31 protein-coding genes (2 of these 31 cut by a window edge) are annotated in these 57,671 nt (G+C 71.1%); 17 read left to right on the top strand and 14 right to left on the bottom strand.

What is annotated here, in order from left to right:
• From LZ198_RS15535 to LZ198_RS15500, 8 genes are all read left to right on the top strand, one after another.
• On the top strand, positions 1–2,391 hold the 3' portion of the coding sequence (locus LZ198_RS15535) for a baseplate J/gp47 family protein (protein WP_253972739.1). 1,377 nt of this gene lie to the left of the window's left edge; the window shows 2,391 of its 3,768 coding nt (coding positions 1,378–3,768); its start codon lies beyond the left edge, outside the window; the stop codon is at positions 2,389–2,391.
• Between the two features lie 24 nt (positions 2,392–2,415).
• Positions 2,416–4,893 carry a hypothetical protein gene (locus LZ198_RS15530; RefSeq protein WP_253972738.1) on the top strand — a complete coding sequence of 826 codons (2,478 nt, stop codon included), beginning with the start codon at positions 2,416–2,418 and terminating at the stop codon, positions 4,891–4,893.
• On the top strand, positions 4,890–10,895 hold the full coding sequence (locus tag LZ198_RS15525) for a contractile injection system tape measure protein (RefSeq protein WP_253972737.1): 6,006 nt from the start codon (positions 4,890–4,892) through the stop codon (positions 10,893–10,895). The genes LZ198_RS15530 and LZ198_RS15525 overlap by 4 nt, the downstream gene beginning before the upstream one ends.
• Complete coding sequence (locus LZ198_RS15520; protein ID WP_253972736.1) at positions 10,882–12,267, top strand: ATP-binding protein; 1,386 nt, start codon at positions 10,882–10,884, stop codon at positions 12,265–12,267. Before LZ198_RS15525 ends, LZ198_RS15520 begins: the two co-directional genes overlap by 14 nt.
• Positions 12,268–12,371: 104 nt before the next feature.
• Positions 12,372–13,982, top strand: a complete 1,611-nt coding sequence (locus LZ198_RS15515; RefSeq protein WP_253972735.1) for a CocE/NonD family hydrolase — start codon at positions 12,372–12,374, stop codon at positions 13,980–13,982.
• Positions 13,983–14,262: 280 nt separating this feature from the next.
• Positions 14,263–16,059, top strand: a complete 1,797-nt coding sequence (locus LZ198_RS15510; protein ID WP_253972789.1) for an OmpA family protein — start codon at positions 14,263–14,265, stop codon at positions 16,057–16,059.
• Between the two features lie 13 nt (positions 16,060–16,072).
• Complete coding sequence (locus LZ198_RS15505; RefSeq protein WP_253972734.1) at positions 16,073–20,221, top strand: DUF4215 domain-containing protein; 4,149 nt, start codon at positions 16,073–16,075, stop codon at positions 20,219–20,221.
• 71 nt (positions 20,222–20,292) lie between these two features.
• Positions 20,293–24,024 carry a protein kinase domain-containing protein gene (locus tag LZ198_RS15500; RefSeq protein ID WP_407667431.1) on the top strand — a complete coding sequence of 1,244 codons (3,732 nt, stop codon included), beginning with the start codon at positions 20,293–20,295 and terminating at the stop codon, positions 24,022–24,024.
• Between the two features lie 18 nt (positions 24,025–24,042).
• On the opposite strand, the gene LZ198_RS15495 is transcribed toward LZ198_RS15500, so the two are convergent.
• From LZ198_RS15495 to LZ198_RS15475, 5 genes are all read right to left on the bottom strand, one after another.
• Positions 24,043–24,426 carry a hypothetical protein gene (locus LZ198_RS15495; RefSeq protein WP_253972733.1) on the bottom strand — a complete coding sequence of 128 codons (384 nt, stop codon included), beginning with the start codon at positions 24,424–24,426 and terminating at the stop codon, positions 24,043–24,045.
• Positions 24,427–24,610: 184 nt separating this feature from the next.
• Positions 24,611–26,230, bottom strand: a complete 1,620-nt coding sequence (locus LZ198_RS15490) for a sigma 54-interacting transcriptional regulator (protein WP_253972732.1) — start codon at positions 26,228–26,230, stop codon at positions 24,611–24,613.
• A 200-nt stretch (positions 26,231–26,430) separates the two neighbouring features.
• Positions 26,431–28,029: a hypothetical protein gene (locus LZ198_RS15485; protein WP_253972731.1), complete on the bottom strand. Its 1,599-nt coding sequence runs from the start codon at positions 28,027–28,029 to the stop codon at positions 26,431–26,433.
• Between the two features lie 184 nt (positions 28,030–28,213).
• Positions 28,214–28,927, bottom strand: a complete 714-nt coding sequence (infC, locus tag LZ198_RS15480; RefSeq protein ID WP_323382651.1) for a translation initiation factor IF-3 — start codon at positions 28,925–28,927, stop codon at positions 28,214–28,216.
• 330 nt (positions 28,928–29,257) lie between these two features.
• On the bottom strand, positions 29,258–29,800 hold the full coding sequence (locus tag LZ198_RS15475) for a GNAT family N-acetyltransferase (protein WP_253972729.1): 543 nt from the start codon (positions 29,798–29,800) through the stop codon (positions 29,258–29,260).
• Between the two features lie 241 nt (positions 29,801–30,041).
• On the opposite strand from LZ198_RS15475, the gene LZ198_RS15470 reads away from it, so the two are divergent.
• A complete protein-coding gene (locus LZ198_RS15470; protein ID WP_253972728.1) occupies positions 30,042–31,109 on the top strand; it encodes an NAD(P)H-dependent flavin oxidoreductase in 1,068 nt (355 codons plus the stop codon).
• A 45-nt stretch (positions 31,110–31,154) separates the two neighbouring features.
• On the opposite strand, the gene LZ198_RS15465 is transcribed toward LZ198_RS15470, so the two are convergent.
• Positions 31,155–32,051, bottom strand: coding sequence for a bestrophin family protein (locus tag LZ198_RS15465; protein WP_253972727.1), 897 nt, complete (start codon positions 32,049–32,051; stop codon positions 31,155–31,157).
• Positions 32,052–32,138: 87 nt separating this feature from the next.
• Positions 32,139–33,185 (bottom strand): serine hydrolase domain-containing protein, encoded by a 1,047-nt coding sequence (locus LZ198_RS15460; RefSeq protein ID WP_253972726.1) that lies wholly within the window; start codon positions 33,183–33,185, stop codon positions 32,139–32,141.
• A gap of 139 nt (positions 33,186–33,324) precedes the next feature.
• Here LZ198_RS15460 and LZ198_RS15455 point away from each other — a divergent pair, with 139 nt between their 5' ends.
• A complete protein-coding gene (locus LZ198_RS15455; protein WP_253972725.1) occupies positions 33,325–34,131 on the top strand; it encodes a hypothetical protein in 807 nt (268 codons plus the stop codon).
• A gap of 27 nt (positions 34,132–34,158) precedes the next feature.
• Here LZ198_RS15455 and LZ198_RS15450 read toward each other — a convergent pair whose 3' ends face one another.
• A complete protein-coding gene (locus tag LZ198_RS15450; RefSeq protein ID WP_253972724.1) occupies positions 34,159–35,460 on the bottom strand; it encodes an immunity protein Imm33 domain-containing protein in 1,302 nt (433 codons plus the stop codon).
• A 112-nt stretch (positions 35,461–35,572) separates the two neighbouring features.
• On the opposite strand from LZ198_RS15450, the gene LZ198_RS15445 reads away from it, so the two are divergent.
• Together LZ198_RS15445 and LZ198_RS15440 are read left to right on the top strand one after the other, a co-directional pair.
• Positions 35,573–35,821 (top strand): hypothetical protein, encoded by a 249-nt coding sequence (locus tag LZ198_RS15445; protein ID WP_253972723.1) that lies wholly within the window; start codon positions 35,573–35,575, stop codon positions 35,819–35,821.
• A gap of 128 nt (positions 35,822–35,949) precedes the next feature.
• Positions 35,950–36,210: a hypothetical protein gene (locus tag LZ198_RS15440; protein ID WP_253972722.1), complete on the top strand. Its 261-nt coding sequence runs from the start codon at positions 35,950–35,952 to the stop codon at positions 36,208–36,210.
• An 80-nt stretch (positions 36,211–36,290) separates the two neighbouring features.
• On the opposite strand, the gene LZ198_RS15435 is transcribed toward LZ198_RS15440, so the two are convergent.
• The 4 genes from LZ198_RS15435 to LZ198_RS15420 form a co-directional block, all read right to left on the bottom strand.
• Positions 36,291–38,027: a carbohydrate-binding protein gene (locus tag LZ198_RS15435; RefSeq protein WP_253972721.1), complete on the bottom strand. Its 1,737-nt coding sequence runs from the start codon at positions 38,025–38,027 to the stop codon at positions 36,291–36,293.
• 167 nt (positions 38,028–38,194) lie between these two features.
• The gene (locus LZ198_RS15430) at positions 38,195–39,181 is read right to left on the bottom strand and encodes a methyltransferase (RefSeq protein WP_253972720.1); all 987 of its coding nucleotides are present in this window, start codon (positions 39,179–39,181) and stop codon (positions 38,195–38,197) included.
• 256 nt (positions 39,182–39,437) lie between these two features.
• A complete protein-coding gene (locus tag LZ198_RS15425) occupies positions 39,438–42,983 on the bottom strand; it encodes an endopeptidase (RefSeq protein WP_253972719.1) in 3,546 nt (1,181 codons plus the stop codon).
• 223 nt (positions 42,984–43,206) lie between these two features.
• Complete coding sequence (locus LZ198_RS15420; protein ID WP_253972718.1) at positions 43,207–43,806, bottom strand: TetR/AcrR family transcriptional regulator; 600 nt, start codon at positions 43,804–43,806, stop codon at positions 43,207–43,209.
• Between the two features lie 465 nt (positions 43,807–44,271).
• Here LZ198_RS15420 and LZ198_RS15415 point away from each other — a divergent pair, with 465 nt between their 5' ends.
• From LZ198_RS15415 to LZ198_RS15395, 5 genes are all read left to right on the top strand, one after another.
• Entirely contained in the window at positions 44,272–48,123 is a 3,852-nt protein-coding gene (locus LZ198_RS15415) for an Ig-like domain-containing protein (RefSeq protein WP_253972717.1), read from the top strand.
• Between the two features lie 171 nt (positions 48,124–48,294).
• Positions 48,295–48,783 (top strand): hypothetical protein, encoded by a 489-nt coding sequence (locus tag LZ198_RS15410; RefSeq protein WP_253972716.1) that lies wholly within the window; start codon positions 48,295–48,297, stop codon positions 48,781–48,783.
• 67 nt (positions 48,784–48,850) lie between these two features.
• Positions 48,851–52,594, top strand: a complete 3,744-nt coding sequence (ileS, locus tag LZ198_RS15405) for an isoleucine--tRNA ligase (RefSeq protein WP_253972715.1) — start codon at positions 48,851–48,853, stop codon at positions 52,592–52,594.
• A 148-nt stretch (positions 52,595–52,742) separates the two neighbouring features.
• Entirely contained in the window at positions 52,743–54,206 is a 1,464-nt protein-coding gene (locus tag LZ198_RS15400) for a Tox-REase-5 domain-containing protein (protein ID WP_253972714.1), read from the top strand.
• A gap of 15 nt (positions 54,207–54,221) precedes the next feature.
• Positions 54,222–54,962: an immunity 52 family protein gene (locus LZ198_RS15395; protein WP_253972713.1), complete on the top strand. Its 741-nt coding sequence runs from the start codon at positions 54,222–54,224 to the stop codon at positions 54,960–54,962.
• A 78-nt stretch (positions 54,963–55,040) separates the two neighbouring features.
• Here the strand turns inward: LZ198_RS15395 and LZ198_RS15390 are convergent, their stop codons facing one another.
• Positions 55,041–56,804, bottom strand: a complete 1,764-nt coding sequence (locus LZ198_RS15390) for a complex I subunit 5 family protein (RefSeq protein WP_253972712.1) — start codon at positions 56,802–56,804, stop codon at positions 55,041–55,043.
• On the bottom strand, positions 56,801–57,671 hold the 3' portion of the coding sequence (locus tag LZ198_RS15385; protein ID WP_253972711.1) for a monovalent cation/H+ antiporter subunit D family protein. 614 nt of this gene lie beyond the right edge of the window; 871 of the gene's 1,485 nt are visible here — the last part of the coding sequence; its start codon lies beyond the right edge, outside the window; its stop codon occupies positions 56,801–56,803. The genes LZ198_RS15390 and LZ198_RS15385 overlap by 4 nt, the downstream gene beginning before the upstream one ends.

The raw sequence follows: 57,671 nt of genomic DNA, 5'->3' as shown, positions 1-57,671 counted from the left end.
GAGCCCCTGCTCCAGGCGCTGGCGACCGCCACCGGAGAGGACCCTCGGACGCTCTTCCTGGAGGTCCTCCGCGCGGCCTTCACGCTCGAGGTCTCCATCTCCGAGGGCTTCTTCCCGGTGGAGTCCTACGACGCGTTCATCCCCGCGGTCGCCACGGTGACGGAGCCCCAGGTGACGGGGTTCGGCCTGCGCTTCGAGCTTCCCACCACCGTCCCCGCCATCGTCCCGTCGGCGACGGGCCCCGCGCCGGAGCTGCCCACGCTGAGGGCCCTCCTGAAGTCCGAACCCGTGGAGCTGGGCAACGGCGTCAGCGTCCACCCGTTGTCGCTGCTCGACGCGGTGGACTTCGCCGCGCTGGAGCTCGAGACCCGGGTGGAGGACCTGACGGGACTGCGGCTGGACAACACCGATGGCGACATCGACCCGAGCACGCCCTGGCTGCTGTTCGGTGGCACACCCGTCGTCGGCTCCTATCTGCGCATCCACCACGCGGAGCTGTTCATCAAGAAGCCGGACACGCTGCGGCTCACGCTCGACTGGTTCAACCTGCCCCAGGACGCGACGGGCTTCAGCGGCTACTACGCGGACTACGTCATCGGTCCGGACGGCGAGCCCGCGGCGAACCTCTTCGACAACCAGAGCTTCAAGGCCCAGCTGCGCGTACTCCAACCGGGCTCGTGGACGTTGCAACCCATCGTCCCCACGAGCACGTCCGAAGCCTCCACGGAAGAAGACGGCGTGGAGAGCTACCTGTTCCGCACGAAGAACGACTGCGCCGACCCGGAACCGGAGAAGTCCGGCGCGCTCTGTCCGGGCACGGAGCTGGAGGACTTCACCCTCCAATCCCATACGCCCCCCGCCTATTACGACCCGGAGAAGAGCGCGCTGGAGCTGCGCCTGACGACGCCGCCCTATGCCTTCGGCGAGTCGCTCTACACGCTCAACGTGCTCAACGCCGTGCTCGCGGACCTGCCCGACACCGCGGGCTGCGAGGCGAAGTGCGCGGAGGCCTGCGCCGGCAAGGAAGGCGAGGAGTGGGCGAAGTGCATGCAGGAGTGCCTCGCGAAGTGCCTGAAGCCCGCCACGCCCCTCAAGTACCCCAACCCGCCCTGGACGCCCCGGCTCTTCGAGCTCAGCGTCCACTACACCGCGAGCTGCACGCGCGAGGAGCTGCGCTACTTCCACCTGCTGCCCTTCGACGGCTACCACGCCGCCGCGCGCGACGCCTCGCGGCCCGCCTCGCTGCTGCCCAGGTTCAAGGCCCCGGCCAACCTCTTCCTCGGGTTCTCCGGGCTGGACCTCGCACAGTCGCTCACGCTGCTGTTCCAGATGAGCGGCACGTATGAAGGCCCCGGGGCGCCGCCCCCCGTGCGCTACGACCTGCTCACGAAGACGGGCTGGAACGCGCTGCCCGCGTCGCAGGTCCTCTCCGACTCGACGCGCGGGCTCCAGGGCACGGGCATCCTGGAGCTGGACCTGCCCGCGTTCAGCTCGTCCGGCACCACGCTGCTCCCCGACACGTACCAGTGGGTCCGCGCCAGCGTCGAACAGGACGCCGACGCCTTCCCCCGGACGCTCGACATCACGCCCCACGCGCTGGTGGCGACGCGGCGCTCCCCGGGAGCGGACGTGGACACGCCGGTGCCCGCCGGCACCATCACCGTCTCCGTGCAGGAGCTGCCGGACGTCGGCACCATCACCCAGCCCCTCCCTTCCTTCGGAGGACGGCCGCCCGAGACACCTCGCACCTTCCAGGTGCGCGCGGGCGAGCGGCTGCGCCACAAGGCCCGGGCGATCCTGCCCTGGGACTACGAGCGGCTGGTGCTGGAGCGCTACCCCTCCATCTGGAAGGTGGCCGCGCTCCCGGCCCAGGCCCTGCGACGGTCCTCCGTCCCCGGCGCGGTGCTCGTGGTCGTGGTGCCCGACCGCGCGGGCACGGCGTCCGTGGACCCCACGGTTCCGCAGGTGGGCTCGGAGGTGCTGGAGGACATCCAGGCCTATCTCCAGGCGCGCGCGAGTCCCTTCGCGCAAGTCCAGGTCGTCAACCCCGTCTACGTCCGCGTCACGGTGGCGGCGCGCGTGCGCTTCCGCGACGGCGAGGAGGTGGGCGAGAGCATCGAGCGGCTCGACCGCGACCTCGTGGAGTACCTGTCGCCCTGGTACTACGACGCCGCGCGGGCCACGCGTCGGGGGCAGTACGCGACGGAGGCGGACCTCTCCGAGTTCATCCAGACGCGCCCGTACGTGTCGCTGCTCTACTCGCTCGAGCTGCGGCACGCGCCCGAGCCGGCGGAGCTGGACTCCGACTGGTACTTCCTCACCTCCGCCACCCATCACGACATCACGGACGCGAGCACCCCCGCGCCAGCACTGGCCGCCGAGGGCTACTGACGCCGCGCCTCCCGAGGACTCCTTATGGCCGAGCCCGTCACCGTCACCGCCACGCCTCCCGCCAACAAGGGCATGGACTACGTGGCCCTCAAGGAGGAGGGCACGCGGCTCGTCCAGCAGCTCGCGGGCAACATCTGGACCGACTACAACGAGCACGATCCAGGCGTCACCACGCTGGAGCAGGTCTGCTACGCGTTGACGGAGCTGTCCTATCGCGCGCAGTTCCCGCTGGAGGACCTGCTGCTGGACCCCGTCACGGGCCAGCTCGAGCCAGAGCGGCAGGCCCTCTTCCCCGCGCTCGACATCCTCCCGTGCAACCCGGTGACGGAGCGCGACTACCGCAAGCTGCTCCTCGACCGCGTCCCCGGGCTCGCCAACGTGTGGCTCACGCCCGTGTCCCCCAGCGAGGAGGACCCGGTCCCCGGACTCCATGACCTCTGGCTCTACGCACCGGGCGCGGACTGCTGCGCGAGCGACGACCAGGGGCCGGAGGCCCTCATCGAGAAGGCCCGGCGCGTGTACTCGCGACACCGGGACCTGTGCGAGGACCTCCGGGACACCCGCCTGCTTCAACCCGTCACCGCCACCGTCACCGCGGAGGTGAGCATCGACGAGCGACTCTCCCCCGAGAGCATCCTCGCGGCGCTGTTCTTCAACCTGGGCAACCGCCTCGCCCCCGAGCCGCGCCGCGAGTCGCTCTCCGCCCTGCTCGCCGCGGGACGGAGCACCGAGGACATCTTCGAGGGTCCGCTGATGCTCAACGGCTTCATCGCCGACGCGGAGCTCCAGCCGAAGGCGACCTCCATCTCCATCCCCGACCTCCTCGAGGTGATGGTCGTGTCCCCGGGTGTCACCAGCGTCCGGCGCGTGAGCCTGCGCGTCGGGGACACGGTCGCCACCCAGCCCGACGGCACCCTCTCCGTGCCCGTCGACCAGGTGCTGGCGCTCGACACCCGCTCGGAAGCACGGCGCGGTGGCTTCTCCATCCGACTCTTCCGCAACGGCGTCGAGGTCAAGCCGCAGCCCGCGCGGGTGCGCCGCGAGCTGGAGCGACTGTGGGCCGAGCAGCGCCGGACGTGGCCGCTGCGTCCCCAGTACACCCAGCTCCTGCCCATGCCCCAGGGGCAGCGCCGGGACTTCCGGCGCTACACGTCCATCCAGAACCAGTACCCGCTCGTCTACGGCATCAGCGCGGCGGGCCTGCCGGACGTGACCAGCCCCGTGCGACGCGCGCAGGCCAAACAGCTCAAGGGCTACCTGCTCGTGTTCGAGCAGTTGCTCGCGGACTTCTTCGCGCAGTTGGAGCGGACGCGCGACCTGTTCTCCACGGATGAAGACCTGCGGCGCACCTACTTCTTCCAACTGCTCACGGGCGAGGTGCCCGACGTCGAGCCGCTGCTCAAACATGGGAGCTCGGAGGAGAGCGACGCGTCCGGGTATGCACGCGGCCTCGCCCAGCTCGTCGCGAGCCAGGACCCGGTCACCGAGCGTCGCAACCGCTTCCTCGACGTGTTGCTGGCCCTCTTCGCCGAGTCGCTCGACATCGACACCATCGCCGGAGGGGCCTGGGGCGAAGGCACGGAGTCCACCCAGGCGGAGCGGTTGATGGAGGCGAAGCTGGCCTTGCTGCGACACCTCGTCCACGCGACCCAGGACCGGGGCCGGGGCATCGACTACCTGGAGCGCCCCGGCGTAGCGAACATCGCGGGCATGGCCATCAAGAGCCGCATCCAGCTCGGGATGGACCTGGGGGATGCGTCGCCGCTCATCGACGTCCTGGACGAGCTGTTCCTCGACATCTCCGACGCGGGCACGCAGGCCCCGGAGAGCCGCGCCCTCGCCCGGCATACCGACATGCTGGAGGAGCGCTTCACCGCCGTCTCGTCACTCCCCGCCCCCGAGTCGCTCTCGCCCGAGGCGACCGCCCCGCTCCGTTCGCGTTCGGTGAGCGCGGAGTTCCTGGGGGCCGCGGGCTCGCTGGAGAACCTCCGCGTGGGGACGTTGCCAGGGGAGTCCTCCGTGTCGCTGGTCTCCCGGTCGCCGGGCGCGCGCGGCTGGCATCTGGTGGGCAAGTTCGCGAACACGGAGAGCGCCGTCGCCCGCGCCCACGGGCTCGTCGAGCAGGTGCGGCGGCTCAACCGTCGTCGCTCGCAGCTCTACATCGTGGAGCACCTCCTGCTGCGCTCGGCGCGTCGCTCCGACGAGGACACGTTCGCCTACGGCTTCACGTTGACGGCGGTCATCTCCACCGCGACGGGGCAGTGGAAGACGACGGAGTACCAGTCCTTCGCACGCGAGGTCATCCGGAGCAACGCGCCGGCCCTGGTCGTGACGGACTGCCTCTTCCTCGGGCCCACGCGCATGGCGGGCTTCGAGCGGCTCTACTGGGCCTGGCGCAATGCCCTGCGGGACCAGGACCCGTCCAGCATCGCCACCACGTCCGCGCGGCTGCGAGACTTCCTCGAAGTCGCCGCTCGCGAACCCGAGGCGGATGGCGCATGACGGGCTCGCATCACCGCATCCGGAAGCAGACGCTCGTGCTGGACGTCGAATCCGAGGCCCAGGCGCGCGCGCTGCAACCCCATCTGGGCCCGTTCAACCGCGGGCGGCTCCTGGCCATCATCGAGCAGGTCTTCGACGCGGTGGACGTCCCTGGCCTCCACGTGCGCATCGACCGGCTCGATGTGGACCTGGGGACGGTCTCCTCGAACGACTTCGAGTCGGTGGTGGCGGAGCGGCTCGCCCTCCGGCTGCGGGAGGTGGTGGAGCAGGCCGTGCGGGAGCGGCGGTCGTCCGCGCCGCCAGGCGAGCAACCCCGGACGGAGGCGCAGTTCCGACTGGAGTTGATGGAGTACTACCTGGTCCACGGGACGCTCCCGTTCTGGGCGCCGACGGGCGCGCGCTTCTCCTTCGGCGCGCTGTTCACGAGCGTGGCCGAGAACGACCCGGAGGCGCTCGTCCGCCTCATCGGGCGGCATGCGTGGATGGCGCAGGTCATCCAGCGGCTGGTGCTCCAACTCGACCAGCCCTTGCTGGAGCGGCTCCTCACGCTGCTGGAGCCCAAGCACGCAGCGATCCTCATCGACTACATCATCAGCCTCCAGGCCCTGCACCGCGTGGAGCCCGTGCTCCCGCTGAGCGACCAGAAGCTCTCGCACCTGCTCTGGTCGTTGACGCTCACGTACCTGGTGCGCGACGCGGGCTCGCAGTTCAACCGCAAGAGCGCGATGCGCCAGCTCCTGGAGGGTGTGTCGGAGAGCCAGGGACTGGGCTACACGGAGCTGGTCACGACGCTCGCGCTGGGGCTCGATCAGATCCGCCAGCGGCACCCCGTCCTCTCGTCGCTGGCGTCCATCATCGGGGAGCTGGTGGAGGAGCTGCCCCCGGAGGTGTCCGCGACGGTGACCGCCACTCGCGAGGAGACGCGCGAGGAAGGCTGGGACGACGAGCCCGCGCGGATGGCGGCCACGGTCCGGTACACGCTGACCGAAGCGCTCCGCTACTACCTCCAGCATGGCGTGCTGCCCTGGTCGACGACGGTGCGGACTCCCGAGCTGACGGTGGAGCGCGCGCTGTCCGCGCTACCGGAGCTGCCGAGGTCGATGCTGCGCAGGGCCTTGTCCTGGGAGTCCACGGAGGGCTCGATGGAGGCCCTCGTCCGCGCGGTGCGCAGGATGCCCGAGGAGGTGCGCACGCGACTGCTGGTGCGCCTGATGCCGCCGTCGGGAGAAGCCGGCAGCCCCCTGCGCTCGGCGCTCCCCGTGTTCATCGCGAGGGCCCACGACAAGCCGCTGTTCTTCGCCCGGGTGATGGCCGCGTTGCTGGACGGGGCGCCCGTGGTCCTCGACGCGTTCGCGGCCCCCACGGGAGCCCCCCCCAGAGAGCCCCCCTCCACGTTCTCCACCGAGCCTCGCGACTGGGGAGCCCATGCCTTGAAGGCCGTGCTGGCCCAGCGGCTCCGGGATGGACAGGTCGGGTCCGGGGAACCCTCGGTCCCCGAGTTGCTGGAGGCGCTGCTGGCGCACCACCCGGAGGACGCACGGCTGTTCCTGCTCGCGCTCCGGGACGCGGAGCCGTTGAGAAGGGCCCTTGTCGTCATGAGCCCGCGCCCCTTGTTCGAACGGGTGATGGAGGTCTTGCGGCCACGCGAGGCAGGGACGATGGGGGCGTTCCTCTCCGCGCTGGAGCAACTCCCGGAGCGGGTCCTCCCTGGAGGGAGGATGGAGGCCCGACAGGCGGTCTTCACGGAACTGCTCCGGCTGGGAGAGACCACCCCTCTGACAGCCGCGACCTTCCTCCAGGTGGTGAGCCTCCTGTTCGGGAGGAGTGTCTCCTCGGATGTTACTTCCGCGCTCGCGGAGGTGGTCTTGCGGTGGAGCAGCGTGGGCCACCTCCCGGCGAAGCATGTCGCGGCGCTCAGAGAGGCGTTGCGGACACTCGGGTTCGAGGAGGAGACGGAGGCAACTCCATCGGCGATGCCCTCCATGGGGTCCGAGGACGACACCACGTCCGAGATGCATCGCGGCGATGAGCACTCATGGGCGGAGGCGTCGCCTGCTTCATCGAATCCGGAGGCAATCTCCGCGACACGCACAGAGGCGTTACGCGCTTCCGAGGTGCAGCTCGCATCCGCCGTGAACATGGAGCCAACGGGCGTGGGCGGCGGCACAGCCAGCTTCGCGGCGCCCACGCCAGAAGGACCGAGAGTCGCTCGCACGGAGGCACTTGATTCCTCAGCAGCCGCGAGGCGCTCCACCGAATCGTCGTCCACGCTCGACACTGCGTCGGAGTCGATATCGCCACCTGTTCATGCGGCGTCGACGCCTGATGCCCGTGACAGGGTCTCAGCACGAACGACGACGGAAGCGGCACTCACGACGGGAGTGGACACGCTACGGGACCGCCAACCGAGCAGCGGCGCAGAGTCGCTCCAGGCATCGCGCGGCGATGTGCTTCCGGCCTGGGGAGACAGGCCCGCATCGACGCCCCAAGCAGACACGAACGAGCAGCAGCGTCCACCTCGCTCACGAGAGTTCTCGTCATCAACCACTGACGACACGCGTGGCAAACTCGATTCGGGCCATCAGGAGACACCTCGCATCGCGGAGTCCTCGCCGGTCGGGGAAGGAGGCGAGGTTCGGGGTGCGCATCCGGACTCCGTGCAGGGGCTGAGTTCGCCATCCACGGAGTCTCCGCTGTCCATGAGCGGTGCTCTTCTCCCAGGGCCACGACAGCCCTCCGTTGAGCAGTTCGCGGTTCACGACGTTCCAGGACGTACTCACGCGAGTCCCCTACAGGTGGCGGCTTCGTCTCGCACCGAATCCGCGCCCTCAGAAGCCAACGACACGCGACAGACGCTTCGCCAGGGCACGAGTCAGGCACAGCCTCTCGGCCCCCTCGAGTCCTCGCAGCCTATCGGCGGCGAAGAGACGCGATGGGCAGCTCGCTCGGACACGAGTCAGGCGCCGCCACTCACCGCCTCCGAGTCCTCGCCGCCCATCAGTAGCAACGACACGCGACCGAGGTCTCGCTCAGGCATGAGCGAAGTGCTGCCGCTTGTCTCCTTCGAGCCCTCGTCCCCCATCAGAAGCGGCGACACGCAACTGACGCCGCCCCCGGGCATGAGCGAGGTGCTGCCTCTCGTTTCCTCCGAACCCTCGCACTCCATCAGAGGCGGCGACACGCAACTGACGCCTCCCCCGGGCATGAGCGAGGTGCTGCCGCTCGTTTCCTCCGGGCACTCGCACCCCATCAGCGGCGGCGACACGCAACTGACGTTGCCTCCGGGCATGAGCGAGGTGCTGCCGCTCGTTTCCTCCGGGCACTCGCACCCCATCAGCGACGGCGACACGCAACTGACGTTGCCTCCGGGCATGAGCGAGGTGCTGCCGCTCGTTTCCTCCGGGCACTCGCACCCCATCAGCGGCGGCGACACGCAGCTGACGTTGCCTCCGGGCATAAGCGAGGTGCCGCCTCTCGTTTCCTCCAAGCCCTCGCACTCCATCGGTGGCAGCGGCAAGCAACTGACGCCTCCCCCGGGCATGAGCGAGGAGCGACCTCTCGTCTCCTCCGGACCCTCGCGACCTTCCAGCATCAACGACGTGAGGCGGACGCCTCGCTCAGACGTGAGCGATGAGATGCAGCCTCTCGCCTCTTCCGAGCCCTCGCGACCTTCCAGCATCAACGACGTGAAGCGGACGCCTCGCTCAAACGTGAGCGATGAGATGAGGCCTCTCGCATCTTCCGAGCCCTCGCAACTTCTCGACACCAACGACGTGAGCGTGATGCCTCGCCCAGAGATGAGCGAGGCGCCATCTCTCACCTCCGCTGAGTCCCTGTCCCCCATCAGCGGCGAGGACATGCGACGGACGCTCCGCTCGGACATGAGCGAGGTGCTGACTCTCGCCTCTTCTGAGGTCTCGCTGCCCATCGGTGACAACGACACGCGACGGAGTCCTCGCCCTCCCCCGCGTGAGGAGCAGACTCGCGCCTCCGCGGAGCCCTCAGCGTCCACGGCCCAGGCCCGCGTACAAGCGGGGCCAGACATTCGCGGTGGCTCACCGCTCGCCACGTCACCCGCGGATGGCGGAACACCCCACCCGCCCGGTCACCTCTCAACCCAGGAGCAGCCTCGCTCCTCGGCGGCCCCTCCGGCCTCCGCGACAGATGGCACGCCACGAACTCGCCCAGCCACCCACGTCGGCTCGCCGCTCGCTACCTCGCCCGTCGATACAGGCACGCGCCCCCAATCCGGTCCTGCCCCCGACCAGACGCAGGTTCACGCGTCCTCCGAACCACCATCATCCACGCCTGACGACACATCTCGAGTTCGCCCAGTCATCCACGATGACTCGCCGCGCTCCACGCCCCCTTCGTTCGGCCCCGGCGCTCACCAGGAGCCAACTCGTTCCTGGGCCGAACCTCCGACCTCCACGACAGACGACACATCCCAAGCGCGCCCAGTCCTCCACGATGGCTCGCCGCGCACCACACGCCATCCATCGAGCCCTGGCCGCCATCAGGAGCAGCTTCGCTCCCCGGTCGAGCCTCCTGCATCCACGGCTGACGACACGCCACGAACGGCTACCGCCGTTCACCATGGCTCGCCACGCTCCACGCCCGATCAGGCCACCCACGAGAACACAACCTCGCGGACGCCTCGCCCAGACCTCGACGCAGTCTCACCTTCGTCGGACACCGCTGAGCGAGTCTCACGCGTCGGGGCCATCCCGTCTCGAAGCCCCGCACCTGGGACACCACCAGCCAGCCCGGACCCCACCCTCACCAACGCCCTCCCGTCCAGCGCATCCCCGCTCACGCACGACCTGCGAGAAGCCCTCTTCGCCTTCCTCCTCGGTCAGAGCGCCGACCGCTATGCCGGACTCTCGGACGACGCCCTGTTGCGGCTCACTGAACGAACACTCGAGGACACCCCGGAGCTGCTGCTCGGCTTCTTCCGTCAGCACCTGTCACGCCCCCACCTGCGTGAGCACTGGGCTCGCGTGTTGCCCGAGTCGCTCCTCGCGCGACTCACCGCCCTGCTCGCCCCTCGGATGCAGGCGTCGATGCTCGCGACCGTCGAGCTGCTCTCCGACGCCTGGAACGACGTGGCGCGCGCCGGTGGCATCTCGAGACCCGACCGTCCCGCACTCTGGCGCTTCATCCTGGAGCTGCTCGGTCATCGCCCCGGAGCCCTGCTCACGCTCGAACAGGTCGTGACGCGCTTCCTCCAGCACTTCGCCCCCCAGCTCCGCGGGTCCCCGGCTAACGACACCGACACGCCCGACCTCATCGAACGCCTGGTGGACCGCGCCACCGAGCTGGCCCGCTCCGGCTCCGCCCACCGGCTGGAGTCCCTGCTCCGCCGCCGGCGCGACGTCTTCCTCGGGACCCGCGCCACCTCGTCACGCGCCAGCCCTCGTCACACGCGCGGCTCCGCCTCCGACTCCCGTCGAACGTCCTTCCGCCTGGGCGCCGAAGCCCACGCCTCCGACGTCGCGCCCATCTACATCGGCAACGCGGGGCTCGTGCTCACCAGCCCCTTCGTGCCCCACCTGCTGCGGGAAGTGGGCCTGTCGCGCGTCGAGGACGGGAAGGCGTTCCTCGACCCCGAGCCCGCCACGCGCGCCGTCCACCTGCTCCAGTACCTCGTCGACGGCAGCACCTCCACGCCCGAGCCGCTGCTCGTCCTCAACAAGATCCTCTGCGGCCTGCCCATCCCCACGCCCGTCCCCGCCAGCATCCAGCTCACCGAGCAGGAACAGTCGCTCTGCGACCGCCTGCTCCGCGCCGTCATCGCCCACTGGAAGATCATCTCCAACACCTCCGTCGCCGGCCTGCGAGAGACCTTCCTCCAGCGCGAGGGACGCCTGGAGCACCTCGAGGACCGCTGGAAGCTCCAGGTCCAGCGCAAGACGCTCGACGTGCTCGTGGACCAGGTGCCGTGGAGCCTCTCCATCATCACCCACCCGTGGATGCCCCAGCCCCTCTATGTCTCCTGGTAGCGCTCAGCCCTCCGCCACGCTGGCGGCCAACGCCGCCTTCCTCCACGAGGAGCTCGGGTGGTTCAGCCAGTGGCTGGACCTGCGCCTGCGCCAGCACGCCGGAGAATCCCTCCCCGGCTCGCTCCTCGACACCCATCCACCTCCCCCGCTCCCCGCGCCGGGCGCGCCCTACGCCGACCTCGTGCGGGAGTTCGCCCTGGGCCCCCACGAGCGCCTGCTGCTCGCCCTCGCCTTCGTCCCGCACGTGCGCCCCGAGGCGCTCGACGCGTTCTTCATCCGCAACCAGGCCCTGGAGCGCCGCTTCACGGAGTTCGGAGGCGTGGCCGGCACCTCGCATGGAGGCTTCCTGCCCACCGGCGAGACGGCGCTGTTCCTGCTCGCGGGAGACGACCTCCACGCCCGCCTCGCCCACCACCGCCTGCTCCACCCCGAACATCCCCTGTTCGCCCGGCGCGTGCTGCGCCTGGACCGGCGACACCCGGAGGAGCCGCCCCTGAGCGCCGCGCTCCAGCTCCCCCCGGAGTCTTTGGAGCGGCTGACCACCGGAGGCACCTACCATCCCCCGTTCGGCCCGGAGTTCCCCGCCCAGCGCATCACCACGCTCCTCGAGTGGGAGGACCTGGTGCTCGACCCCGGCGTGCGCGACGAGCTCGAGGACATCCTCACCTGGACCCGTCACCAGGGAACGCTGATGGACGACTGGGGCTTGAAGAAGCAGCTCAAGCCCGGCTTCCGCAGCCTCTTCCACGGCCCGCCCGGCACCGGCAAGACCCTCACCGCGGCGCTGCTCGGCAAGGCCACGGGCCTGCCCGTCTTCCGCGTCGACCTCTCCAAGGTGGTGTCGAAGTACATCGGCGAGACGGAGAAGAACCTCGCCAGCCTCTTCGACCACGCCCAACACCAGCGGTGGATCCTCTTCTTCGACGAGGCCGACGCCCTCTTCGGCAAGCGCACCGAGTCGCGCAACGCCAACGACCACGCCGCCAACCAGCAGATCTCCTACCTCCTCCAGCGCATCGAGGACTTCCCCGGCATCGCCCTGCTCGCGAGCAACCTGCGCTCCAACTTCGACGAGGCCTTCGCGCGCCGCTTCCAGTCCACCATCCACTTCCCCATCCCCGGCCCCACGCAGCGCCTGAAGCTCTGGGAGGCCTGCCTGCGGGACAAACCCTTCCAGCTCGCCCCCGACGTGGACCTGACACGCCTGGCCAGGGAGTACGAGCTCGCGGGCGGCGCCATCATCAACGCATTGCGTTACGCCGCCTTGAAGGCCGTCCTCCGCGAGCCCCACGAGGTCCGTCTCCACGACCTCCTCCAGGGTGTCTCACGAGAGCTGAACAAGGAGGGGCGCTACGTGCTGTCCGGAAGATAAAACACGAATAACGCGCTTTGTCAGCCAGCCATTGATTTCTTAGTCAATGTGCCAATAGCGTGCGCGGGCTCACCCAAACCCGCTGTCACGTCGTGAGGTAATCCATGGCGCAGCGCATCCCCCCCCGCAGCACCTGGTTGCAATCCCTCCTCCTGTTGTCGTTGTTCGTACCGGTCGCCGCGTCCGCCCTGCCCGTGCGGACGCTGACCGCGCGGGCCGTCACGGCCGCGGTCCCCACCACGGGCTTCCAGTTCGTGGACATCAACGTCGCCGACGGCGTGGTGCTCAAGGCGAACTACATCGCGCCCAAGGCGTCCGGTCGCTACCCCACCGTCATCTTCGTCTCGAGCTGGGGGCTGAACGACCTGGAGTACCTGGCGCAGGCGAAGGCGCTCGCGGAGCGCGGCTACGTCGCCGTCTCGTACACGCCGCGCGGCTTCTGGGCGTCCGGCGGTGGCATCGACACCGCGGGTCCGACGGACATCGCGGACACCTCGCGCGTCATCGACTGGACCCTGGCCAACACGAGCGCGGACAGCGCGCGCATCGGCCTGGCGGGCGTGTCCTACGGCGCGGGCATCTCGCTCATCGCCGCCGGCTTCGACTCGCGCGTGAAGGCGGTCGCGGCGCTGTCGGGCTGGACGGACCTGGTCGCGTCACTCTACGGCGGCGAGACGCGGCGCCCGCAGGCCGTGGCGCTGCTGGACATCGCGGCGCGCCTGCTGGGCCGCGCGTCCCCGGAGCTGCGCACCTCCATCGACAACTACTTCGCCAACCGCGAAATCGACGGCGTCAAGTCCTGGGGCAAGGTGCGCTCGGCGGCGACGTACCTGCAGCGCATCAACGCCAACAAGCCCGCCATCCTCATCGCCAACGCGTACGGCGACAGCCTCTTCCCGCCCAACCAGCTCGTCTCCTTCGTCAGCCAGCTGTCCGGCCCCAAGCGCCTGGAGCTGGCGCCCGGTGACCACGCCGTGGTCGAGGGCCTGGGCCTGCTGGGGCTGCCCAACCACGTGTGGACCAGCTTCTCGCGCTGGATGGACCAGTATGTCGCGGGCGTGAACACGGGCATCGGCAGCGAGGCGCCGTTCGTGCTGCGCACGTACGACGGCGACGTGGAGGGCTACGCCTCGTGGGCCGCCGTCTCCAAGAGCACGCAGCGGCTGGGCCTGGGCGCCATCCGCCTGCTCGACGGCACCGGCACGCTGGGCGGCACGCCCACCGACACCGGCTCGCGCACGGTGTGGTCCGGCTACGACACCTCCGCGGACGCGGGCATCGCGCTCCTGACCAACGGCCTCCAGGCGCTCACCGGCATCGCGCCCATCGTCTGGCTGCCCGGCGTCAACCGCCTCAACGCCGGCGTGTGGACCTCCGGCATCGTCACCAACGAGGTGTCCATCCGCGGCATCACCAAGCTGCGGCTGCGCATCACCCCGACCACCGCGTCCGGCACCGTCGTCGCCTACCTCTACGACCTGGTGGGCGACTACGGCACGCTCATCAACCACGTCCCCCTCTCGTGGGCGAACGCCACCCCGAACAAGCCCCTGGACCTGGACCTCGAGTTCCCGGCCACGGCGTACGACGTGGGCGTGCTGCACCGGCTCGCGCTCGTCGTCGACACGGAGGACCCGCTCTACTTCGACGCCAACACCACCGGCGCGACGTTCACGCTCGGCGGGCCGTCCTGGCTCGACCTGCCGCTGCGCTAGCCGTCGCGTTTTCTCAGCGGGTGGGGAAACACCCACCCGCTTTCCCCCCTGACACGTCAGGCGGGTCCGCTCCGGCGTCAGGGGCGGGCCTGACGTGTCAGAGTTGCTTCCGCCTCCGGGTTTCCTCCCTCCATGATGGGGTGGCCCGTGACGTGCAATCCGCGCGTCCGTCCATCTGAAGTGGAAGTCCGCGCGCCTCGAGAAGCGCGCGGTCGTGGAGGAACCCTTGAATTCGAGAAGGCATCATCCCTGGTTGGGAGGGCTCGCCGTGCTGTGGGCCATGTCCGCCCAAGCCCAGACGCGAAGCGTCCCCGGCCTGGAGCTGGAGCGGCTCCAGCTCAACCCCGGCGCGCGAGACAGCCTGGTGCTGTCCACCGGCGACCTGCTGGACCCGGGCGACTACCGCCTGGGCCTGACGGCCCACTACGAGAGCGAGCCGCTGGTCCTGTTGCGCAACGACGAGCGCCAGGGCGTCATCGTCTCCAACCGCGTGACGGTGCACCTGAGCGGCGCCTACGCCCTCACGGACTGGTTGGAGTTGGGCGCACAGGTGCCCATCGTCGCGCAGTGGGGTCCGGAGACGCGGCAGCTGGGGCTGAGCGCGCCGGAGTCCAGCGCGCTGGGCACGCCGTGGGTCCAGGCGCGCGCGGGCCTGTTGTCGGAGCGCCGGGGCGGACCGCTGGACGTCGGCCTGCACCTGGGCGTGGCGCTGCCGTTGGGCAGCGAGGCGGCCCTCACCCGGGACGACGGCTTCGTCTTCTCTCCCCGGCTGGGCCTGGGCAAGCAGCTGGGTGACGGCTGGCGCGTGGGCGCCGACCTGGGCGCGCTGGTGCGCACCAAGAAGTACGCGCTCACCCCGGGCGCGGACCCGCTGCGCGACGAGCTGGGCGTGGAGCTCAACGGCGGCGTCAACGTGAGCGCGAACCTGTTCGGCCTGCGCGAGGAGCTGGTGGTGCGCGGCACGCTGCCGGTCGCGGACGCGCCCGAGTCCGTCGAGGTGCTGCTGGGCCTGCGCTCGCAGCCCATGGCCAGCGGCACGGAGCTGTACGTCATGGGCGGCCCGGGCTTCGGCCAGACGCCCGGCACGCCCGAGTTCCGCGTGCTCGCGGGCGTGAGCTTCGGCGCGGACCCGCGCGCCGCGGTCGCATGTATCGCCGGCCAGCCGCACGAGCCCGCCCAGTGTCCCGACCTGGACGCGGACGGCGACGGCATCAAGAACCTCGCGGACCGCTGCCCCGTCACCGCGGGCCTCGCGCAGCTCAACGGCTGCCCGGACGGCGACGACGACCAGGACGGCCTGCTCAACCTGGCCGACCGCTGCCCCACCCAGGCGGAGAACTTCAACGGCTTCGAGGACACCGACGGCTGCCCGGACGACCCGGACTCCGACGGTGACGGCATCGCCGACTCCAAGGACGCCTGCCCGAACAACGCCGAGGACCTGGACGGCTTCGAGGACACCGACGGCTGCCCGGACCCCGACAACGACGGCGACGGCGTGGCCGACGCGCGCGACGCCTGCATGAACGAGGCGGGCCCCCGCGAGAACCGCGGCTGCCCGGACAAGGACCGCGACGGCGACGGCATCGTGGACCGCCTGGACAACTGCCCCGACGAGCCGGGCACGGAGAAGAACAAGGGCTGCAAGCAGAAGCAGCTGGCGCAGATCGAGGTCGGGCAGATCCGCATCCTCGAGTCCGTCTTCTTCGAGCAGGGCAAGGACGCCATCAGCGACCGCAGCCACAAGCTGCTCGACACGGTGGCCTCCATCCTCGCCACCCACCCCGAAATCGAGAAGCTGCGCGTCGAGGGCCACACCGACAACACCGGCGACGCCAACTACAACCTGGACCTGTCCCAGCGCCGCGCGGCGGCGGTCGTGAAGTACCTGGTGAGCAAGTCCGTGGCGCCGGAGCGGCTGGCGTCGGAGGGCCACGGCCCCAACAAGCCCATCGCGGACAACAAGACCAAGCCCGGACGCGCGCAGAACCGTCGCGTCGAGTTCAAGATCGTCGGCCAGGCCGAGGGCGTGGAGACCCAGCACGGGACTCCGCAGTCCGACACCATCGAGAAGTGAGGCTCGCTAACCCATGAATACGCGTGTCATCGAATCCCCCTGTCGGGAGCCCCTGGGCACCGGACGCTCGCGCACGGCCCGTCCGTTCGCGGCGCTCGCGCTCGCGCTCCTCACCGTCCTCACCGGCTGCGAGGAGAACCCCGCGCCCGCCCCCGTCCCCACCGCCGAGGAGGTGCTGGTGAGCCAGTCCGCCTCGCTCGTGGGCGACGGCCGGCTGCAGGTGGGCGAGCAGTGCGACGACGGCAACACGACGAGCGGCGACGGCTGTAGCGCCACCGGCGCCATCGAGGACGGCTACCTGTGTCACGTCCCCGGTCGGCCGTGCTCGCTGGCGTCGCTGTGCGGCAACAACGTCATCAACACCGGCGAGGCGTGCGACGACGGCAACACCGCCGCCGGCACCAACGGCTGCACCGCGGACTGCGACCTGTCCCTGTGCGGCAATGGCGCCTCCAACAACCGCCAGTACCCCAACTTCGACCAGGAGATCTGCGACGACGGCAACCGCGTCGAGGGTGACGGCTGCAGCCGCCTGTGCGAGGTGGAGCCGGGCTTCGCCTGCGCGGGCAACCCCAGCCGCTGCGTGCGCGCGGGCGTGGTGTTCTTCAACACCGGCGTGGACCAGAACAACCGCCGCCTGGAGTCCGGCGTGGATTCGCACTGGTTCTACGTCGAGGACAACGTGGGCGCGACGCCCGGCGTGCGCAACGCCAACGACTGGCCCCAGGAGCTGCAGACGGCCCGCTACATGGCGTCCCGCGGCACGTCCACCTGCGTCTACCAGGACTTCCTCATCCCCTCCACGACCACCGTCGCCAACTTCCGCATGCGCCTGGCGACCTTCAACGACAACGAGTTCGAGAGCGCGCAGGTGAACGGCACCAGCATCACGCCCGTGGTGGTCAGCGCGCCCGGCGGCCAGCCGTGGCAGAAGAACATCATCCGCGAGCTGGGCACGAACGCGGCGTGGCGCACGGGCCTCAACCGCGTGCAGCTGTGCAACGAGAACGAGACCAGCCCGCCGAACGCGTTCCGCTACCTGTTCGTGGACGCCTTCGACGACCGCTGCGGCGACGGCGTGGTCTCCGTGCGCGAGGACTGCGACGACGGCAACACCAACAACAACGACGGCTGCAGCGCCACGTGCGGCATCGAGCCGGGCTACGGCTGCGCCGGCGCGCCCAGCTCCTGCGCGAGGACGTGCGGCAACGGCGCCATCAACCCGGGCGAGCAGTGCGACGACGGCAACCTCACCGCGGGCGACGGCTGCGACGCCAGCTGCCGCGTGGAGGCCGGACACGCCTGCCCCACCCCGGGCCAGGCCTGCGTCGCGACGTGCGGCAACGGCGTCATCAACGCGGGTGAGCAGTGCGACGACGGCAACGTGGTGAACTCGGATGGCTGCTCCGCCTCCTGCCGCGTGGAGCGCGGCTACGAGTGCACCGGCGCCCCCTCCACCTGCGCCCCGCTGTGCGGCAACTCCCGGCTGGACCCGGGCGAGCTGTGCGACGACGGCAACACCACCGCGAACGACGGCTGCTCCATCGCCTGCACCCTGGAGCTGGGCTACTCCTGCCCCACCGTGGGCCAGCCCTGCGCCCAGACGTGCGGCAACGGCACGGTGGACCCGGGCGAGCAGTGCGACGACGGCAACCTGACCTCCGGCGACGGCTGCGCCACCGAGTGCTCCGTGGAGCCGGGCTATTCGTGCAGCCGGCCCTCCAGCGGCGCCTCCGTGTGCCAGGCCACGTGCGGCAACGGCACGGTGGACGCCAACGAGACGTGCGACGACGGCAACACCACCAACGGCGACGGCTGCTCGCAGGGCTGCGCGGTGGAGGCGGGCTACCAGTGCTCGGGCGCGCCCAGCACCTGCGCCACCCTCTGCGGTGACGGCATCCGCGCGGGCGCCGAGGCCTGCGACGACGGCAACACCACCAACGGCGACGGCTGCAGCAACACCTGCGGCGTGGAGCCCGGCTGGCGCTGCCCGCCGCCCGGCAACGTGTGCTTCAACACCTGCGGCAACGGCACCGTGGAGTCCGGCGAGCAGTGCGACGACGGCGACACCACCGGCGGCGACGGCTGCAGCGCCACCTGCGCGGTGGAGCCCGGCTACTCGTGCAGCGGCACGCCCAGCGACTGCCGCACCACCTGCGGTGACGGCGTGGTGGCGGGCACCGAGGTCTGCGACGACGGCAACCTGGAGAGCGGCGACACCTGCTCGCCCCGCTGCCTGTGGGAAGTGGGCCAGCCGTGCAGCGCGTCCGGCGTCTGCGACAGCGGCGTCTGCAACCCCAACACGGACCGCTGCGTCCTGGCGAACGTCTGCGGCAACGGGATGATCGACGAGGGCGAGCAGTGCGACGACACCAACACCACGGCGGGTGACGGCTGCAGCGCGGCGTGCGCCATCGAGGCGGGCTACAGCTGCACCGGCAACCCGTCGACGTGCGCGGTGACGTGCGGCGACGGCGTCAAGGCAGCCTCCGAGGCGTGCGACGACGGCAACACCACCAACGGCGACGGCTGCAGCGCCACCTGCGCGGTCGAGGCGGGCTCGGCGTGCCACAACGCGGACATCCACGCGTTCTACACCCGCAACGGTCGCAACCAGTGCACCCAGGTGACGAGCGTCACCACCCCGTCGCTGCCGGCGGGCGAGGTCCAGGCCGCGCTGACGGTGCCGGGCCGCTTCCGCGCCAGCTACGTGGCGGGCGCGGTGTCCTACTCGGGTGGGGCCAACTGGTACCCGGGCGTCTTCGGCTTCAACCACGCCACGGCGGCGGGCGCGCAGCAGTTCTCGCTCGGCTACGTCCCGGCGAGCGGCCCGGGCGCGGCCACCCGCGACGAGGCCATGGTGCGGGGCTTCACCCAGCACCGCGACTTCGACGCGGTGACGGGTGACGTGCGCGTGGCGCTGGTGGACACCGACTGCGCCACCAACAACAACTCCGACACGTCGTCGACCTACCGCGTGGACTCGCTGTCCATCTGCCAGCTCATCCCCGTGCTGACCGACCCCACGCCGGGCGGCACGTCGGACCCGACCATCGGCGGCAACGGCACGCCGGGCGCCACCATCGAGGTCTACGTCGATGGCGGCACCACGCCCGCGTGCACCGCGGTCGTCGACGCCAGCGGCCACTGGACGTGCAACCTGGGCAACATCTCCGAGGGCCCGCACGACGTGGTGCTCACCACCACCACGCTGGGCGTGACGGAGACGGCCCCCGAGGTCGAAATCGTCATCACCCGCACGCCGCCCACCACGCCCGTCATCACCGGCCCCACCTCCGGCGCCACCCTGCCCACACTGACGCCGGCCATCAGCGGCACGGCGGAGCCGGGTGACACGGTGACGGTGCGCGAGGGCACCACGGTGGTGTGCACCGCCGTGGCGGACGCCAGCGGCCACTGGACGTGCACGCCCGCCACGCCGATGACCGAGGGGCCCCACGAGGTGGTGGCGGTGGCCACCAACGGCAACGGCGCCACGAGCGCGCCGTCCGTCCCCGTGCCCTTCACCCTGGACGTGACGCCGCCCGCGGCGCCCGTCATCTCCGGGCCGGAGAACGGCTCGCTGACGAACGACAACACCCCGGCCATCAGCGGCACGGGGACGCCCGGCTCCACCGTGACGGTGCGCGAGGGCACCACGGTGGTGTGCACCGCCCTGGTGGACGCCAGCGGCCACTGGACGTGCACGCCCGCCACGCCGCTGGCGGACGGCACCCACACCGTGACGGCCACGGCCACCGACGCCGCGGGCAACCACAGCCCGCAGTCCAACGCGGACACCTTCCGCATCGACACCCAGGCGCCGGACACGTCGTTCAGCCGCAGCCCGCCGGCCCGCGCCGACGTGGGCGAGGCCCCCTTCGCCTACTCCGCCACGGAGCAGAACGTCCGGTACGAGTGCAGCCTGGATGGGCGCCCCTACGGCCCCTGCCAGGACACCTACAACGTCGGCCTGGGTGAGCACGTCCTGCGGGTCCGCGCCACCGACGAGGCGGGCAACGTGGACGCCTCCCCCGCCGAGTACCGGTGGACGGTGGTGGAGACGCGCGCCTTCGCCGGCGGCGGCTGCAGCGCGGCCCCGGCGCCGGCCTGGCTGGGTCTGCTGGGCCTGTTGGGCCTGCGTCGCCGCAAGCGGCGGTAGTCCCCCGCCGAAAGCCTCATCCCGCCGGGAGGTCCTCTCCCTTCCTCCATTGTTCCCCCTCTGGGGGCAACGTGGGCCTCCCGGCGGTCCTCTCCCCGATTCCCCCGGACACCCCGTATGCTGACGGGGTGGACAAGGCGGGGAAGAGGCAGGAGACGTACGAGGAGGAGCTGCTCCTCGCGCTGGACGAGGGGTTGATCTCCGCCGAGGAGTCGACCGCCCTGCGCGAGGAGGCGCTCGGGCTGGGCCGCAGCCCGCTGGACCTCCTGCGGGAGCAGGGGCGCGTCAGCGAGCACACGCTGATGGCCCTGCGCGAGGAGCTGGCCCACGAGCTGGGGGGCCCCGGTGGCGAAGGCCCCCTGGAGGCCGCCACGCTCGACCCGCAGACCCCGCCCACGCCGGCGCTCGTCCCCGTCGCCGCCGCGTCCAGCGCCGCGCCGACCTTCCCGGTGCCCGACTGGGACCGCTACCAGCCGGTGCGCTTCCTGGGCCAGGGTGGCATGGGCCAGGTGTTCCTGGCGTACGACCCGCTCCTGCGCCGCAACGTGGCGCTCAAGTTCGTCAAGGGCGGTGACCCGGAGCTGGCCCGGCGCTTCCTCTCCGAGGCCCGCGCCCAGGCCCGCGTGCGCCACGAGCGCGTGTGCGAGGTGTACGAGGTCGGCGAGGTGCAGGGGCGCGGCTACATCGCCATGCGCTACGTGGCGGGCCAGTCCCTGGGGCAGCTGGCGGGCACGCTGACGCTGGAGCAGAAGGTGGTGCTCCTGCGCCAGGCCGCGGAGGGCGTCCACGCCGCCCACCGCGCGGGGCTGGTCCACCGCGACATCAAGCCCGGCAACATCCTGGTGGAGCGCACGGAGGACGGCGGCTTCACGCCCTTCGTCATGGACTTCGGGCTCGCGCGGGACTGGCGCGAGGACGGCGGCGCCACCCACCTGGTGATGGGCACCCCGCACTACATGGCGCCCGAGCAGGCCCGCGGCGACGTGTCGCGGCTGGACCGGCGCGTGGACGTGTACGCGCTGGGGGCCACGCTGTACCTGCTGCTCACCGGCACCACGCCGCTGCCGGGGGACCAGGACCTGCTCGCCCGGCTCCAGACGGAGGAGCCCCGCCCGCCGCGCGCGCTGGACCGGGACCTCCCCGCGGACCTGGAGGCCATCGTCCTCAAGTGCCTGGAGAAGGACCGCTCCGCCCGGTACGACTCGGCGCGCGCCCTCTCCGACGACCTGGAGCGCTTCCTCGCGGGGGAGCCGGTGCAGGCGCGGCGGGGCACGGGCTACTGGCTGCGGCGCAAGGCGCGCAAGCACCGCGTCGCGCTGGCGGCGGCCACCGTGGCGCTGACGGTGGTGGGCCTGGCGCTGGGGCAGGCCGCGCTGGCGCGCGGAGAGGTCGTCGAGCGCGAGCGGCTCACCCGCAGCTTCACGGAGCGGGTGGAGCGCATCGAGGCGGCGGCGCGGTACTCGTCGCTGTCGCGCCTGCACGACACGCGCGCGGACCGCCAGCAGCTGCGCGCCAGCATGGAGGCCCTGGAGTCGGAGGTGCGGGAGGCCGGCCCCCACGCGCTGGGCCCCGGGCACTACGCGCTGGGGCGCGCGCTGCTGGCGCTCGGGGACGTGGAGGGCGCCCGCGCGCGGCTCGAGTCCGCGTGGGCCCACGGCTACCGCGAGCCCCGCGCCGCGTGGGCCCTGGCGCTGGTGCTGGGCGACCAGTACCGCGAGAAGCTCCTGCTCGACGTGGAGCGGCGAAACCCCGAGCAGCGCGAGGCGCGCCGGCGCGAGCTGGAGCAGCGCTACCGCGACCCGGCGCTCGCGTACCTGCGCCAGGCGGAGGGGCCCGGCGTGCCCGCGCCGCCCCTGTACGTGAAGGCCCTGTTCGCCTTCTACGAGGGCCGCCACGAGGAGGCCCTGGCCCACCTGGACGCCATGGGCAACACCCAGCCGTGGTTCTACGAGGCCCCGCTCTTGCGCGGCGACGTGTACCTGGCGCGCGGCACCCAGCGCTGGATGCAGGGCGACGGCGCGGGCGCGCAGGGGGACCTGGAGGCCGGCCGCAAGGCGTACGCCGCCTCCATCGCCACGGCGGAGAGCCAGCCCGGCGGCCACTACGCGCTGGGGCGGCTGGAGCTGGCCGCGCTCGCGATGGAGATCGACGGCGCGGGCAACATGCAGCAGCCCTACCAGCGGGGCCTGGAGTCGCTGACGTACGCGCTCGCCGCCGCGCCGGACCACCACCGCTCCATGGTGGCGCTGTCGCGGCTGCACCGGCGGCTGGCGGAGCACCGCTCGCTGCAGGGCGCGTCGGACGCGGAGCCGCTGCTGCGCCAGGCCATCGACATGGCCCGCGCCGCGCTCGCGCTCGCGCCCGCCAGCGACCGCGTCCCGCTGGAGCTGGCCATCACCTACCGCGTGTGGGCGCGCCACCGGCAGCGGCTCGCCCAGGACCCGCGCGAACAGCTGCGGCTGGCCATCGAGGCGTGCGAGCAGGTGGCCCCCGGCGAGCGCGACTACGCCTTCTTCGCCAACCTGGGCGTGGCGTACCAGGTGTGGGCGGACTACGAGGGCGAGCACGGCGAGGACCCGCTCGCCCACCAGGACAAGGCCATCGAGGCGTACCTCGCGGCCATCCGCCTGCGCGAGACGCAGGCCGACGCGTGGATCAACCTGGGCAACGCGTACCGCGCCCGCGCCGCCGGGCCCCATGCCCCGGACGCGGCGGGGGACCTGACGCGCGCGCTCGACGCCATCCAGCGCGCGCTCACGCTCAACCCCCGCAGCATCGCCGCGTGCTTCCAGGGCGCGGACGTGGGCGAGCAGCTGGCGCGCTGGCACCTGGAGCACGGCGAGGACTACGCGCCGGACGTGGAGAAGGCGCTGGCCCTCTACCGGCAGGCGCTCGGCGTCAACCCCCGGCTGCCGCAGTTGCACAACGGCCTGGGCGCCCTGCTGCTGTGGCAGGCCGAGCAGCGCTGGGAGGAGGGGGGAGACACCGAGGCCCTCCTCGCGGACGCGCGCAAGTCCTTCGAGCAGGCGCGCGAGGTGGCCCCCCAGCAGGCCTTCGCCTACAACAACCTGGGCGAGGTGGAGGCGGTGCGCGCGGGCTTCCTGCTCGCGCGCGGCGCGGACGTGGAGCGCACCCTCCAGGCGGCCCTGGTGGACTACCGCAAGGCGCTGGAGCTGTTGGCCGGCGACGCCGACCTGTGGACCAACGTCGCCCGCGTCCACGTGCTGCGCGCCACCGACGCGCTGGAGCGAAAGCAGGACGTGGGGCCGGAGCTCGCCCGCGCCCAGCAGGCGCTGGACGAGGCGCAGAAGCTCAACCCAAGGCTGGGCTACGCGTGGCGCTACCAGGCCGCCGCGCTCGACCTGCGCGTCCGGGAGCGCGCCGCGAAGGGCGCCGCGCGGGGCGAGGACTTCGCCCAGGCGGCCGGCGCCTTCACCCAGGCGGTGGAGCTGGCGCCCCGCCGCCACGAGTACCTGCTCGCGGCGGGGGAGCTCCAACTGGCCTGGGGGCGCTGGAAGACGGGCCGGGGCGAGGACGCGACCCCGGCGCTGACGCAGGGGCTGGAGCACGTCGAGCAGGTGCTCGCGGCCCGGCCCCGGTGGGCCCGCGCCCTGCTGCTGCGCGCGGGCTTCCGGCTGGCGCTGGCGGACACGCCCGCGCTGGCCGACACGCGCGAGCGCCTCAAGGGCCAGGCCCGCGAGGACGCCGAGCGCGCGCTGGCGACGAACCCCCACCTGGCCCGGGCCTGGAAGGCCCGCTCACCCGCCCACGCGGAGCTGGTGGCCGGCCCCCCCAGGCCCTGAGCGGGATGGGGACGCCGCCTACTTCTTCACGTCCTTCGGCGGGTCCGTCGTCACGTCGATGCCGCCCTTCTTCGTCTCCAGCTCGCTGCCCAGGTGGCCGGCGGCCACGGACTTGGGCGCCGAGCCCGGGTCCACGTTCATGTCCACCTTGAACGGGTAGTTGCGGGGGGTGGCCACCAGCTTCACGGAGTGCTCGCTCGTGGCGGCGGCCAGGGTGATGTTGCTGAGGGGGAACGGCCCCTGCGCATCGAAGCAGCTCCCGTCCTCGAACGTCACCGTCGCGTTGAGGACGTTCGGCCCCAGGCGGAAGGTGACCTCCGCGCCGCGGGACACGGCCCCCGTGGGAGGGTCGTAGACGAGTTCGGGGGTCTGGATCCAGATGGTGAGGTTACCGTTGCCCATGGGCCGAGGCTCCTTCTCTTGGTGATGCAGGTGGACGTCTGTGGCGGTGATTAGCAGGGGGCGTACCAGAGTCCCCTGACACCCAAGCCCCTGGAACGAGGCCCGAGGCACGGCGAGGACGGGGGGCTGGACGCGTCAACGGACCGGGACGGGCCTCGGTTGACGCGTCGGGTTCCACCGCCCGTCAGGGGTTCTCCAGGCCCAGCTCGCGCACGCGGCGCTGGAGCGCGCGGCGGGAGACCTCGAGCTGTTGCACCATCTTGTCCAGGTCGCCCTGGCACTCCTGGAAGCAGCGGGTGATCTCCTCCGGGCTCAGGTCGCGGGCGGTGCGGATGAGCGAGCTCTTGTCGATGAGGACGTAGACGGAGGGACGGGGGATTCCCAGGTGGTCCGCGGTGGCCTTGAGGTCCCACGAGCACGCGCGCAGGGCCTCGAGCAGCTCGGCCTCGCCCACCTCGGAGGGCTTGCGGCGCGCGCCGCTCCGCGCGTCCGCGGTCTCCGGGCTGCCCGGGGCGGCCGGGGCCAGCACGCGGCCGGGCACCGGCAGCGACTCCGAGTCCAGCGTCTGCTCCAACCGCGAGTCCACGCGCAGGCCGGGCAACCCCCGGCTGCCGATGACGAGCTGGCGCGTCACGTTGCGCAGCTGTCGCACGTTGCCCGGCCACCCGTAGCGCACCAGCCGCACGGCCAGCGCCGCGGGCAGCCACGGCTGCGCGCGCGGGTCCGTGGTGGCCAGCCGCCACGTCTCGCCCGTCGTCTCCAGCTCCTGGCGGGCGAAGTGGAGGAAGAGCGGGCCGATGTCCTCGCGCCGCTCGCGCAGCGCGGGCACCACGATTTCGAAGCCGGCCAGCCGGTGCAGCAGCGGCGCCTTGAACAGGCGCTCCTCGATGCGCGCCTCCAGGTTCGAGTCCGTCGCGGCCACCAGCCGCACGTCCACCGGCACCGGCGTGTGGCCGCCCACCGGGTACACCTCGCCCGTCTCCAACACGCGCAGCAGCGCGGCCTGCACCTCGGGGGGGGCCTCGCCCACCTCGTCGAGGAACAACGTGCCGCCGTGGGCCGCGCGGAAGAAGCCCTCGCGGTCACGGCTGGCGCCGGTGTACGCGCCGCGCTGCGCGCCGAACAGCTCCGCGGCCACCAGCTCCTTGGAGAGCGCGCCCAGGTTGACGCTGACGAAGGGGCCCGAGCGCCGGGGCCCGTGGTCGTGGATGGCGCGCGCCACCAGCTCCTTGCCCGTGCCCGTCTCGCCCCGGATGAGCACCGGCACCTGGAGGTCCGCCACGCGCAGGATGTCCTGGCGCAGCCGCTGGATGCCCTCGCCCTGCCCCACCAGGCCCAGGTCGTCCACGACCGGCGCCTCGCCCGTCATCGCGCAGTGGAGCAGCAGCACCACCCGTTCCGCGAGCACCAGCGGCACCCCCGCGACCAGCTCCTCGTGGGTGAACTCCCGCCCCCCCGCCACCGACTCGCCCGCCACGCACACCTGGGTGCCGTCCTCGGGCACCAACAGGCGCACCCCGCCCTGGGGCGCGGGCTCGAACAACACCGGCGTGCGGCTGATGAACGGGTCCCCCAGCGGCAGCGCCAGCAGCCCGCCGGGGCGACAGAAGTCCGGCGCGTTGCGTGACAGCGCCGCCGTCCGCCCCGCGCTGGCCAGCCCCTCCAACAACAGCCGCTCCCCCATCCGCTGGGGCTGGGGATGGGACACGACGGTCAGGGCCGGCACGCTCCGCGGGGCCGGCGCGGGTCTGCCTTGGGTCTGGACGGCGGTCGTCGACATGTCGGCGGCAAGCTTCTGCTGCATGGGCTTGAACGGTTTGCGGGTGCTTCCAACTGTTCAGCCTACACCGAGCCGCCTCGTGGGCGCGCCTCCTCCGCGCCCCATCGTCCTGGAAGCCACTTTCCCGACGGTCCGTTCCTCGGTCGCTGAGAAAGTGGCGTCCGTCCGCCCTCGAGCGTGGGGCCCGGGGCGCACGGACGGTGTGCGCCACGGGGGCCTCCGGGTCAGAGGTCCTGCTTCAGCGCCGCGTCCGTCACGCGGTAGTGCTTGAAGTAGAAGTCGTCCTGGTTCCAGAAGTCGTTGTCGATCATCTGGACGTGGATCTGCCCGCTGATGCCCGGCGCGATGCCGCTGTCCAGGTCCCAGATGGTGATGCCCTCCAGTTCCTCCTCGCCGCCGGTGAAGTTGACCGGCAGCTCCACCTGGATGCGGCCGGTGCGCACGTCGACGCCAATCACCCCGCGCCCCACCACGTCGGACACCAGGTAGAGGTTGCCCTTGGGCGAGAACTCGCCGCCCTGCAGGCGCGACAGCGACACCGGGGTGCCGTTGATGTCGCGAATCGGGAGGCTGGCCTCCCACTCGAACGCCACCTTGAGCGGCACGGTGGGGTTGGTGCTGCCCAGCCAGACGATCTTGTACCGGCGGATGACGCTGTCGTTGAAGTTGGAGGTGTACAGCTTGCCGTCCACCGGGTTCACCGCGCACCACGCCGCGTCCGCGGCGCCGGGCAGCGTGGCGTGCGCGATGTACGTGAGGTTGGTGTCGAAGACCGCCACGCCCGGCGTGGAGCCCTCGATGGGCACGTACAGCCGCCCCGCGTGGTACGACAGGTCGCCCAGGTGGTTGTACGCGGAGAGCTGCGCGGGGATGCCGCTCGAGATGGAGGCATAGCCACCCTGGGCGAGGTTGCGGCCCACCGGCATCTTGTAGAGCGTGGTCGTGTTGGTCATGTACCAGTTGGCCGCGTCGTGCGTGACGCCCTGGAGGTTGTCCGTGTAGCCGGGGGACACCTCCGACGGGAACTCGCCGGCGACCTGGAGGTCGGGGAAGGCGCGGCGCCACTTCGCCGCCAGGTCCACGCGGCCGGACGGCGCGACGACGTCGATGCGCGAGCGGAACCAGCCCGTCGTGTCCAGGATCCACCGCTGGTAGTACCGGGGCTGCAGGTTCCACGTGTTCAGGCGCTTCCAGCTACACGTGCCCACGCAGTTCCACCCGTCGAGGAAGAACACCGCGGAGCCCACGAAATCCGCCGCCAGCCCGGCCGTCTCGAAGTACGTCGTCTTGCGGTAGCCCGTGTCCGCCCAGCCCACGTTCGTGGGGCAGAACACCTCGTCCATGCCCGCCGCGCCGCAGAAGGTGTCGCGCCACCAGAGCGCGTCCGATTCCCAGCTCTCCCAGTTGCCCCGGCTCATCAACGGTCCGGGCAGGGCGCCACCGGGGCTGTCGGCCCGGGCCTGCTCGACGCCGGGCTCCCGCGCCCCCCGGGCCTCGCCGCGCGCCCGTCGCTCGAGCGCCTCGCGCAGGGCCTGGGGCACCCCATCCGCGTCGCCGCGCAGCGCGCGGTACAGCGCGTCCGGAGGCAGCGCCAGCCGCTCGGGGCCCAGCGCCGTGGGCTCGTCCCGGGTGCCGCGCTCGCGCAGCCCCACCTGCCCCGGGCCGAACTCGTAGAACTCCACCTGGTGCGTCGCGCTCAGCTCCACGCGCGCCAGCAGGGTTCCCTCCACCACGTCCTCCGCCACCTCCGGCGACGGCGCGCCACCACCACAGCCGGTGGCCCAGAGCACCAGCGCTCCCACCACGGTCCGATGCAGGCTCATGTTGTCTTCCCTCGAGACACGCCACCGCGCCCGGGCCCGCGCCATGCGCGCCCGGCGGAATCGGTGACCGCGGGAAGAACGAGCCCGGTGGAATTCCTTCTCTCCACCGGGCGGGGGACGACGGGCCCGAGCAGGCTCCCCTACGCGGTGGAGGTGGACTCCACCGCGTCCGGGGAGACGCGCATCAGGGCGCCGGCGTGTTCGACGGACCGGCGGGGGCGGCCGGAGCCGCGCTCGGCTCCGCGGCGGTGCCCGGCGCAGACGCGGGCTTCTCGCCCGGCGCCTTCTCGGGGCCCTGGCCAGGGCGACGCACGGTCGCCGCGGCCTGACGCGCCTGCTCACGCGCGCGCTGGGCGACCTTCGGGGTGGGGGCCAGAATCATGAACATCAGGCGGCCCTCCATGCGCGGCGGCTGCTCCACCACGCCCACTTCCTTCAGGTCCTTCGCCACGTCGTCGAGGATGGCGGTGCCCTGCTCCTTGTGCGTGATTTCACGCCCGCGGAACTGGATGACGACCTTCGCCTTGTTCCCTTCCTCCAGGAACCGGCGCGTGTTGCGGACCTTGAACTCGTAGTCGTGCTCCTCCGTCTTGGGACGGAGCTTCACTTCCTTGAGCTGGACGGTGAGCTGGGCCCGCTTCGCTTCCGAGGCCTTCTTCTTCTCCTCGTACTTGAACTTGCCGTAGTCCATGATCTTGCAGACTGGCGGCTGGGCCATCGGGCTGACCTCGACGAGGTCGAGCCCCTCGCTGCGCGCGCGCTCCAGTGCGGCTTCCAGCGGCATGACGCCGAGCTGGGAACCATCGGAGCCCACCACGCGGACCTCGCGGGCACGGATACGACGATTGGTCCTCTGGTCGCGGCTCCCGCCGCGGCTGCTTCTCTGATCCCGAAGAATGTGACGCTCCTCTGAAGGTTGTGGGCCGGCCTGCACCCCTGAAGGTTGGCAGGCCACTGCTTTACGGCATCAGGCGGGTCGACGATGACGGCAGGCGGCCCGCCCCACTGACACCCACGCAAGGTACAGCCCCCCCCTGCGTGAGGGTGAAGTCGATGGCTCCCCCGCCTGGAGGGCGAGGGGGCCTGGGGACAAATATATCGCTATCCGGGAGGACTAGCCCACCCCAGGAGATAACGCCAGGGCCGCCGGCTCGCCCCGGATTCCGCCCGGGGCGGAGGCCGGGGGAGGTGTCCGGGAGCGGACCCTGGGCCTGCCCGGGAGGGGGGCCTACCCGCGCCGGGCCCGCCACTCCTCACGGCGCTGACCCCAAATTTCAACCGGAGAGGATTCGAAGGGGGGCGGCAGCCTACCGGGGCCCCGGAGGGGGGAGCCCAGCCGTCGGGCGACCTGCTGGGAGGCCGTGTTCTCCGGGACGATGGTGTGGATGACGTCCGTCCACCCCAGGTGGTCGAAGGCCCAGTCGATGGTCGCGGTGGCGGCCTCGACGGCGTACCCCCTGCCCTGGGCATCCTTCAGCAGGGACCACCCCACCTCCGTACCCGGCCAGCCCTCCGGCATCCACGGCCCCACGCGGCCAATCCAGCGCCCCGTCGCCTTCTCCAGGACGGAGAACATCGCGAAGCCCTGGAGCGCCCAGGAGCCCGCCATGGCGGCCATCCCGCGCCACACCATGGCCGGCGGCTGCACCCCGCCGATGAAGCGCGCCGTGTCCGGGTCGCCCATCAGCGCGCAGAAGCCCGGGAAGTCCTCGAGCGAGGTGGGGCGGAGGATGAGGCGCGAGGTCTCCAGGGTCGGTCCGGGGGCGATCATCGTCGGTCTCCTGGGTGGAAGAGGACCGGCGGAGGCTCGCACCCGGGACGGGGCGGGACAAGCCGCGCTCGCGCCGGGGCTCCCGTCGCGACACAAGCATTCCTTCTCTCCACGGTTACCGGAAACCCGACACGGAGGCCTCCCCGCCGCGTCTTCGGGTCGCGCGCCCCGGCGCCGCGCAATACCCCATGGGCCACGAACCCACCGACGGGGAGCCGCCTTCATGTGGACTGAGACGCGCGTGGCACGGAAGCTCGGGACGCGGCTGCCGTTGATTCAAGGGCCGTTTGGCGGGGGCATGTCCTCCACGCGACTGGCGGCCGCGGTCTCCAACGCGGGCGGGCTGGGCTCGTTCGGCGCGAACCACCTGGGCGCGGCCGACATCGCCGCCACCGTGAAGGAGCTGCGGGGGCTGACGTCCGCGCCCTTCGCCATCAACCTGTGGGTGCCCTGGGAGGGCGAGCAGGCGCTGCGCCCCACGCCAGAAGAGTTCGCCGCGAGCGTCGCCCGGCTCAAGCCCTGGTACGACGAGCTGGGACTGCCCCTGCCCCGGTATCCGGACGCGTTCTCCCAGGACTACGAGGCGCAGGTGGAGGCGGTGCTGGCGCTCGCGCCGCCGGTGTTCAGCTTCATCTTCGGCATCCCCTCCGCCCGGGCGCTGGAGGCCTGCCGCCAGAAGGGCATCGTCACCCTCGGCACCGCGACGAACGTGGATGAAGGCGTGGCGCTGGACGCCGCGGGCGTGGACCTCATCGTCGCCTCCGGCAGCGAGGCCGGCGGCCACCGCGCCTCGTTCCTGCGCCCGGCGGAGGAGTCCCCCGCCACCACGGCGCTGGTGCCGCAACTGGCGGACCGGGTGCGCACGCCCCTCGTCGCGTCCGGAGGCATCGCGGACGGCCGCACGGTGGCCACGGCGCTGGCGCTCGGCGCGGAGGGCGTGCAGGTGGGGACCGCGTTCCTGGCCTGCGAGGAGTCCGTCGCCAGCGAGGCCTACCGCCGCGCGCTGCGCCAGGACTCCGCGCGCGCCACCGTCCTCACCCGCGTCTTCTCCGGCCGCTCCGCGCGCGGCATCAAGAACCGCTTCCTCCAGGAGATGACGCCGCTGGAGCAGGACGTGCCGCCCTACCCCATCCAGAACTGGCTCACCACGCCGCTGCGGCGGGCGGCGGCGACGCAGGGCCGCGAGGACCTCCTGTCCCTGTGGGCGGGACAGAACGCGCCGCTCATCCGGCACTCGCGAGCGCCGGAGCTGGTGGCGTTCCTGGAGCAGGACACCACGCGGGTGCTGGCCCGGCTCGCCGGCCTCTGAGCCGCCACGACCCACAGGCTCGGGCCCGCGAGGGGCCCGTGGGCGTCAGGCCGCCGAGGAGTCGCTCGGCGACGCGGACGCCGGAGGGACCAGCGCCGCGAGGTTGGCGTGGATGGTGGCGCAGATGAGGTCCAGCGGCAGGTCGTTGTCGTCGTGGCCGAACGGGTCTTCGATCTCGACGCCAATCTCCTCGATGCCGAAGAAGACGTAGGCCACGACGAAGGTGGCGAGCACCGTCATCCAGCCGAAGTCCCTCACCAGCGCGAAGGGCAGCGTGTAGCAATAGACGAGCAGCGCCCTGCGCAGGTGCATCACGTACGCGAAGGGGATGGGCGTCTTGCGGATGCGCTCACAGCCGCCGAGGTAGTCCACGAGCAGTTGGACGTTCTGGTCGAGCTGCATCTGCACGTACGGGTCGAAGCGGCCCTCGCGGCGCGCGGCGTCCAGCAGCTCGCTCATCCGCCGGGCCACCGCGAACGGGACGTGCTGGCTGGCCATCACCTGGGCCACCGCGTCCGCCGGCAGCTCCTTCGCCAACGGCCCCAGCTCCGCCTTGCCGCGCAGCGAGGAGGCGGCGGCGAACGGGAAGGCGGCCGTCCAGCGCAGGAGCGCGGCGTACAGCTCCGGCGACTCGCGCAGGAAGACGCCGGCGCCACGCGCCAGGTTGCGCGTCTCGTTGACGATGCCCCCCCACAGCTTCCTCCCCTCCCAGAACCGGTCGTAGGACGAGTTGGTCCGGAAGACGAGCAGGAGGCTCAGCGACATGCCCGCGAGCGTGTGCACCGTGGCCGGGATGTCCAGCGCGTGGACGCGGGCGTGGAAGACCACGACGCCCGCCGACCACAGGACGCAGACCATGACCCGGGCCACGATTTCGCGGACCATCGAGCCCTTGACGTAATGGAAGTAGCTCCACCAGCGATGCGGGTCGTACTCAACCATGGGAATCGAGCCGCGTAGGCTGCCGTGCCCCTCCGCCCCAGGCAAGCGCCATTGGTGTCATGCCTCCGGGGGCTCGGCCGCCCGCCCTCACGGGAGCAGCCGGGAGAGGACGTCGAAGCCGGGCGCCTCCAACGGGACGCGACCGCGCAGCGCGGCGAAGAAGGACCAGCCCTGGTCGGAGAGCAGGGCCACGCCCGCCTCCGCCTCGGGCACAAGCCCGATGAAGCCCGTATAGCCCCCCATCACCGACGAGCACCACGCCACGGTGTGGCCGCGCACCCGGGACAGCGTCCAGCCCAGCCCCCACCGCCGCGAGCCCGCCTCCGCGCGCGGCACCAGCGTCTCCTTCAGCGCACGGGACACCTCTGGCGGTCCCTTGCCCAGGTGGGCGTCGAGCAGCCGCAGCAGGTCCGGCACGGTGGAGTGGAGCGCGCCGGCGCCGGGCAGCGCGGGGTACGTCCAGGCCGGGACGGGCTGGCCCTTCGCGGTGTGGCCCGCCAACAACCGGGGGGCGAGCTCCTCCGTGACCCGCGCCGACGTCGACGAGAGCCCCAGCGGCGTGAACAGCCAGTCCCTCAACGCGTGGCCGTAGTTGACGCCCGCCCGGCGTGAGAGCGCGTGCCCCAGCACCCCCATGCCCAGCAGGGAGTCCGCATGGGGCCGAGGCGACGGCTGCACGGGGCGGTAGCCGCGCAGGAAGTCCCCGAAGAGGCCCGCGGAGTAGTGGCCGAACGGGTCCTCCGGGTTGCCGGGCGCCGCGTCGAGGTTCGGCGGCAGGTGGGGCATGCCGGAGGTGTGCGTGGCCAGCTGCTCCAGCGTGATGCGGCCCGCGACCTCGTCGGGAAGCAGCGCCCGGGGAATCACCTCCGAGAGCGGCATGTCGAGCCGCGCGCTCCCCCGGTCCGAAAGGAGCGAGAGCAGGGCCCCCGTGAAGACCTGCGTGAGGCCCCCCAGGGCGAACAACGCGTCCGGCGCGGGCGGCGCGCCGCGCCTCCGGAGCGCCTGGACATGGTGCGCGCCGCGCCAGGTGACGCCCGCGCAGAGCGACGCGGAGGGATAGCCGCGCACATAGCCGCGGGTCTCCTGGACGAGCAGCTCGGGAAGGGACGGCGGGGACGGACGGGCGGGGCTCACGACGCACCGTCTACACCATGGCCCATCCAGGCGCGTCCCACTTCGCGTCCTCCCGTGGCGCGGAGGCTCGCCCGAAGTCCCGGGTTGCACGATTCCCGCTCCGACGCCATCGTGCCCACGCAGGGAGGCGAGGGAGACGATGCCGACAGGACGGACCGCGGATAGGAGCTACAACGCCGGAGCGCGACGCACGGTCGACATGACCGCCGAGGATGCCTGGCGGAACTGGGCGCAGGGCGAGGGCCTGGGCCGATGGCTCGAACCGAGCGGCGCGGAGCTGCAGGAGGGCCAGGAAGCCACCCTGAAGGACGGTACGTGGGTGATGCCCATCCGCGTGCGCCCGCCCCATCAACTGCGCATCCGCCTGCGGCGCCCCCGTCAGGCCCAGCCCTGGACCGCGCAGCTCCGCGTCCTCCCCGCCGCGCGCGGCGTCACCATCGCACTGCACGCCGAGGGACTCACGGACGAGGCCACGCGGACGGCGTTCATCGCGCGCTGGAACCAGGCGCTGGAGGCCGCCCCGTCCCCCAGCCTCGCGAAGGCGGCCACCGCGAAGCCCCACACGCACAAGGCCTCGAAGAAGGTGGCCATTGAGAAAGCCACCGCGCACAAGGCCTCGAAGCAGGCGGCCACGCCCAGGGCCACCGCGAACAAGGCCTCGAAGCAGGTGGCCATTGCGAAAGCCACCGCGCACAAGGCCTCGAAGCAGGTGGCCACGCGCAGGGCCACCGCGCACAAGGTCGCCAAGCAGGTGACCACCACGCAGGCGGCCACGCGCAGGGTCACCACGCACAAGGTCGCCGAGCAGGTGGCCACCACGCAGGCGCCCACGCGCAGGGCCACCACGCAGGCCCCGGTGGCCAAGAGGGTGGCGCGCGGCGCCTCCGCCGCGAAGACACCCCGGGCGACCTCGGGCCGCGGCGCGAGGAAGACGCCCCGGAAGTAGACCCACGGGCGTCATCGCGGCCGGACCTCAATCCTCGATGAACCGCTCCCCCTCCAACCGGTAGCGGGCCCCGACGGGTGCATCCAGGATGGCGTCGAGCGCGGGGAAGCGCGAGACGAGCTGGGACAGCCGCACCACCGTGAAGGTCCGGGGGTCGTTCTGGGCCGCGTCGGGCTCCGTCCCGGAGGAGAAGGCCCAGCCGCTGTCGCGCTCGTCGAGCGGCGCCAGCCGCTCCGCGAACCGGACCGGTTGCGCGCCGCCCGCGATGACCCGCGAGACGATGGCGCCCTTGGCGCGCAACTGGACGCGCCGCATGAGCCGCTGTCGCTCCTCCGTGCCCAGCTCCATCCGGACGAGCACGACGTTCCCCGCCGCGTCGAAGTGGCGGCTCACCTTGAAGACGCCGTCACCCCACCGGTTGCCACACCCCAGCACCTTCGCGCCCGCCAGCACCAGCGTCGCCGCGTCCTCCGGGCTCTCGCGCAGCAGGGCATTGAGCTTCTCCAGGTTGCAGTGCGGCCGGTAGTCCACGCCCACCGCGAGGTTCTCCTCCTCGATGCGCTCCTGGAGGGGCGTCGCCTTCTCCCCCACCGACTCCATGGGCAGGTCCTTCCACCCGAACACACCGTCCGCCACCTCGCCCGCGCCCAGCGACTTCGCGAGCGCCGGAGCGTCCTTGCCCCAGAACACGTAGTCCGCGAGCCCGTCCTCCGGCTCCCACATGCGGAAGTGGCCCAGCGGCCCCAGCCCCGCGAAGAGGAGCTGGCCATGGTCCACCATCACCCCCTCCACGGACTCCGAGCGGACCGGCTCCACCTTCGCGTCGACGACGATGTCGATGGAGCGCCACCGCCCCGCGAACTCCCCGGGCGGCATGGGCACCCCTCTCACGGAGAGGGCCCGCCCCGAGGGCAACCCACCCACCGCCACCGCCCACAGGTTGTTGTACTTCACCACGCCCAGCCCGGAGCCGTGCTCGAGCGCCAGCCGCGCCCGCTCCGTGTGCGGAATCCTCGGCGTCACCACCTCCGTGCGCGCGTCGTAGCCTCGCTCCCGCGCGAACGCGTCGAAGTGCTCCGACGAGGGCCTGGCCTGGTCGAACAGGAAGCGCGCGTCGAACTCGCGGTCATACGCCTTGCCCGCCGCGACCGCGTCCCGCCCCACCAGGCGCAGGTCCCACTGCTCCGAGTCCTTCTTCCGAGGAGAGGCGGGCGCCGCGTCATGACGCCAGAAGCGCCCCAGCCCCGGGTCGAGAATGACGAGGATGCCTTCGGGGAGTTCGACCTCCCCGAGCGCCACGGTGACGGTGTCCTGGTTGGTTCCAGCCATCTCTCCACTCTACCCACAAATTGAAACACCCTCCAAAATGCAACTAAATACACAAGAGCAACCCATGTTCCGATATTCTCATCGAGCAACACATGCGAAAGGCTGATGACACATGAAGACGTGGTTCGCGGTTGCGGTGAGCGCGGTGGTGGGGGTCGGAGCGCTGGTGCCGACCCTCGCGGTGGCGGGCTCGCAGGGCTGGGACGTCTACGAGGTCCAGGGGCCGTGCAACGTCCAGCTCGTGTGCCCCAATGGCCAGTCCGTGGCCTGTTCGGGCAAGTGGTTCTGCAACTACTCCCCTGATGCCGGCTGGGTGAGCTGCGACGGTGCGGGGCAGTCGTGCGGCGGCGACGAGTGGTAGTCGCGCTTCCAGCGAGCCAGCCTCCGTCGCCCTGCTGAGCCCACCTCGGCACGGGAGCGACGCGTTTCGCGCCTCACCGTGACCCTGCTAGCCTTTTCGTGACTCTCTCACGAAAGGCTTGGCATCCCATGAAGACGTGGCTTGTTGTCACTCTGGGCGCGGTCGTGGGGTTCGGAGCGCTGGTTCCCCCGCTGGCGCTGGCGGGTTCGGCGGAGCCCTCGACGGAGGACTTCGCCGACCCGTGTTACCTGCAGCTCATCTGCAACAACGGCGAGGTGCTGAGCTGTCATGGCAACTGGTCCTGCACGTATGCGTCGGATTCCCCGGGCAGCCCCGGGTGGATCAACTGCGACGGCGCCGGCTGGGGCTGTGGCGGCATCAGTTGGTAGCTGAAGCCCGCTGACGCCATGTCCCGGTCCCTCGCGAGGGACCGGGACGTGGATGTCGCTGGAGGCGACGGGTCAACGCGTCACGGAGACACGGGGAGCAGGCCCACGCCCCGCTCCGCCCACTCGTTGCCCGGCGCGGTGCGCAGGTCATCCACGGGCAGGGAGAGCAGCTCCCACTCGGTGGGGCTCGACGACGGGACCTTGTTGGTGTTCTGCACGCGGGCCCGGTAGAGCTGCGCGTCGTGCATCACCAGGGCGCCCGCCGCGTACGTCATCTCCGGCTGGCCGGGCGCCAGGGTCGCCTTGGGCGTCCACCGCTCGAGCTTGCGGGTGGTGGTGCCGGCAGGCAGGCCCGTGTCGACGAACGTCAGCGCGGGCACCGCGGCGTTCACGTTCCCCGAGGCGGTCACCACGCCGGCCGTGCCGCTCCCGCCGGTGAGGCCACCCACCAGCTTGCGCGGGCCCTCCCAGCGGTTCTCCTTCAAGGTGATGGGCGAGGTGACGGCGGAGGCGATGGAGAAGATGACGCCCGGGTCCGTCGTGGTCGGGTAGACGCTGTTGTAGCCGAAGTCGAGTCCCCGGAAGGCGTTGCGCTCCCACAGGTACTTCGACGTCGCCGCGGTGCTCCCGGAGTTCCCGCCCACGTAGATGCCGAGCCAGAGCGTGTCCGCGAAGTAGTTGTCGGTGAACTCCACGTTGAGCGGCAGGTCCCCGGCCTCCGGGCCCACGAAGAAGTTGAGCAGCGAGGCGGCGCCCCCCACGAAGACGTTGTGGTGGAAGCGGATGTGGCCGGCGCGCACCTGCGCCTGCGAGTTGTTGTCCTGGTAGCCCTGGAACGCCGCGCGCCAGTCGATGGCGCCGAAGGCGAACACGTTGTGGTGGACCTCCGTGCCGTCACCCAGGTTCTGGATCTGCAGCGACTCCGTGCCGGTGCGCACCAGGCGGTTGTTGTAGACCTTCAGGTTGGAGCCCAGCGGCGTGGGCGCGCCCTGCGTGGAGCCGAAGTAGATGGCCTCGCTGGCGGTGTCGTGGATGTAGAGGTCGTGCAGCTTGATGTCGTTGAGGGGCGGCACCACGCCGTTGACGGCGCTGTTGTTGATGCGCAGGCCCGCGAACCCCGCCCGCATGATCTCCAGGAACTCCACCTCGAAGCTGTTCGCCCCGCCGATGCCGAGACCCATGTGGCCCCCGCTCAGGAAGATGTCGTCGCTCAGGATGCCGTAGCGCCCGCGCGAGTTGGCGTACTTCCCGCAGCGGTGCCCCTGGAAGTCCGCGTGGCCCGTGCCCGACTCCGCGTCATACCGCCCGGTGAGCACCCAGTTCGAACCGCCGGTGATGGACCAGATGTAGCCCTGCGTGCTGCCCGCCTTGGGCCGGATGACGACCTGTCCACCGGTGTTGGTGATGACCAGGCGGCGGCTCGCGTCCCGGTTCGGGAGGTTGCCCAGGTTGATGAGGGTGTAGTTGCCCGCGGGGATGTAGAGCCGGTCGAGCGTCTTCCAATCCACCGCCGGGAAGCTCTTCTGGACGTCCGGCACGTACAGCTCGCCACCCGCGTTCGGCCCCGGCAACGTGAAGGTCGTCCCCGGCGGGCCGAACTTGCCGAGCGCCTCGCAGTCACCCGGCCCGGCGTCCGTGCCGCCGTCGCCCGTCTGCGTCCCACCGTCGCCCGTCTGCGTCCCACCGTCGCCCGTCTGCGTCCCACCGTCCGTTCCACCGTCCCCCTGCAGCTGCTCGTCCCCGTCGGCCGGGTCGTCCGACGAGCATCCTGGACTGAAGAGGATGAGGGCTGAGAGGGCAGCGATTCTCCGAATCATGGGTGGGGGCTCCAGGTGATGAGGGGGACAGGGAGTGTACCGTCCCCCGCGGGGAAGCCCATCCCCCTCCTGGAGTTTTTCGCCACTCGATTACAAAACCAACGAAATTGACACAATCCGGATGAGCACCGCGGGCGGCGCGCCCCCGCCCGCGTGGAGGAGGGGGCTCAAACGGGCCGGGCCACCTGGATGCAGTAGGCGCTGGGCAGCGGGACGACGCGGTCCAGCTTGAAGCCGCCCTCCGCGTAGATGCGGTTGTACTGGTCCTGGGTGCGCTCACGTCCGCCGGCGAGCGAGAGCATGATGAGGTCCATCACCATGGCCGGGTGCGGTTCCGAACCGTCCGGCAGCACCATCTCCACCACCAGCAGCTCCGCGTGGGGCGGCGCGGCCTGGCGGATCTGCCGGAGGATGGAGATGGCCTGCGGGTCCGCCCAGTCGTGGAGGATGTTGCTGAGGATGTAGGCGTCCGCGGCGGGCAGCGGGCCCTTGAAGAAGTCCCCGCCCTGCGTGCGAACCCGGGGGTGCTTCAGCGCGTTGGCCACCACGTCCGGCAGGTCGAAGAGCGTTCCATGGGTGCGGGGCGCGGTCTCCAGCAACGCGGCCAGCACGTGGCCCCGGCCTCCCGCGATGTCCGCGATGTGCCCGTAGCGCCCGTAGTCCATCGCGCCCAGCATCGCCCCGATGACCTGGTGTGACTTCGACGTCATCGCCGCGTCGAAGACCCGCGCGTCCTCCGGATGGTTGCGCAGGTAGGTCCACAGGCCCCCGGGCGACACGGCGTCACACCCCGTCTGCCCCGTGCGCACGGACACCGCCAGCGCCCCCGCGGAGCGCCAGTTGATGTCGTCTCCCATCATCATCGCGAAGTGGCGCACGGACTGGGGATGGTCCGACCTCAAGTGCTCCGACAGGTGGGTGTGCGCCCAGCGCTCGTCCCGCAGCTCGAACACCCCCTGGGTGGCCAGCAGGCGCAGCATCCGGTGGAGCGCGTCCGCGTGCGCGCCCGTCGCCGTCGCCAGCTCCTCGCTGGTCATCGGCGTGGGACCCAGGGCATCCGCGACGCCCAATTGAGCCACCAGGTGCAGACACCGCGGGGCGAAATATCCAGCGGCGAGATTGACCATGAACGCCGGGGCAGGAATCTGTTGCATGCGCGCTCCATGTGGGAAGGGTTGGCTTTGCCAACCAGTGAATCCTAGCCACCCACTCCCACTGCGGGTCTCTCACCCCTCGGACGCCATGCCTTCAATTGAACACAACCACTGGATTCACAATGCCTGCCATCGACACCAACGCGTCACGCCAGACCCGGGACATGGGGGACCTGGGCTCCCGCGTATCGCCCCGCGGGGCATGTAGGCGCCACCGGCCCCGGCGTCGAACGGGGCCGGCGACTCCTCACGGGGTTCAGCGCGTGGCGTGGGGCCTGTGCGGGCTGGAGGAGTCCGTCGCGACGGAGGCCGCCACGCCGAACACCAGGTCATCGTTGTCGTCGTAGATGCCGTACGTGCAGGCCGTCCTGGGGCGGGACGACTCGACGAACTGGGCGCGCAGCGCCTGCCGGCCCACGCCGCCGCCCACCGTGAAGGTGTGCGTGAAGGTCTGCAGGCCCCGGCGCAGACAGCTCAGGCCGGTGACGACCTCCGACCAGGCGGGCGACCCCGACGCCGGAGCGGAGTACAGGTTCAGCCGGTCGCCCGCGTCGTAGCACCAGGCCGTCACGTCCACCCGCACCTGCTTGCCCGGGGTGATGACGCCGCCGTCGACGCTCTTGAGCACCACGCGGTCGATGCTCTCGTCGTAGTGGTAGAAGCCGAAGAGCCCGTCCGGACAACCATCGAGCGTGTTGGGCGTATGGGCCTCCGCGGTGAAGAACTGGCTGCCCCGGCTGTTGACGAGGTTGCCCGTGTCGCAGCCGCACCCGTTGCCGCATGCGGGGACGCCCAGGGCCTCGTCGAAGGTCGCGGTCGCCACCTCGCAAGCACCGCCGCCGCCCGGCTGCGTGGTGAAGCGAGCCCCCGTGCTGTATGCGCCCGCCCCGCAGGTCGACACCGCGCGGGCGCGCCAGTGGTAGGGCGTCCCGGCGGACAGCGCGGGCGTGACGGTCCACGTGCTGCCCGTCAGCGGCGCGGCCGAGCGCACCACGTTGGTGAACCCGGCGTCCGTGGCCACCTGCACTTCATACGTCGTGGCGCCGGCCACGTCCCCCCAGTCCAACACCGGCGACAGCGCCACGCCCGTCGCGTCCGGTGCGGGGCTGGTGAGCGCGGGCGCCGCGGGCGGCGTACACGTCGAGCCCACCGTGGTGAAGCCGAAGCCCACGGCGTAGATGCCGGGCCCGCAGGCGCTCGTCGCCCGGGTCCGCCAGAAGTACGGCGTGTTCGCCTCCAGCGCGGGCGTGACGGTCCACGTGCTGCCCGTCAGCGCCGTGGCCGAGCGCACCACCTGGGTGAAGGCGAGGTCCGTCGCCACCTGCACCTCGTAGGAGGTGGCGCCCGTCACGTCGTCCCAGTCGAGCACCGGAGAGAGCGCCACCCCGAGCGCCCCGTCCACGGGCAGCGACAGCCGCGTCGCGATGGGAGGGATGCAGGGGCCGCCCGCCGTCGCGCAGACGCACCCGGCCGCGGGGCCGTAGCAGGCGCTGGAGCTGGCGGGCACCACCGCGTAGCAATACTGCCGCCCGTTGGCGACCACCGTGTCCGTGTAGTTGCCGCCCGTCACCGTGGCGACGCGCACCTTGCCGAAGTCGCAGGCGGCATGCCCCTCCGTCTTCATCACCCAGTACTCGCTCGCGCCCGACACCGGGTTCCAGCTCAGGGCCACCTGGCCGTCGCTCGGGGTGGCGGTCAGCGTGGGCGCCGTCTTCGGCCCCGCGCCACAGCCCGCGTTGGTGGGCGCCGGCGTGTTGCAGGCGATGCCGTGGCGGCTGAAGGCGGCGTGGATGGCCGCCATGTGCGGCGTGCCGTCGTTGAGGTTGCCGTTGTCGTCATCCGCGGCCAGCCACTGCATGTAGCCATTGCTCGCGCCGCAGCCGTCGGACGTGCCCGCCGTGCAGTTGCAGCCATGCCAGGTGCCGACGGCGCCGCTGCCCTGGTAGAACAGCTTGTTGCCGATGATGAAGGCCGTGTTGGAGTCGTAGTTGAACGGCGCGGCCCTCAGGTCGCGGGCCACCAGGTCCCACGCCGCCTGTCGGACGGGCGCCGCGGCGCAGTGGACCTGCCGACCGCAGGGGCCCGTGCCGGAGGTGCACCGCGTGCACACGAAGTTCTGCGGCGTGGCGGGCGTCTGGCTCTCGTGCCCCATGTAGTCCGCGTCGCGCACGCCGGAGCAGCGCGTGCTGCACCACTTGCCCCCCGTGAGCGCCTCGTTCACGTTGAATCCCGTGCCGTCCGGCGTCTTGCCGCAGCCCTGGTCGCTCGTGGCGAAGAAGCCATAACCCACGCACGAGGCCTGCAACCGGTAGATGGACGCGATGTCCGCGTACGCCTCGCTCGAGTTGCTGAGCGCGCCGCCCGAGTCGTAGTCATCCATGCCGTGGCCCCACTCGTGGTCGAACACGGCGGCGATCTCCCCCGTGTTCCGGCAGCCACCGCCGCTGCGGTAGAAGTTGACGGTGGAGCCGTTCCAGTAGGCGTTGCAGGTGTTGTTGATGTTGACGTTGGCGGTGAGCTGCCCCTTGAGCCAGGAGTTGTCCGGCAGCCAGCCGCGCGCCAGCTCGGCGATGCGGTTCAGCTCGTAGAAGGCCGAGCGCGCCGCGGGCGTGTTGCCCGCCCCGCCGCCCCCCGTCGTGCAGTTGTGCTGACCATTGGCGCCCCCCATCTGGAGGTCACCGGCGGGGGCGCTGAAGCTGACCGCGCCGCAACTGTCGCTGATGCGCACGTACTTGCCGGACAGGGTGGTGGTGGCGGCGCCGGAGCCGTGCTCGAAGCGACCGGCGCTGTCCGTGTAGTTGTCGGGCGCGGGCATGCCGGTGTTCGCCCACGGCATGGGCGTGTCCAGTTGCATGCTGCCGCACGTCTCGTTGGAGGGGCACACCTCCGTGCTGCTCAGCGGGTAGATGCCCCCCTTCACCGTGGCGTCCAGGTAGTGGTTGTCGTCCTCCAGCGCCAGCACCTCGCCGGTGCGCGCGTCCACCGTCACCTTCCAGCGCTCCGCCTCGCCCGCGTCCTGGAAGCCATAGGTCCACACCAGCCGGTGCTGGTAGCCCGCGCCGAACGCCGCGTCCGCTCCCGCCATGGGCGCGAACTCCAGCGTGGGCTGCTGCCACAGGTCCGCCGGCGTCTCCAGGAGACCGAAGCGCTCACCGCCCGCCAGGAGCGCGCCTTCCTCGTCCAGGTCGGGCCGGGGGGACGCGGTGACGTTGCTCCAGGCCTCCGTGCCCAGGAGCACCAGGTTGCCGTGGTTGATGGTGGCCACCAGCCGGGCGTGCCGGACCGCGACCCCCTCCACCTGCTGGGGGATGAAGACGTGCCAGAGCACGTCCGTGACGCGCGTCACGCGGGGCTCGCCCAGTTGGAGCAGGTCCACGCCGAGCGCGTCGCGGTTGTCCGCGATGAAGCCCAGCAGCGCGTCCGCCACGACGGCCTCGTCCACCTTCTCCGCCGAGCGCCCCAACTGCTGCTGGAGCGAGGCCAGCGTCACGTGGTTGCCCACACCCGAACCCGGGATGAGCGGAATCGCCCCCTGGATGGCGGAGGGTGTCCCCGTGAGCGGGTCCAGGTACACATGGACGTCATGGCCGTGGCGCGCGAAGAAGGCCTCCCACGCCCCTTGCGCCAGACCGTCCAGCTTGCCGCGCGCGTCATCCAACGGGACGTTGGAGACGGGGAGATACAGCTCTGGCTTGAAGAAGGCCTGACTCGTCAACGGGCTCGACTGGGTGGGCTGCAGCGCCCACCCCAGCGCGCTGCCACACAAGACGAGACAGGCGATCCACTTCGACGCGACACGCATGCGGTCCCCCCGGAAACGGTTGGAAGCGCGTCCTCCTTCGCGGAGGAGCGCGGCCGCAGTCGAACCCGCGCCCCGAGCAGCGGGAAACCGCATCCTGCTCCAACTGTCCTGCCCACTGGCGCACCTGCCTCGTCCGCCCGTCGTCCCGTCCAGGACCCGACTGGGGAGCGGCCTGCGGGTATGAACCGCCGTGGACGTTTCGAGGGCGAGCAGGCGCGCGCGCTCAGCCCCCGAAGACCAGGCGAGCGGTCTGCTTCACCCACGCCCGGCGTGTCTCCAGCGTGTGGAAGTCGAGCAGCAACAACTGGTCGAACACCCGGGGCATCATCGCCAGCAGCGCCACGCCCGACCAGACCTGCGCCAGCGCCATGCGCAGCCGCTGCGCGGACTGGTTCGGCGCCGCCGGCGCCAGCCGCGTCGCCAGCTCCGCGAGGAAGTCGTTGAGACGCTGGATGGCCGCGCCGTCGTAGCGCTGGTGCACCAGCACGTCATGGAAGTGCGCGTGCGCGATGCGCGGATAGCGCCCCGTGTTGCCCATGACGTCCTCCATCAGCGTCTCGAAGGCCTCGCGTACGCCCAGGCCCTCCGACCGCAGCCGGTCGAAGTCCACCAGGACGTTCCCGAACGCCTGCTCGAGCGTCTCCTCCAACGCCTGGGCGATGAGCTTCTCCTTGCTCCGGAAGTAGTAGCTGATGGCGGCGCTGTTCACCTGCGCCTCGCGGGCAATCTCCCGGATGCCCGTGGCGTCCAGCCCGTCTCGCTCGATGCAGACGATGGTCGCGCGGAGGATGCGCTCGCGTGCGTCCTGCTCCTTGGTGCCCATTCCCTCGACTCCCTGATGCCACGAAGCCCGTCCTCCGGACCTCCCACGGACGGGCTCCGGGGGACAGTAGCCCAGGCGCACCCGACCGACGAGGTCTGTCGCCACGACGCGGCGCGGGTCCCACCCGCGCAAGCCGACGAAACGTCAGACACCCACGGTACATCCCTCGTCGTCGCGACATCCGTTACTCCGCTGCATGTGCTCGATGGATACCCGTGCGGGGCCACCGGTCGCCCCCGCTCCTCGTGTCCGCGACATCCGCGATGGCGGGAGCGCACGCCCCGCCACTCGCGGTGGGACTTCACCGACGGCGTCCTCTCGGCTGACGAGAGGACGTGAATCCGCGCGAGCCGTGCGACCTCGCGCCCGCCTGTCGTTATGACATCAGCAACTCGATTTCCGAACCGGCGCCGCGACTCGCGACGCCCGTCACGCCCTTCCCTTATGACCTCGAAGACTTCCTGGATGAGCTTCGCCCTGGCCCTGTGTGGCCTCTGGGCCTTCACCCCTGGCTGTGCCAACCCCGACGGAGACGAGGGCCGGGCGCCCTCGAAGGCCGTTCCCCTGGCGCCCGCCTCGGACCTGACCGAGGGCTGCGGAGACCCCACGGACGCGGGCACGAGCGACGGCGGCGTCCCGGAGGACGGCGGCAGCGGCGATGGCGGCGCCCCCAGCGAGGACCCGAGCATCATCGGCTACGTGCTGCCCGCCCCGGAGTCGGAGGCCGCGGGCACCAACACGCGCGTCGTCGTGGGCTTCGTCGAGCCGCTCGACGTCGCCTCCCTGGGCCCCAGCAGCCTCTCCGTGAAGGAGAACGGCGTGCCGCTGACGGGCGCCGTGAGCCACGACGCGGCCAACCGGACGCTCACCTTCACGCCGTCGCGCCCGTTCACCCCGGACGCGCTGGCGACGGCGACGGTGGGCACCGCGGTGCGGACGGTGTCCGGCCGAAGCCTCCCCACGCCCCGGTCCTTCTCCTTCTCCGTGGGCATGCAGGCGGACACCACCGCGCCCACCGTGCTGTCGACCCAGCCGACCACCAACGAGGTGAACGTCTTCTTCTCCCGTCCCGTCTATGTCCTCACCTTCCAGGAGGCCATGGATCCACGGACGCTCACCTCCGCGACGCTCCAGTTCCAGCAGGTGTTCGGCTCCGGCCCCGCGGCGCCGCTCGCGGGCGCGCTCACCTACGACGGGGCGAGCCGCTCCCTGTTCTTCCGCCCCAACCCCCTGCCCGCGCCGGGGGCCCGCGTCACCGGGACGCTCTCCACGCAGGCGAAGGACCTGGCCGGCAACGCGCTGGCCGCGCCCTTCACCTTCGCCTTCACCGTGGCGCAGTACCTGGACAACGAGGTGCCCCGCGTGAAGGCGACCGCGCCCACCCACCAGACGCTGGGCGTGTCCACGCGCGCCGCGCCCCTGCTCGTGACCTACACCGAGCCGCTGCGCCCGGACTCCGTGACGACGGACCGCGTCTACCTCGAGGAGCTCAACGCGGAGGGCACCCAGGTGGTCCGGCGCGTCCCGGGCACCGTGCGCTATGACGACGTCTTCCTGCAGGCCGCCTTCACCCCGCTGGAGCCCTTGAAGTACCAGACGCGCTACCGGGGCCGCTCCCGCGACGTGGTGGACCTGGCCGGCAACTCGCAGTCGCTGTACGGCGGCTTCGACTTCATCACCGAGCTGCCGCCCACCCCGCCGCTCGTCCTGGGCGCCACGCCCGCGCCGGACATGCGCTTCGTGCCGCTCGGCGGTCCGCTGCGCGTGAGCTTCGACCGCCCGTTGGACCCGGCCTCCGTCGACGCGACGACCGTCTCCGTCGCGGGCGTCAGCGGGCTCGTCAACTACGAGGCCTCCACGAACACGGTGGTGTTCCGCCCGGTGCCCCCCTTCCAGCCCGCCACGGACTACACGGTGACGGTGCAGGGGGTGCGCACGCCGCAGGGCCAGGTGCTCGCCGCGCCGTTCACGTACGGCGTCCGCACGGTGGCGCCGCGCACGCGGTTGAGCCAGGAGACGACCGGCCAGCCCGCCCTGCCCGTGGTCGCCACCGGCCCCCGGGGCACCCTGGCCGTGTGGAACGTGGACACCGGCACCGGCGTGCAGGTGCGCGCCGCCCTCGATACCGGCGCGGGCTTCCCGGACTCGGTGCTGGTGGGGCCGGGCCGCGCGATGACCGTGCAGCCCCTGGTCGCGACCTGGGGAGACCGCTTCGTCGTGAGCTGGTCGGACGCGCAATACTCACCCAACCGCGTCGTCGTCTTCGACGGGACGTCGTTCACGCCCGTGCCGGCCACGTACGGCAAGGTGTTCGGCGTGGGCGCGAACCTCTACAACCTCGACTCCGACGGGAAGACCTTCCGCATCCTCAACGGCGAGCAGTGGGCCACCACGTTCCGCGCGACGTACCTGGGCTCCCCCGCCACCCTCCTCCAGAACGGAGACCGCGTGCTGATGTCGTCGGGGTACAACACCACCAGCGAGGTCTCCGTCGTCTTCGACGGCGTGCAGTGGCTGGAGACCTCCGTCACGTCCTCGCAGGACGCGCAGTACCTCGCCGTGGGTGACGGCTTCGCCCGGGCCTGGGTCTCCTCGCGCGGCACGGAGTTCGCCCTCTTCAACCGCGACACGCGCCAGTGGGGCGCCCCGGAGCTGGTCTCCTCGACCGTCGCGACCGACCTGCGCATCGCCACGGACGGCAACGTCCTCACCGCCGTCTTCGGCGCCAGCACCGGCCTGTTCGCCTCCACGCGCGTCAACGGCACCTGGCAGCCCGCGGTGACGCTGGACACCGCCTCCGTGCGCGACCTCTGGGCGCTGCTGTCCCACCGGGGCAACTTCCTCGCGCTGTGGACCACCAACGCCACCTCCACGCAACTGCGCGCCGTCTCGCAGGCGGGTGGGTCGTGGAGCTCCGCCACCAAGGTGGTGGCGACCACCGGCGTCAACCGGGTGCTCGACGCGCGCGCCTCCGGCGACGACCTGCTCGTGCTCTCCCAGAAGGACGACCTGTACTCCTCCGCCACCGACCTCTGGGGCACCGCGCTCACCTCCCTGGGGTGGCAGCCGGGCGTCCTGCTGCGCGCCAAGGAGGATGCCCTCGCGCAGCTCCTGCCCGGGGGCGCAGGCCAGGCCGCCGTCTTCGTGGCGCCGGGTCAGCTCTCCGCGCGCGACTACCTGGGCGCCGGCCAGTGGGCGCCGGCGCGCCCGCTGGTGACGCCGGAGCGCGTGGGCAGCGTGCGCAACACGGCCGTCCACTTCCTCGACGACGGGCGCGGGGTGGCCGCGTGGGAGCAGTTCGACTCCGGCGCGTGGGGCCTCTACGTCGCCGAGTTCGACGGTCAGTCCTGGCTGGAGCCCGTCCGCGTGGCGGCCGGTGGGAACAAGCACCGCGTGGCGATGGACGCGTCCGGCGCCGCGGTCCTCACGTACCTGCTGCCGTCCTCCACCAGCGGCAAGGTGGACGTGTGGACGGTGCGCTACGAGGCCGGCGTCGCGACGGCGCCGTTCAAGCTGGACTCGGTGACGGCCACCGACCCGGACCTCCTGCTGGTCCAGGGGCCCAGCGGCTACATGGCCGCGTGGGGCGAGGTCGAGATTCGCGCGGCCCAGAGCGCGCAGGGACGGACGTGGACGGCCCCCGTGGTGGCCCTCGTCCGCTCCTATCCGGAGGTCCGCTTGAAGAACGTCCGGCTCGCGGTGATGGGGCCCTCCTTCGCGCTCGCGGCCCAGCGCGACGGCTCCTACTCCCTCGGCGTGCGCATGCACACCTCGGGCGTCTGGCAGACCCCGTCCGAGCAGGTCATGCCCAGCTCCACCTACGACTTCATCGCGGACGGCGGCACCACCATGTTGATGTCGTCCTTCACCAACGAGTTCCGCTACATCTTCCACAACGGCATCGCGTGGTCCGCGCAGAACACCACCCCCACGCCCGGGGAGAGCCCGGCCCTGATGGCCACCTCGCCCCAGGGGATTCGCCTCCACTCGGGGAACAGTTGGTGGCGGTGGAGCGGGACGACCTGGCTGAAGGAGGCGACCCACGTCGGCCGCGCCCAGACGGCCGGCCTCATGCGGTGCGACCCGAAGGGCTGCGCCCTCGCGTCCGGGGCGGCCTACACCCTGCCGGTGAACCTGGAGCTGTCCTACGCCTCGGGCACCGGCGCGTTCCAGAGCGGCGCGTCGTCGACGGAGGCCTCGCCCACCACCCTCGTCGGCGGGCTGACCTGGGACTTCGCCGGTGGCACCTACCGGGGTACCTGGCGTCAGCGCATGGAGGTCGGCGTGGACGCCCTGTACGCCAGCACGGAGCTGTGACGACACGTCCCGTCACCTGACCCGTGGGTGGGGAGGCGGCCCGCCGACCTCTCCACCCGCGCCCCCGGTCGGCCGTGTCGCGGAGTGCGCGCACCGTGAAACCGGCTGCACACCGCCGGACCCGGACTCGGGCCGGGGCCAATTGGTATCCGCGTTGCAAATACTCCGACCATGCCCCGCCACCTCCCGCTCGCCCTGCTCCTGCTCCTCGCCCCGCTGTCCGCTCGGGCGGAGGCGAAAGGGTTCTTCGGCGTGGGACCGCTGGTCAGCGTGGGTGCCCAGGACCAGGCCATCTCCGCGGGGCTGGGGGTGGAGATGTCGCAATACCGGGTCCAGCGACACCACGCGCTGGGCTTCTTCCAGCAGGCGCAGGTGATGAACGACGGCCACTTCCGCCTGACGGGGGGACTGCAGGCCACGTACGTCATCCTCGGGCTCGAGGCGGGGGCCACGTACGAGACGGGGACGAAGGCCTACCTCCCCACGGCGGGGCTGCACCTCGCCCCCCACGTCTCCTTCTTCGGGTACGGCGCCATCGGCGTGCGTGTCTCGGTCCCCCTCACCCGGAGGCCGGAGGGGGACTCGGACGCGGCGTCCCGGGGGCCCCGGGGGTACGAGGTGGGAGTCGTCCTGACGCGAAAGTTCCCCTTCGAGCTGTGAGCAGGGTGGCGCCCGGGACATCCGGGCTCTTCCCTCCCGTCCGGGCGGTGCTATCAAGCACGGCACCATGCCCCAGACGCCCCCTTCCCTGTTCGACCCGGTCCCCGCGGAGATGGACTTTCCGGCCGAGGAGCGCCGCATCCTCGCCTTCTGGAAGGACCGTCGAATCTTCGAGCGCTCGCTCGAGGCCCGTGAGGGGGCGCCCAGCTTCGTCTTCTACGAGGGCCCGCCCACCGCCAACGGCCTGCCCCACAACGGCCACGTCCTCACCCGCGTCATCAAGGACCTCTTCCCCCGCTACCAGTCCATGCGCGGCCGCTTCGTCCCCCGCAAGGCCGGCTGGGACACCCACGGCCTGCCCGTGGAGGTGGAGGTGGAGAAGGAGCTGCGCATCCACGGCAAGGCGGAGATCGAGCGCTACGGCGTGGAGCCGTTCACCGAGCGCTGCATCGAGTCCGTCTTCCGCTACACCTCCGAGTGGGAGCGGCTCACCGAGCGCATCGGCTTCTGGGTGGACCTGAAGGACGCCTACGTCACCTATCACCGTGGCTTCGTGGAGAGCGTGTGGTGGGCGCTGGCGGAGCTGCACCGCAAGGGCCTGCTGTACCAGGGCCACAAGGTGGTGTGGTGGTGGCCGCAGGGCGGCACGGCGCTGAGCGCCGCCGAGGTGGGCCTGGGCTACAAGACGGTGGACGACCCGAGCGTCTTCGTCGCCTTCCCGCTGCGGGACACGCCGGACACCTCGCTCCTCATCTGGACGACGACGCCCTGGACGCTGCCGTCCAACATGTTCGCCGCCGTCAACCCGGACGTGGACTACGTCACCGTGGACGCCGGGGACCGCAAGCTCGTCGTGGCCGCGGCGCTGCGCGAGGAGCTGGCGAAGAAGCTGAAGAAGGACCTGCCCGTGCTGGCCACGCGCAAGGGCCGGGAGCTGGTGGGACTGCGCTACACGCCGCCGTTCGACACGTACTTCGGCCGCGAGGGCGACACGCGGCTGGCGCTGAAGGACGGGGGCGACGACGCCCGGGCCTGGCGCGTGCTGAGCGCGGACTTCGTCACGCTCTCCAGCGGCACGGGCATCGTCCACATCGCGCCCGCCTTCGGCGAGGACGACTACGAGGCCTTCCGCAAGGACCGCGCGCGCTTCGCGAAGCCGGAGGAGGCGGAGCTGTTCTGCGCGGTCCGGTCGGACGGCACCTTCTCCGACGAGGTGCCCCTGGTCGCGGGCAGGTTCGTGAAGGACGCGGACAAGGACATCCAGCGCAACCTCAAGGAGCGCGGCCTGCTGCTCGTCACCGAGCAGTACAAGCACGAGTACCCGTTCTGCTGGCGCGCGGATGACGACCCGCTCATCCAGTTCGCCCGCCCCGCCTGGTACATCCGCACCACGGCGGTGAAGGACCGCGCCATCGCCAACAACCGCGCGGTCAACTGGGTGCCGGAGCACATCAAGGAGGGCCGCTTCGGCGACTTCCTGGACAACAACGTGGACTGGGCCCTGTCCCGCGAGCGCTACTGGGGCACGCCGCTGCCGCTGTGGGTCCACTCGGAGACGGGCGAGGTGGAGGCCATCCCCTCGCTCCAGGCGCTGCGCGAGAAGCCCGGCAGCAACCTGGCCGCGGTGGAGGCGGAGCTGGCGGTGTTCCTCGCCGGCAAGCCGCACGAGTCCAACGCGCGGCACCTCATCGTCCACAAGCCGTGGATCGACAAGGTGACGTACGAGAAGCCGGGCACCCCGGGCCGCTTCCAGCGCGTGCCGGAGGTGGTGGACGTGTGGTTCGACTCCGGCTGCATGCCCTTCGCGCAGTGGGGCTTCCCGCACGCGCCGGGCTCGCACGACATCTTCAACAAGGCGTTCCCCGCCGACTTCATCTCCGAGGCCATCGACCAGACGCGCGGCTGGTTCTACTCGCTGCTGATGGTGAGCACGCTCGTCTTCGACGAGGAGACGCAGGCGCGCATGGGCCTGAAGCCCGAGCGCGGCTGGCCGCACCCGTACAAGAGCTGCATCGTGCTGGGCCACGTCTCCGACAAGGAGGGCCGCAAGGAGTCCAAGTCCAAGGGCAACTACACGCCGCCCGAAATCATCCTCGACGAGGTGCGCATGGACTTCGCGGTGCTGTCCGCCGCGGAGGCGGGCGTGCCCGCGGAGGCCGGCGCGGCGCTCATCGCCCGCGAGGACCTGGAGGGCCTGGACCTGACCGAGGGCACGAAGGTGCGGCTGTTCCGTCCGGACCGCCCGGACGTGGCCATCACCCTGCCGCTCAAGGTGCACAAGAAGCTCAAGCGCCGCGTGGTGCTGCTGGACGCCCAGACGCTGAAGACGCTGGACGTGGCGCCGTCCGCCAAGGGCGCGGGCGTCATGCCGGTGGAGGTGCCCCGGCTGGCGCCCTCCGAGCGCGTGGTGGTGAAGGACCCGTCCGCCAAGGCGCCCGGCGCGGACGCGTTCCGGTGGTTCTTCTACGCGGCGAGCCCCACGTGGTCCAACACGCGCCACTCGCTGGCGAACGTGCGGCTGTTGCAGAAGGACTTCCAGATCAAGCTGCGCAACGTCTACTCGTTCTTCACCATCTACGCGAACATCGACGGGTTCAGCCCGGCGGAGGGCAACCCGGACGCGAAGGACGCGCCGTGGCGGGCCGTGCGTGGGAGCAAGGGTTGGCGCGAGGTGAAGGCGCGCCCCATGCTGGACCAGTGGATGTTGTCGGAGGTGCAGCTGGCGCTGCGCGACGTGGAGAAGGCGCTGGACACCTACCAGGTCTATGACGCCGCCCAGCGGCTGGTGGCCCTGGTGGACGCGCTCTCCAACTGGTTCCTGCGCCGCAGCCGCGAGCGTTACTGGACGCCGGGCTTCGAGCAGGACAAGCGCGACGCCTACTACACGCTCTACGAGGCGCTCACGACCATCACCGCGATGGCGGCGCCCTTCATCCCGTTCTTCGCCGACGAGATGTGGGGCAACCTGGTGCGCAAGCCCTGGCCGGCGACGCAGCCGGAGAGCGTGCACCTGGCGGACTTCCCGCGCGTGGACGAGTCGCTCATCGACGTGGAGCTGGCGACGGACATGGCCGCGGTGCGCGACCTCGTGTCCGCGGGCCACAAGGTGCGCACGGACAACAAGCTCAAGGGCCGTCAGCCCCTGGCCCGCGCGGACATCATCCTCGCGCGTCAGGACATGGCGCAGCGGCTGGCGGGCTACCAGGGCCTGCTCGCGGACGAGCTGAACGTCCACGCGGTGCGCTTCGTGGAGCCGGGCAGCAAGGACGCGGACGTGGTGCGCTTCCGGGTGCGGCCCAACCTGCGCGCGGTGGGCGGGCGGCTGGGGCCCAAGCTGGCGCCGGTGCGCAAGGCGTTCGACTCCGGTGACGGTCGCGCGCTGCACCGCGAGCTGCTCCAGACGGGCAAGGTGGTGATGACCATCGCCGGCGAGGCGCTGGCGTTCACCGGCGAGGAGTTGGAGACGCTGGTGGAGGCCAACCCCGGCTACGCGGCGGCGGGCACGGGCTCCGGCGTGGTGGTGCTGCACACCGAGCTGACCGAGGCGCTGGTCGACGAGGGGCTCGTCAACGAGCTGCTGGCCCGCGTGCAGGGCGCGCGCAAGGACCTGGAGCTGGGCTACACCGACCGCATCCGCCTGTGGGTGGACGGCGACGCGCGCGTGAAGCGCGTGACGGACGAGGGCCGCGAGCTCATCGGCCGCGAGACGCTCGCCTCCGAAATCCACGTCGGCCCCGAGGGCCTCACCGGCCAGGAGGAGGAGGTCCAGCTCAACGGTCTGCCCGCGCGCATCCGGGTGGAGCGCGTCTGACGACGGACCGTGCCAGGGATTGAGTCAATCCCTGGCGCGGCGTGAAGAGGCGGGCAGGCGGACCGATGTAGGATTTCGTCCGCCTGTCAGCCCTCGGTGCCAGCATTTCCACCACCTGCTCTCTCCAGAGGGAGACCCGGGGTGAAGAATGCGTGCTGTCCATTGGGTGCTCGGCATCGCCCTGCTCGTCACCGGGTGTGCTGGAGTCGAGGCGACGGGCTCGTCCAGACAACCTCTCCACCGGCGCCATCTGTTCAGGGAACAGGGCTTCCAGGGCGTGGAGCGCCGTGCTCCGGGTGACGCATTCGACGCACTGCTCCGCGCCGCGGGACTGGACGAGCGCGACGCGCAGCCGCTCGAGGGAGGCGCACTCACTCCAACTCAAGCGGCACGTCTGATGAAGGTGCTGTTGGCGAAGCCCGTGACGTTGGGCCAGTTCCCTTCACGGCTCGCCGTGGGACATGTGCTCCGCTCGGTGATGGGAAGGGGGGAGACCTCGCGCGCCGAACTGGTACATCAGGTCGAGCGATTCACTGGAGTAGCGGTGCTCCGTCCCGACGGATGCATCGCGTGGGCACGCGACGGGAGGACGCAACAGCGGGCCGGGCCCGTGGAGTGGCGGGACGGGGGCTTTCGCGCGCATGGTTTCGTGCTGGGCCGTTTCTACGAAGGTCGCTCGGGTGTCTACCGGTTGCTGGATGACGACCTGCGCGAGGTGGACGGGCGCCCGGTGGCGGAGGTCTACGACGATGCGGACTATGTGGGCCGGGTCTTGGATGGAGCAGGGTCGGCGGGTGTGAAACTGGCGCTCTCCATCGGCCAGTTCTTCACGTACCCGTTGGACAGCATCACCGCCCTCGAAAAAGTGCCTGCTGGCGTGGCCGCGCTCATCGAGTCGTCTCCAGCCTACTTCGAGCGCTTCCGGTACATGACTCGCGGGGAGCAGATTCAAGCAGTGGCCGAGTTGGCCACGAACCTCCTCTTCACGACGGGGACCGCTGGGGCCACGACACGCACGGTGACCGGCGCACTGGCTGGCGCGGAGGCGATGGTTCCAAGGCTTGCGCTCTCCTCATCGGGAGTCGTGACGCTCGAGCGCGTGGCGGTGCCCATGGGGCGAGCGGCCTCGGTGCTGGGAGGAGGACCTGGCGCGGTCATCATCCTCCAACGGGCTGTCTCGGGGACGACTGGAGGTGCCCCATCCAAGGAACCCGGGCAATGGGGACCGGCACAGGAGGGGATGTCCGATCGTGCGCGCCGTTACCAGGAACAAATCACGGGCCACTCCGCCGACGAGGCATCCTGGGTCGGAGGTGTCGGCACGGATAGAGGAGGAGTGAAGTTCGATGGATTCAAGGACGGGGTGCTGCAAGAGGCAAAGGGTCCGGGATACGCGAACAAATTCCTCGACAACCTCAAGCCGAGAATCTGGTTCGAGAACTCAGGTGCCAGAGCCCTCGTTGAGCAGGCGCAGCGGCAGTTGGCCAAGGCTCCTCCGGGAGTCCCCATCGAGTGGTTCATCGCCGAGGAGAAGACGGCCGAGGCAATCCGCACGCTCTTTCAGAAAGAACGGATCGTCGGAATCAAGGTGCTCCACGTTCCCCCTCTGTAGAGGGCAGGGTTGCCCATGACCGACCCTATCGAAGAGGAAGAGTCGTACTTCGCCGGAGCGTATTGGGGGGCTCGCAAGGAATCGTCGGAAGAGTGCGCGGCACGTCTCGAAGCGTTCTTCAGGCGGATTGCTCACCTCGACCCCGCGTTCGCTCGGTGGTTTCGACAAGGCAAATCACGCGCAGACGCCTTGAAACACCCCATCGATGCGACGTTGGTGGACCTGGAGAAGCTCATCCGCCGAGGGAAGGACCGGGTCGTCGAGGAACTCGGATATCGTGTCGGCGCATGGAATGGCGCCACTGACGACGAGGATGGTTGTTCCCTCAAGCTGACATGTGGCGGAAGCTCTCCGCGCGTCTCCAACTCATGTGTGCTCGAGCTGCCGAGTCGAGGCCCCAATGCAGCTCGGGTGCTCACAGAGCCAGTGCTTCGCGGCCTGATGAAGAGCATGGCGACAGCCTGGGAGCCCGACTTCGCCGTGGTCATGTCCTCCACACACCTTCGGATGCTGAGGGACAACGACCCTGCGGAGATATGGCCAGGGTGGCTCATCTACCTGTCACGACATCGCGGCACGGTGCCTCCCCTCCCCGCCCCCGTCAGCATCGAGTCCGTGGAGGACAAGGGAACACTCATCGTCCTGACTCGCGAGCGCTTCACCGCCAGCAAGTCGGAGCACGTGACATTGGCCGAGCGAGTGCGCGAACGGCTGGACCGGGAAGGACTGCTGAAGTCGCTCCAGGTCCAATCATAGAGACGAGCTCAGCCAACAGCGCCCAGGACCTCCGATGCCCGGGCCGTACCTCGTCAAGCCATGACGGTCCCAACCTCCTCACCCAGGAGGGCGCGTCACGAGGTACAGGAAGACGCCGAGGAACAGGAGCAGCGCGAGTCCCACGTGGCTGAGTTGGCGCAGGTTGGCCTCGCCGTCGTCGGCCTCGTGCAGCAGCGTCGACCGCAGCCGGGCGAAGCGCCCGAGCAGCCGGTCCCCCCACGTCTCCTCCTCCGGCCCCGGCTCCTCCTCGTCCACCTCTCGCGTCATGAAGGCCCACACCGGGTGCACCAGTCGCTCCACGAACCAGAGCAGGTCCCCAGGCGGTAGCTCCGGCACGCGCCACGCGCGCCACCTGCGCGACGCCAGCGCGACCGCGCTCAGCGACACTCCGAGCAGGACGGGCCAGGCCGCGGACACCACGTTCTTCGCCACCACCAGCTCCGGCAGCTCCTCCGCACCCACGGGGGGCCGCAGGAACACCACCGTGTCCGCCACCAGCAGCAGGAGCCAGGACAGCAGCAACACGCCCCACCCGGGCTTCCCCTCCTTCGAGGCCCCGGGGACGATGCACACCAGGAACCGCGCCATGATGAGCGTGCTCCCCACCGCGGCCACCGACAGCCACGTCGGCAAGGACTCCGCGGCGTGCGCGGCGGACTCCGCCGACTTGAGCGTCAGCTTCGCCCACGCCCCGCTCGTCAGCGGCGCCCCCGCGATTTCGAGCGCGGCCCACGCAAGGCCCACCAGGACCACCACTCCGCGCCAACCTCCCCTCCCCGTCGCCGGCAGCACCCCAGCACCGAGGAACAACAACCCCTTCGCCAGCGAGTGGTGCGTCGCGTAGACGAGCACCGCGACGACGAGCGCGGGCGCGGCCTCGGGAGCCCCCAGCGCCAACCCGACGGCGAGCGTGAGGAACCCCATCTGGCTGACGCTCGAATAGGCCAGCACGGACTTCGCCTGTCGCTGCGTGAGCCCCACCGCGACACCGTAGAAGGCGGACACCAGCCCCAGCGTCGCCCAGACCCCGCCCACACCTCCCAGGCTCGCGTGGCCCAGGGGGAGGAAGCGCAGCCAGCCCAGCACGCCCACCTTAATGATGGACCCGCTGAGCACCGCGCTCGCGGGCGTGGGCGCCACCGGATGGGCCAATGGCAACCACAGGTGCAACGGCACCACGCCCACCTTCACCCCGAAGCCCACCAGGACCAGGACCGAGATGAGGTCGCGATGACGCGACTCCGCCACCACGCGCGGCACCTCCCGCAGCGGCAGGTCGATGCTCGTCCCCGCGATGAGGAAGAACGCCGCGAGCAGCAGCGCCTCGCCCAACAGCGCCATGACCAGGTAGACACGGCCCGCGCGGGCGGCCTCCGACGTGCGCTCGTGGACGACGAGCCCGTAGGCGCAGAACGTCATCAGCGCGAAGAACAGGTAGAAGCTCGCGATGTCCTGGGCCAGCACCGCGCCCACGTTCCCCACCAACGTCGAGAGAAAGAACCCCCAGAAGGACGCGCGGTGAGGGGACTCCCGCAGGTAGCCCCCGGCGAAGAGCCCCGACAGCGACCACAGCACGCCCGTGAAGAGCAGGAACGTCCGGGTGACTTCATCCGGCGCGTACAGCCGCATCCCGAGCAGGATGGACTTCCAGTGGACCGGCGCGCCCGACGCGAGCGCCAACCCCACCGTGGGCAGCGCGGCCCACGGCGCCAGCCGCATCGCCCACCCCCGCCACCCCGGCACCACCACCGCGAGCAGCAACACACACGGCACGCCGAGCGCCGCGATGACCGGCAACTGCGCGACCTCGAAGGGGCTCACGGACGGAACTCACGCTCGGTGATGAGCTTCGTCCACCCCAACGGGCTCAGGTCCGCGCCCGCGAACACGCCCGCCGCCAGCGACAGCACGGCCGTCGCCACCGTGGGGAGCAGCAGCGCGGGCCCCACCTCCCAACGCCGCGACCTCCGCGGCGCCCAGGGCTCGACCGGCGCCTGGAACCACGCGGTGTAGAGGATGGGCAGGAAGTAGCCCGCGTTGAGCAGCGTGCTCAACAACAGCACCCCCACCAGCCACGGCTCACGGGCCTCCAGCGCGCCGATGCCCAGGTACCACTTGGTGATGAAGCCCGCGACGGGCGGAATGCCGATCATCCCCAGCGCGCCGATGGTGAAGGCCGCCATGGTGAGCGGCATCCTGCGCCCCACCCCACGCAGCTCCGCCACGCGATGCACGTGCAGCTCCTCCGCGAGGTTCCCCGCGCAGAAGAACAGGGTGATCTTCATCAACCCCTGGTGCACCAGGTGCACCAGCCCCCCGATGGTGGACACGGTGCCGAAGATGGAGACGCCGACGACGATGTACGCCACCTGGCTCACCGTGGAGTAGGCCAGACGCCGCTTCAAGTCCCCCTGCTGGAGCGCGCGCAGCGAGCCGTACAGGATGGTGACCGCCGCCACCACCGCGAGCGGATGCAGCACGCCCAGGTCGTGGACCCGGTACACGCCGAACACGTCGTAGATGACGCGGGTGATGCCGAAGGCGCCCGCCTTCACCACCGCGACCGCGTGCAGGAGCGCGCTGACCGGCGCGGGCGCCACCATGGCCACCGGCAACCACCCGTGCAACGGCACCAGCGCCGCCTTCACCGCGAGCCCGCCGATGAGCAGCGCGAAGGCCACCGTCAGC

The sequence above is a fragment of the Myxococcus dinghuensis genome (assembly GCF_024198235.1).
GTDB lineage: Bacteria > Myxococcota > Myxococcia > Myxococcales > Myxococcaceae > Myxococcus > Myxococcus dinghuensis.
This window is presented reverse-complemented; position numbering and strand designations above follow the sequence as displayed.

What these genes read in the sequence shown, in the direction of transcription:
- LZ198_RS15520 (WP_253972736.1), top strand. Translation starts at nt 10,882, where the DNA reads ATGTCTCCTGGTAGCGCTCAGCCCTCCGCCACGCTGGCGGCCAACGCC.
- LZ198_RS15465 (WP_253972727.1), bottom strand. Translation starts at nt 32,051, where the DNA reads ATGGTTGAGTACGACCCGCATCGCTGGTGGAGCTACTTCCATTACGTC.
- LZ198_RS15505 (WP_253972734.1), top strand. Translation starts at nt 16,073, where the DNA reads ATGAATACGCGTGTCATCGAATCCCCCTGTCGGGAGCCCCTGGGCACC.
- LZ198_RS15475 (WP_253972729.1), bottom strand. Translation starts at nt 29,800, where the DNA reads ATGATCGCCCCCGGACCGACCCTGGAGACCTCGCGCCTCATCCTCCGC.
- LZ198_RS15435 (WP_253972721.1), bottom strand. Translation starts at nt 38,027, where the DNA reads ATGATTCGGAGAATCGCTGCCCTCTCAGCCCTCATCCTCTTCAGTCCA.
- LZ198_RS15525 (WP_253972737.1), top strand. Translation starts at nt 4,890, where the DNA reads ATGACGGGCTCGCATCACCGCATCCGGAAGCAGACGCTCGTGCTGGAC.
- LZ198_RS15510 (WP_253972789.1), top strand. Translation starts at nt 14,263, where the DNA reads ATGTCCGCCCAAGCCCAGACGCGAAGCGTCCCCGGCCTGGAGCTGGAG.
- LZ198_RS15445 (WP_253972723.1), top strand. Translation starts at nt 35,573, where the DNA reads ATGAAGACGTGGTTCGCGGTTGCGGTGAGCGCGGTGGTGGGGGTCGGA.
- LZ198_RS15495 (WP_253972733.1), bottom strand. Translation starts at nt 24,426, where the DNA reads ATGGGCAACGGTAACCTCACCATCTGGATCCAGACCCCCGAACTCGTC.
- LZ198_RS15395 (WP_253972713.1), top strand. Translation starts at nt 54,222, where the DNA reads ATGACCGACCCTATCGAAGAGGAAGAGTCGTACTTCGCCGGAGCGTAT.
- LZ198_RS15515 (WP_253972735.1), top strand. Translation starts at nt 12,372, where the DNA reads ATGGCGCAGCGCATCCCCCCCCGCAGCACCTGGTTGCAATCCCTCCTC.
- LZ198_RS15440 (WP_253972722.1), top strand. Translation starts at nt 35,950, where the DNA reads ATGAAGACGTGGCTTGTTGTCACTCTGGGCGCGGTCGTGGGGTTCGGA.
- LZ198_RS15430 (WP_253972720.1), bottom strand. Translation starts at nt 39,181, where the DNA reads ATGCAACAGATTCCTGCCCCGGCGTTCATGGTCAATCTCGCCGCTGGA.
- LZ198_RS15530 (WP_253972738.1), top strand. Translation starts at nt 2,416, where the DNA reads ATGGCCGAGCCCGTCACCGTCACCGCCACGCCTCCCGCCAACAAGGGC.
- LZ198_RS15455 (WP_253972725.1), top strand. Translation starts at nt 33,325, where the DNA reads ATGCCGACAGGACGGACCGCGGATAGGAGCTACAACGCCGGAGCGCGA.
- LZ198_RS15415 (WP_253972717.1), top strand. Translation starts at nt 44,272, where the DNA reads ATGAGCTTCGCCCTGGCCCTGTGTGGCCTCTGGGCCTTCACCCCTGGC.
- ileS (WP_253972715.1), top strand. Translation starts at nt 48,851, where the DNA reads ATGCCCCAGACGCCCCCTTCCCTGTTCGACCCGGTCCCCGCGGAGATG.
- LZ198_RS15450 (WP_253972724.1), bottom strand. Translation starts at nt 35,460, where the DNA reads ATGGCTGGAACCAACCAGGACACCGTCACCGTGGCGCTCGGGGAGGTC.
- LZ198_RS15485 (WP_253972731.1), bottom strand. Translation starts at nt 28,029, where the DNA reads ATGAGCCTGCATCGGACCGTGGTGGGAGCGCTGGTGCTCTGGGCCACC.
- LZ198_RS15490 (WP_253972732.1), bottom strand. Translation starts at nt 26,230, where the DNA reads ATGCAGCAGAAGCTTGCCGCCGACATGTCGACGACCGCCGTCCAGACC.
- LZ198_RS15410 (WP_253972716.1), top strand. Translation starts at nt 48,295, where the DNA reads ATGCCCCGCCACCTCCCGCTCGCCCTGCTCCTGCTCCTCGCCCCGCTG.
- LZ198_RS15400 (WP_253972714.1), top strand. Translation starts at nt 52,743, where the DNA reads ATGCGTGCTGTCCATTGGGTGCTCGGCATCGCCCTGCTCGTCACCGGG.
- LZ198_RS15420 (WP_253972718.1), bottom strand. Translation starts at nt 43,806, where the DNA reads ATGGGCACCAAGGAGCAGGACGCACGCGAGCGCATCCTCCGCGCGACC.
- LZ198_RS15425 (WP_253972719.1), bottom strand. Translation starts at nt 42,983, where the DNA reads ATGCGTGTCGCGTCGAAGTGGATCGCCTGTCTCGTCTTGTGTGGCAGC.